Here is a 56,471-nt window from a genome sequence, read left to right on the forward strand (position 1 = left end):
CGAGGCGATCCTCGGCAGCAGAACCGACAGGGGCCGGTTGTCGGTGTGCCCTCCGCTGTCGGCCTCCACGGTGATGTCCTCGGCCACCGGTACGAGGGCCGCCAACGCCGCCTCCTGAGGGGTCAGTTCCCCCTGTGCGACGAGCCGGTCCAGCAGCGCGGCCGGGGCGGGCGAGAGGAACCTTTCGGCCACCTCGGGGCGGGAGACCTTGGCGAGCAGCCGGGTACGCCGGACGATCCGGCCGTCCGCGCCCCGGCGCAGCCCCCGGGCCGAGCAGAGTACGACGGCCGGGGTCAGCTCCATGAACGCCGACGCCGAGATCCGCGGCACCTCGCGGTGCAGCAGCAGCTTGGCGACGCGGAACTCCAGCTCGGGTTCGGCCGGTGAGTGGATGAGGTTCACACCCCAGTTCGGGCGGGAGCGCAGCTCGTCGGCGAGTACGTGCACGGCCCGCTCCACGTCGGCGTAGGCCAGGCCACCCGCGCCGAAGAACCCGAGCATCTCGGCACGGGCCATCGCGGACACCATCCGGGTGGTCGCGATACCGTTCGCCATCTCGCCCGCGACATAGGGGAATCGGACGCCGTGCGCCTCGCAGAAGGTGCGCCCGCCGAGCCATTCGGGGTACAGGGGCGGCAGCGTGCCGAGCACCGGTCCGCCGGGCGCGGGGCCGGTCGCGAGCCCCAGCTCACGGCCGTCAGGACCGCCGACGACATGGACGGGTTCCCGGATGAGCCGGGCGCGGGCGGCGATCCCCTCGGGGGAGAAGGCCGGCGTGGAGGCGGCGGAGGCGGCGGAGACGTCTTGGGTGGCGAGGACGGACACGGAGGGCTCCAGCGGGGGGAGAGGCGGGTCTCACGGGTCGTCCCGGAGTTCCTGACGGGCTCTCAGGGGTCAGGAGTACCGGGCGGAAGGAAGGCCGGTGGCGGGCGTGGCCGGCGGCCCGGCGGGGACATGGTCCCGCGCGTCCAGGCCGGCGCACAGAGAGTCGAGGTCCACCCGTCCGGAGGCCGCCGACGGCCCGAGCAGGGTCCTGACCCGGGTGTCGTCGAAGCGCCGCCGGTGGGCGAGATAGGCCGTCAGCCCCGGGTAGAACCTCAGCAGGGACTCCAGCGCCGACGGGTCGTCCGGCTCCGCCGCGACCAGCTCGATCGAGACCGGCACCAGCCGTTCCAGCAGGGCCACGACCGTCGGCACGGGCACGTCGCGGTCATGGACGACATGGTACGTGTCCACCCCGCCCGAGGGCGTCCGGTCGGCGAGGCGCACCATCACCTCGGCCGCGTGGTCCACCTGTATCAGGTTCAGCCGGCCGTGCGGATGCCCCACCAGACGGACGTGGGGGCGGCCGTCGCGGTCCCGGCCCCCGTCTCCGGCGGTACGCCGCGCGTCACGCATGATCCGCTGGATGACCTGGAGCGGATGCGAGGGCAGCTCCGGGTGCGGCGGCAGATCCGTGACCAGGACGCTCGGGCGCAGCACCACGACCGGACGGGCGTGCTTCCGGGACCACGCGTGGATCAGCTTCTCCGCCTCGAACTTGGAGCGCTCGTAGGCGTTCTCGAAGCCGTACGCGTCGTCCAGTTCGTCCTCGTACGCCACGCCCTCGCGCCGCCCCCCGGCCACGAATGCGGTACTCACGTGGTGGACCAGGGGCCGCCCGGGCCCGGCCGCGGCCAACTCCAGTACGCGCCGGGTGCCTTCGACGTTGGTCCGGCGCAACTCGGGGAGGTTCCCCTCCAGATTGATACTGCCCGCGCTGTGCCAGACCGCGCCGAGACCGTCGGCCAGTTCCTGGAAGGCGCGCCCCGAGAGACCCAGCCGGGGCCGCTCCAGCTCGGTTTCCACCACCCGCAGCCGGCCGGGGAGCCCGGCGGTGAACTCCTCGGGCGCACCGGTCAGTTCGAAGAACCGGGTGATGCGGCGCAGTGCGTCCCCCGAGCCCGCGTGGACCAGGACCGTCATCGACCGGTGCGTGGCGAGCAGACGGCGCAACAGACGCAGTCCGAGGAATCCTGTGGCGCCGGTGAGGGCGACATGCACGACCATGACTCCAAAGGCTTCGAAAGAGACGAGACCCCGGCCACGTACGGTGGCTGGTTGCCACCGGCGCGGAGCTGACAGGGCATTTCGGCAACGCCGAAAGCGGGCGTGCCGATGTGTGCCCGCCCTGTTCAGAGGGCACCCGACAGGCTCGCGGACCCTCCTCCCGGACGTGGTGACCGCTGACGCAACGCACACAGTGTCAGACGGCGGGTGGTGGCGGAGCCCCGATCTCTCCTGCTCACCTGAACGGAGTACCGGTGCCCCGGCCCGGGATGCGCTGCGGAGAGCCCTGAGGGGGCCCCGTCGCAGGTCGGAGCGGTCGACGGGTCGACCGTACGGACGTGCGGAAGCGGCCCCTGCCGTACGGGCCGCCCGGGCCCGCGTCCTCCTTTCGGGTGGTTTCACGGGCGTCGGGCGGGACGTGGACCCGGGGCGCGCGACGCTGGTCGGCGGGCGGAGTGTGGGCGCCGGGCCGCTCTTCGCCACCGGGGGCGGCGCACACTCGGTGGCATGGGTGCGTACGGAGGTCCACCACTGCCGGATATAAACGGGCGTCCACCGCGGCCGGACGGGCACCGCGCCGATCCGTACACGCGCCCGCGCCAGCACGAAACTGGAGTCTTCCGATGCCCGAGTCCCTTCCGTCAGCCCCGTCCGTCCCCTCGCCCCGCCGCCCCGCCCACGCACTCGACCGCGCGTTCCTCGGCATGGAACGCCGTCACCCCGACGTCCGTTGGGACGCCGGGGGCGTCGCGTATCTGAGCGGTCCGCCCCCGAGCCTGGCGGACCTCCGCGCGTACGTGGGCTTCCGGCTGCCTGAACTGCCCCTGCTGACAAGCCGGATCGAGGGCGGACCGCGACGCCCCCGGTGGCGGACGGACGCGGACTTCGCCGTCGACCGGCATGTCCACGAGGTGGTCGCGGACGGACCGGGGGAGTGGGACACCGCCCTGCACACCGCGCTCAACGCGCCGTTCGCGCCCGGCGCCTACTGGGGGGTCTGGCTGCTCCATGGTCACGCGCCCGACCGGTACGCGGTGTGTTACCGCTTCCACCACGCCTGTCAGGACGGTTCGGCGGCAGCGATGACCTTCCGGGCCATGCTGGGTGAGGGGGAACCCTCGGCCCGCCCGGTGCCGGGCAGGGGCCGCTGGGCCGGCCTGCCCCGGCGGGCGGGGCTGGCGGTCGGGCTGGCCACGAAGTTCGCGTCCGGCCCGCTCGTCGTGCGCGGCCCCCGTCCGGCCCTCCCCTTCGTGCCCACGGGCGAGAGGCGGCTGTGGCGCGGCCGGGTACCGGCGAGCGCCCTCCGCTCCATCGGCGCGGCGCGCGGCGGCTCGGCCCACGACGTCCATCTGGCCGCGCTCGCCGGGGCGTTGGCGGCCTGGTCGGAGCGGGCCGGCGTACCGCTCCCACGGGTGACGGCACTGGTACCCGTCGACGCGCGACGCCCCGAGGAGGATCAGACCTGGGGCAATCGCTGTTTCGCCCTGCCGCTGGAGCTGCCCGTACGGACGGACCCACGGACGGCCCCGCGGACGGCCCCGCGGACGGCCCCGCGGACGGACCCGGAGGACACGGACGCTCCCCAGGACGGCGCGGCCCCGCCCCTGTGGCGGCTGGAGCGCGTCATGGCGAGCACCCGCAAGCTGCGGGGCGAGGCCTGGCGGCAGGCCATCCAGGACATGGTCCGGTTCATGCCGGGCCGTCCGACCGCGTGGTACCTGCGACGGGTGCTCTCCCCGCGCGTCACCCACGTCATGGCCACGTCCATGCCTCTCGCCGACAAGGGCAGCCTGGGGGACACGCAGGTGACCGGAACCGCCCTGCTCCCCCTGCTCGTTCCCGGCCACCTCTTCGGCGTGGGCCTGTCCTTCTTCGACTCCTGGGCCGAGGTGTCCTTCGTGGCCGACCGCGCCCTTCCCCTCGGCGAGTCGCTGCCGGGGCTGTGGGAGCGGGCCGTGGCGGAACTGGCGGAGACCCCGGCGCCCGGGTGAGCGTCGTGCGGCGCCGTTTCCGCCGCCACTCGCAAATCCCGAAGACAGAAACCCCGAAAGACAGAAACCCCGAAGACCTGGCATGGACGGAGCGGCCCGATGGACGTCGGAGAAGTGCATCATTCCTACCGTCGGCACGCCGTCCTGCGGGGCGTCGACCTCCAACTGCGGCCCGGGGTCCTCGCCGGGATCGTCGGGGAGAACGGCGCGGGCAAGACGACGCTGCTCAAGATCCTCTCCGGTGAACTCCGGCCTGACCGGGGCTCGGTGCGCCACAGCGGGAGGTTCGGCTACTGCCCGCAGTCCGTGGTACTGGACGACTCCTTCACCGTCCGCCAGCACCTGGACCTCTTCCGGCACGCCTTCGGGCTCACGGACCTGCGGCGGGCCGGGGAGGTGATGGAGGCCCTGGCGTTCACCCCGTACCTGGACCAGCGCGCGGGCCTGCTCAGCGGGGGCTCGCGGCAGAAGCTGAACCTGACCCTGGCGCTCATGCACGACCCGGACGTCCTGCTGCTGGACGAGCCGTACCAGGGCTTCGACTGGGAGACGTATCTGCGCTTCTGGGAGCTGGCGACGGGGCTGCGCGACGCCGGACACTCGGTGCTGGTCGTCTCGCACCTGGCGTACGACGTCGACCGGCTGGACGAGCTGTGGCGCCTGGAGGGCGGCCGCCTCACCCGCCAGGACCGGCGGTCGGAGGCGGTGGCATGAGAAGGCACTGGACCCTGTTCACCACGGCTTCCCGCTACGCGCTGATCGGGCACGCCCGCAACCGGTTCGCGATGCTGCTGGTGGTCGTGTACATCCCCCTCTGGATCGCCCTGGCCTACGTGACCATTCCCGACGGGCCGGCGCCCTTCCGGCTGCGCGCCACGGGCGAGGTCCTGTCCCCGCCCGGCAACCACCTCACCCAGATCACCGGAGCGCTCAACGCGGTCACGCTGATCGCCGGATTCATGATGTTCGCCGCCACCTTCATGGGCGGTGCCTTCGACCGGCGCCTCGCGATGGCGGGGTACCCGCGCTTCCACCTGGTGCTCGCCAAGTTCTCCGCGCTCACCCTGGTCTGTGCCGCCATCGCCGCGTACGCCACGGCCGCCGCCGGCTTCGCCTGGTCCCCCCGGCAGCCCTTCGTGCTCGCCGCCGCGCTGTTCTGCGCCGCCCTGACCTACGGCGCGCTCGGAGTGGTCTTCGGATCGGTGCTCGGCCGCGAGGTGGAGGGAATGTTCGCCATCCTGATGATCAGCATCCTCGATGTCGCACTCCAGAACCCGCTCTCCAGCTCGGGATCGGACAGCGCCGTCGTACGCTTCCTGCCGTCGTACGGGGCCGTGCAGGCCAGCATGTCCGCGGCCTTCTCCACCGCGTCGGCGGCCCAGGGCCTCGCGATCCAGCTTCTCTGGCTCACCGGCGCGGCGTTCGCCGCGTTCCTGGTCTTCCGCCGCCGTACCCGCGACGCGCTCCCACCGGTACGGAGACGACGCACCCCGGACGGCCCCGGGCCCCGCGCGGACACGGCCGTACGGCGTGAGCGGCCCGCCTGAAGGGCGGCGTCACGCGGGCGGTCACGGGGCCACGGCCGTGTTCAGGCCGGCCTGGAGACCCGGCGGTCCCAGGTGCTTGACGGTACGCGGGAGCCTACCCAGCGCACGGTCCGTCCCTGGTGGGCCAGGAATCGCAGGCCGCCCTTGCCGGACTGGGCCTCGACCGTGTCGACCACCCCGGGGATGCTCTGGCCGGCCGTCAGGCGCGCATGAGGGCCGCCCAGATCGGTCCGTACCCAGCCGGGCGCGGTGAGCAGCAGTGTGCGCGGGTCGTCGACGTGGCGTGCGGCGTGGCTGCGCATGAGCTGGTTCAGCGCCGATTTGCTCGCCCGGTAGATCTCGAAGCCGCCCTGGTCGTTGTGGGTTCCCGACCGAGAAGAACCGCCTCCACCAGGGACTTCGTGTGCTGGTCGGCCCGAATGCTGGTCGGCTCGAAGCTCCGGTTCAGACCTTCGGTGAAGTGCCGAGGCCTACACCGTTGAGTGCCCCTACCGAGTTCACCGGGCCGCTGTGGGTGATGGTCCGTCCGAAGCACACCGACCAGGATTTCGGCCCGACGCCTGATGACGAGCAGGCCCAGTCGCCCAGGTAGCCACTGGAGTACAGGTCTGCGGCTGCTGTCGCCCGGTGGAGGCTGGATCGTTCGTCGCGCACGATCACTGCCGCCTGTACGCCGGTCCCGTTCCCGTTCGACGCCCTGCTCGCGCAGACCTGCGCGAGCACATCGGTCTCGACATGTATCGTGCTGGCGCAGCGCCACAGGCTGGAGCTGGAGGTGATCGGGTTCGTGTTGCCGTAAGGACGCCAACTACCGCTCTCCGTAGCCGCGGCGGGGCCGGCGGTCGCCAGATTCAGCCCGCACAGCGGTGATAGCGGCTGTCACTCCGGCGACCATCCGTGTAACTCGCATGTTGATCCCTTCTGGACCAGACGTGGGACGCCGTTTCTCAGAATCACGAGCGCGTCTGAGATCAGCGCCGCAGTGTGTTGACGATGCACGCCATCAGTACTCCCCGGCTCGGATGGGAAAGCCCGCGCCAAGGAGCAAGAGGGCACGTGGTGATGACGGGATCGATAGTGCCGTGGTGTCGGGCGGAACGCCGTTGACCGAGAGTCCACGCTCCTTGACGATGCGTCCACGTCGCAGTCCCGAGTGGCCGCACTGATCCTGATGGCCTCGTATCCGAGGGGGAACTGCCATGGGCCTGGTGACGGTGGTCGCGGCGAGGAGCCGTATGCGGCAACGCCCGGCCGGCCGCCTTCGCCGGTCCTGACGGTGAGAATCCGGATACCGGCTGCGGGCATTACATTTTTTGTCTGATCAAGGCCTTGCCAAACCGCTGGACTGCGTGAAAAGAGAGTGGAGGAGCGGTGGCAAGCCGGTCGGGGACTCGATGAGAGATGGTGGGGGACATGCTGGTCGAGACGGTGTTCCGGAGTGATGACGTCCCGGCGGAGGACCGGTTCGAGCGCTGGCGGGAGCTCATGAACCGGTCATACGCGCCGATGGAGCTGCGCAGCGACCATGCGGCGGACTTCCGGGTGCACCAGCGCTTGATCGCACTGGGTACGGCGACGGTATGGCCGGGGGAATTTCAGCCACTGGTCTTTCGGAGGACGCCGAAGCTGATCAGGCAGTCCGACCCCGAGGTCTACCAGCTCACTCTCGTGCTGAAAGGCAGCGGGAGACTTGTCCTGGGCAGACAGGAAGCGACCTGCGACGCGTACGAGTTCCATTCGAACGACTCCTCAAGGCCGTCCGAGACATGGACCGGCCAGGAGCAGATCAAAATCGTGGGAGTCGAGTTCCCCAAGGCGCAGATGCCTCTGCCCAGGGGCCGGGCCGACCAGGCGATCGGGCGGCGGATGTCGGCGAGGGAAGGCATCGGCGCGCTGCTGGCCCAGTTCCTCATCCAGCTGACCAGCGACACCGGCCAGTACGCTCCCGACGACGCGCCCCGTCTGGGGACGGTCCTGACCGACCTGGTCGCCGCACTGTTCGCCCACACCCTGGGCACCGACTCGTCCCTGACCCCGGAGGCCCACCGGCGAACCCTGACCCTGCGCATTCAGGCGTTCATCCAGCAGCACCTTCACGAACCCGACCTGAACCCGCGCTCGATCGCCACCGCACACCACATCTCCCTCAGCCACCTGCACCGCCTCTTCCGGGACGAGGACACCACGGTCACCTCCTGGATCCGGCGGCAGCGCCTGGAACGCGCCCGCCACAACCTCGCCGACCCCGCGCTCCGAACCGCCCCCATCCACTCCATCGCCGCCCGCTGGGGATTCACCCACCAGTCCGACTTCAGCCGTGCCTTCCGCACCGCCTACGGTCTCCCGCCCAACGCCTACCGCCACCAAGCCACCCGCCCAACCGCCTAGCCAGGTGACGTCTTCAATCGAGCGGGGTGCCCGGTGATGCGGTGACTCAGTCGAGACAAACGAGCCCGGTACCGACCCGCACGTCGAGATGGACCCGATTCTTGACGACCTTGCCTTCGGGAACGCGCTGGAAGTACAGCCGTGGGCCTACGCCTGAGGGATCAGCGCAGGCGAACGCCGAACCCTGACGCTCAGAGTCGAAGGTGATGTGGACCTGCCTGATCGACGCCAACCGTCCATCGTAGAGACGGGATCTTCCGTCGTCCTAACGGGCCCGCACCCGGCCACATGGGGAGTTGAAGGCGGCCGAGGCCGTCGCGGGCGGCATCTCGCTGACGGGGGCTCATGTCCGGGCGGCGGCGAGGAGGGCGCCGAGCGCGGCGCCGGCGTCGAGGAGAGCGCGGGAGCGAGCGGTGATGCTCTCCTCCCGGGCCACCAGCGCGGCGTCGAGGTCGCGCGACCGGTGTCCGTGCCGCAGGCCCGGCATCAGGGCCCGGAGCTGGTCGACGCGGTACCCGGCGGTGCGGAGCTGGTGCACGATCCGGGCGTCCCGGGCCTGGTCCGGTGCGTACCGTCGTGTCTCCCGGGGGAAGACCCGGTCGGGGACGGCGAGCCCCTCCGCGTCCCAGTGCCGCAGGGTCGACGGGCGTACGCCCAGCGCGGCGGCGAGCTCGGAGACGCTCATCGCGTCCGACGGGCGTACGTCCTCGACCGGTTCGGCGGAGATCGCCGCTGCCGCCTCCCTGGCGATCCGGAGGTCCGTACGCTCCCGGTCGAGCCGGGCGTGGGCCGCGTCGAGGAGCGCGAGCACCTCGGGGGCCGGGCGCTCGTGCACGGCACGCACGATCCGCTTGGCCTCCACCGGCCCCGTAGCGACGGCGAGGGCCCGGTAGGCCAGGGCGGAGCGCAGATGGATCTCCCCGTGGACCCGGTGGCCCGCCGCCGTGCGCGCCGCCGGCGGCAGAACACCGTCACGTTCGAGATTGCGTACTTGCTGGACGGAGTACCCGGCGCGTCGCGCGACATCGACGGTCCGCATCGCCGAGTGGAGAGGTGGCATCCGGGATTCCTCCGCTTTCCGGCTCGAAGTCTCCACAAGCACCTTAATGAAACGCTTGAGCACATGACCATGGAAGAGATCATCGACTTCGTGCAGAACCTGGACGGGGCCCTGGCCGTCAGGCCGGAGCCCGGCGACGGCTCACCGGAGATCAGTTGGGGGGATACGTTCTTCTTCTACTCCCCTGAGGGCGTCATGCCGGAAAGGACGCAACCGTTCGCGACGATCGTGACGAAGAACCAGCCGGGCGACGAGAGATCACGCCTGGACCGCCCGGACACCTTCCGGGTCAATGTGGCCGCAGGGAAGGAATCGTTCCTCCACTGGACCGGCCACACGCCACGCGAACCGGCCACCGACGAGGACCCCGGCGCCGCCGACACCGTGATGGCGCACCCCGTCTACGGTTCCGTGGGCTGGCTCGCCGTGGTGAATCCGGGCGCGCGGACCGACGAGGCGGTCCGGGAGCTGCTGCGCACGGCCCATCACCGTGCACGTTCGCGTCGTGAACGGCGTACGGACGCCACGGCGAGCTGACGGAGAACGGCGCCCGGGAGACAGCGAGTCACACGCGCCGGGTGTGTGAGGGACGGGCCCTGGGCAGGGCCCGTCCCTCACCCCGATCCGGCCCGGGCGGCATACGCCCCGCGTCACCGGTCACCCGGCTGTGGCCGTCCTGGGACATTTCCGTGCGGGCGGGCGGGGCAGGAATGGCGTTGACCATGGTTCTGGCGGTGAACACCCGCGGGGCCATTGAGCAAGGCTAGGAGTCATGATGCGTACCAACCGGAAGATGGCCGCCACTCTCGCCGCCGTTGTGCTGGCGGGCGCCGCGAGTGCGGGAGTCGCGCAGGCCGCACCGGCGGCGGGCGGGAGCGTCGCCCCCTCCGCCTGCCGTCCGGCCAACCACACCGCGAAGATCACCGCGGCGGACAACACGACCGGACACCGGCATTACCGCGTGACCCTGACCGCGCCACGCGGGTACGAGCCGTGCCGGCTGGCCGGTTCGCCCACTGACGTGCGGTTCTCGAACCACGGCGAGGACAGCGGCCTCACCGCGGGCAGCTACGGCGGCCAGGAGACCGTCGTGACCTTCGGCCCGGGCCGCCCGGTGCACTTCGACATCCAGGTTCCCAACAACGGCGGTGGCGCCCCCGCGGACGAGGCGTCGTTCACCCTCCGGGCCCCGGACGGGCAGATCCCCGGCACGTCCTTCGCCGAGGGCGGGCTCACGGTGGCGGCCGGCACCCTCATCGGCCCGGTCCAGCGCGGCGCCTGACCTCTCGACACAGCGGGGTGGCGTTCCCGTGGTCTCTCCACCGCGGGAACGCCACCCGGCCTTTTTACGTGAGGATCCCCGGTCGGCTCAGGCTGCCGGGGCGGTGAAGGCGGCGAGGACGCCGGCCGCCAGGGCTGAGCGTTCGACCATGCCGCTGAGCGTCACATGCTCGCTGCGGGCATGGGCGCCGCCGCCCACCGCGCCCAGCCCGTCGAGGACGGGGGTGCCCGCGGCGAGGATGAAGTTCCCGTCGCTGGCGCCGCCCACCGCCGTCTCGCGCAGGTCGAGGCCGAGCGGCGCGGCGCAGGACCTGGCGAGGGCGAAGACCTGGCCGACGCCCTCGGTGCGCTCGAAGACCGGACGGTTCCAGCCGCCGTCCAGCTTCAGACCGGTCCGGGAGTCGACCGGGGCGAGTCCGGCCAGCGCCGCGTCCAGACGCTCGCGTTCACCGGCGGTCGCGACCCGTATGTCCAGATGGGCGGTGGCCTCTCCGGCCGTGACATTGCTGCGCGTACCGCCGCGCAGCACACCGACGTTGACGGTGGTGCCCGCCGCCGGGTCGGCGAGGGCCTCCAGCGCGAGCACCTGGCGGGCGATCTCGTTGACCGCGCTGGCCCCGGCCGCCGGGTCGAGCCCGGCGTGCGCCTCCTCGCCGGTGACGGTGAGGGAGAACAGCCCGACGCCCTTGCGGGTCGTCTTCACCGCCCCGTCCGCGCTCGCCTCGAAGACCAGCGCCGCCCGGGACTTCCGCGCCTCGGCGACGATGACGCCGCTCGACGCCTCGCTGCCGGTCTCCTCGTCCCCGTTGAGCAGCAGGGTGCACTCGGGACGCGGCAGGCCGAGCGCGGTGAGCGCGCGCAGCGCCCAGACGGCCTGGACCAGTCCGGCCTTCATGTCGAACACGCCGGGCCCGGAGATACGGTCCCCCTCCCGGCGGTAGGGCCACCCGGACAGGGTTCCGGTCGACCAGACGGTGTCGTAGTGGCCGACGAGCAGCAGCGGGGCGCCGGTGGACGGGCCCGTGCCGGCGTACCGGCGGATCAGGATGTCGCCCGCCGTCCCGCGCGGGATCAGCTCCTCGCTCGCGGGGGCGCCGAGGGAGGTGTCGAGCCAGCCGCGCAGCCAGTCCAGGCAGGCCCCGAGGGAGGCGGTGTCGTCGCTGGAGCTCTCCTGGGAGGTGTACGCGGCGAGATCGGCGTCCATCGCGTCACGGTGCTCGTCCAGCCAGCGGTGCACATCGACGGCCTGCGCGTCGGTGAGCACCGGCCCGGCGGGCAGTTCGTGGCGCGCGGCGCCCTCCTCCGCGTCCGCCGGGCCGGCGCCGGACACGGCGAGGCGGTCGAGGGCGTCCAGCCGGGACTCGGACATGGTGGACGGGTCCTGCTCCAGCTCCCGCAGACCGGCCACGACGGCCCGGAGCACCGGAGCGTCCCGGCCCGCGCGCCGCGCCTGCTCGAACACCGGCGCGTAGTGCGTGGTCACCTCCACCGGGCGGCGGCGGACGGCCAGGTCGCGCCAGATGCCGCTGCGGTCCTTGGGCTGGGTGCGCAGCCACGCGGTCAGCCGGTCGCAGGCGGCGTCGCGCAGGGCGGGGTCCGTGTCGGGCCGGAAGGCGGGCGCCTCGAAGGCGTCGAAGGACTCCAGCCGTGCCCCGGCCGCGTCGGCCGCCGCGTACACCTCGGCGGTCAGCGCGTACATGGTGGCGCGGTGGCGGTCCGTGAGGTCCGCCATGGGGGCGTCGGCCAGCGCGGTGGCCGAGAGCATCGCGCCGAACGCGGCCTTCGCCCACAGGTAGCCCTCGACGTTGTCGCTCGCCAGGGCGGGGCCCCACGCCTGGAGATCCGCGACCAGGGCGCGCACCCGGTCGGAGACCGGCGCTCCGCCCAGTTCGCCGATGACGAACGCGCCGGGGCCGCCGTCGCGCACCACGCCCGGTTCGACGAGGTCGGCGAAGATGTTGACGAAGGCGGCGACCGTCCGGCCGGCGCCGATGTGTTCGGCGATGAGCGCCTCGTTGAAGCCGTTCTGTACGGAGACGACATAGCCGTCCGGGGCGAGGCGCGGCGCGATCCACTCCATGGCCATCCCGGTGGCCTGCGCCTTGACGCTGAGCAGAACCCGGCCGAGGGGCGGTCCCTGGTACGTGTCGGGGGTGGCCGCGTCGAGGCGGACGCTCTCACGCTTCTCGCCGCGCAGGATGGTCAGCCCGTTCGCCTGGATCGCGGCCACATGGGCGGCGTCGGTGTCGATGACGGTGACCTGGTGTCCGGCCGCCGCGAGGCTGTGGGCGAGGGTGCCGCCGATGGCACCCGCGCCGACCACGGTGTAGGCGTCGCCGGTCATGAGGTGTGTCCCTTCGTGGTGTCCGGAAGTGGGTCCGCGCCGAGGCCCGTAAGTGTGTCCGTGCCGGGGCCCGGCGGTGTGTCCGGTGTGTCGCTTCCGGTGGTGGCCCCGACATCCGCGGCGGCGCCGGCCGGCGGCCACAGCCGGGGCAGATGGGTCGCGCCGGTACCGCTGCCGCCGTCCACGCGCAGGATCTCGCCGGTCACCCAGGAGGCGTCCGGGCCGGCGATCCACACGACGGCGCGGGCGACGTCCGCCGGGGTCCCCGGCCGTCCCAGCGGGTTGACGGAGACGGCCGCCGCGTATTCGTCGGCGACGGGGTTGCAGGCGCTGTCGACCCCGATGAAGCCGGGGCTGACGGCGTTGACGCGGATCCCGTGCGGCCCCAGTTCGAGGGCCCCGGCGCGCGTCGCCATCTCCAGGGCCGCCTTGGAGGAGGCGTACGGGCCCCCGCCGGGCCGGGCACGCAGCGCGGCGCCGGAGGAGATGTTGACCACCGAGGCGGCCCTGCCCGAGGCGATGGCGCGGCGGGCCAGTTCGGCCGTCGCGAGCACCGGGGCGCGGGTGTTGAGCGCGAAGACGCGGTCCCAGCCGGCGGCGGTGACCTCGGCCATGTCGAGCGAGGGATAGATACCGGCCGCGTTGACCAGCACGTCCACCGGCCCGTGGGCCTGCCAGCCGTCACCGATGGCGGCGGCCGGGCCCTCGGCCGAGCTGAGGTCATGGACCCGGTGGGCCGCGCCGAGGGCGTTCGCGGTCTCCGCGAGCCGGGCGGCGTCGATGTCGACGAGTGTCAGCCGGTGGCCGGCCGCCGCGAAGTGCTCGGCGACGGCCCGTCCGATGCCGCTCGCGGCGCCGGTGACCAGTACGTGCGCCATCAGGCGAACTCCTTGTCCTTCGTCTCGGGCATGGTCAGGTAGATGATGAGGGAGATCAGGGCCGCGCCGGAGACGTACATCCAGAGCTTGTCGGCGTGACCGGAGTCGCTCATCCAGGTCGTGACGTACGGGGCGGTACCGCCGAAGACGGCGACGGCCAGCGCGTACGGGAGGGCGATGCCGGTGGCGCGCACCTCCGGCGGGAACTGCTCGGCCATGATCACCGCACAGTTCGCGGAGTAGCCGAGGATCAGCAGCATGCCGGTGAGCTGGACCAGGAACAGGACGAGGAAGCTGTCGTTCAGGAGGTGCAGCATCGGCCAGGAGAGGAGGACGAAGCCCGCGGCGAACCCCGCCAGGGTGGGCTTGCGCCCCAGTCTGTCGGAGAGCAGCCCGGCGAAGGGCAGCAGCACGATGAAGATGACCAGACACAGGGTCTGCGAGAGCAGCGCCCGCTCCAGCGGGATACCGGTGGTGAGATTGGCGTACGTCGGCAGGTAGTTGACCCAGATGTAGTACGTCAGTGTGCCGGCGACGGTGATGCCCGCGACCCGCAGCGCGGCGGCCGGGTGCTCGACGAACATGGCCTTCAGCGGGTTCTTCCGGTCCTGCCCGCCGGCCTTGGTCTCGTTGAAGGACTCGGTGTCCTCGACGGTGACACGCAGCCAGAGCCCGACGAGGCCGAGCAGCGCGCCGATGACGAAGGCGGCCCGCCAGCCCCAGCCGCGCAGGGCGTCCTCGCTGAGCAGCGAGGTGAAGCCGGTACCGAGCAGTGAGGCGATCAGGACACCGCCCGCGACCGACACCTGCTGCCAGGACCCGGCGAAGGCACGCCGTCCGGGCGCGGCGGACTCCACCAGGAACGCCGAGGACGAGCCGAACTCACCGCCCGCGGAGAAGCCCTGGGCGAGCCGCGCCAGCAGCAGGATCACCGGGGCGGCGATACCGATCGTCTCGTAGCCGGGGGTGATCGCGATGACGAAACCGGCGCCCGCCATCAGACCGATGGTGAGCGAGAGCCCCTTCTTGCGGCCGTGCCGGTCCGCGTACGCGCCGAGGACGGCGGCCCCCACCGGCCGCATCACGAAGCCCACGGCGAAGACGGCGAGGGTGGAGAGGAGTGCGACAGCTCCGTCGGCCTTCGGGAAGAAGACATCCGCGATGATCTTCACAAAGATGCCGTAGAGGGCCCAGTCGACGAATTCGACGGTGTTGCCCACGGATCCGGCCACGATGGCCTTGCGCTGCTTGGGCGTCAGCTTGGTGGACGGGGCGGTGCCTGATGCGGCGGTGTCGGTTGTCACGAGGGGGTTCCTCGCCTTCCTTGGAGCGTCACAGGGGGACGGATCGGGATGCGGGAGTGCGGGTCCTGATTCCTGTGGGCGGCGCGGTGCGGTCGGGCCGGGACGGGCGGAACGGCACCGGGTGGGGCGGGCGCGCCGGAGGACCGGAGCGCGGTGTGCCGGGGCAGCGGGGCCGCGGGCGTGTCCCGGGGTCGGGACGCCGGCGTGCGGCCGGGGTGGTGAGGTGACGGGCCCCGTGCCGGGTGGGCAGGGGGACGCCGGGGTCCGTGGCGGGTCGACCGTACGGGCCCGCCGCCACGGGTGCCGGGGTACGGCGTACGGGCGGGGCGGGTGAGGGCGGGACGGTCAGCGGGCCGGGTGCTGCGCGAGGCAGTACTCGGCGATCTCCCGGTGGGTGGCGAACCACACCCCTTCGTGCTCGCCGATGTGGGCGAGCAGTTCGTCCAGTATGACGAGCCGGGAGCGGTGGCCGATGATGTGCGGGTGCATGGTGAGCTGGAACAGGCCACCGGCCGTGTACGCGGCGGCGAACTCGTCCTGCCAGATCCGGAGCACGTCCCGTGGCGCGATGTAGGGGCGCAGCGAGGCGAAACGCTCCATCATGAAGTAGGGCGCGTCGTCGCGGATCCACTCCACGGGGATCTCCGCCACGCCGGTCGCCTCGCCGTCCTCGACCAGCTCGTACGGCTCGTCGTCGGCCATCAGCGAGGAGTCGTAGAGCAGGCCCATCTCCCGGGTGATCGCCAGGGTGTGCGGTGAGAAGTCCCAGCTCGGGGTGCGGATACCGACGGGACGTACGCCGCCGATCCGCTCCAGGGTGTCGGCGGAGCGGAACTGCAGCTCACGCTCGCTCTCCGGGGAGAGCGAGGTGTTGCGCTCGTGGATCCAGCCGTGGACGGCCAGCTCATGGCCGGCGGCCGTGTAGGCCTTCGCCTCCTGCGGGCGCAGCAGCGCGCAGACGGCGGGCATGAAGAAACTCGCGGGGACGCGGTGGCGCTCCAGCAGGCCGAGGATCTTCGGCACGGCCACGCGGGCGCCGTACTCGCCCTGGGCGAGCTTGGCCGGACGGGTCTCGCCGTCGCGCAGGGCCGGGGTCTCGTGGTCCGAGTCGAAGGACACGGCCACCGCGCAGCGGGCCCCGCCGGGCCAGGTCTCCGGTGCGAGGGACCGTCCGGCGCGTACGTGTCCGACATGGCGGCGCCAGGTCGGTTCGTCCCATTCCCACGGCTGCTGTTCGCTCTGCGGCATCAGAATCCGGCCTTCCGTGCGAGATATGTGTGCTCCGGGGCGTGCCCGAGGAGGTACCACTCCGTTCGCCATCGCTCTTGCGTGGCCCGTCGGTGATGGTCCATCGTGGCCATCTCCTGTTCACCAACCCGGGAAATCGACGAGAATCGCCATGGACCGTCTTCGAGTGAAGGATTCCGCCGCCTCGCCCCAGGCCGAGCTGGACGAGACGGACCTGGCCATCGCCCACGCCCTGCAGATCGCGCCACGTGCCTCCTGGACGGCGATCAGCGAGGTGCTCGGACTCAGCGCGGTGACGGTCGCCCGCCGCTGGGGGCGGATCTCGGACCGTGGCCTGGCCTGGGTGACGGCGACCGGCAGCCCCGGCCTGTGGCGGTCGCTGTGCAACGCGTTCATCGACGTGGACTGCGAGCCGTCGGCCCGGCGTGGAGTGGCGCTCGCGCTGGCCAGGGACCCGCGGACGAAGTCCGTGATGGAGCTGGCCAGCGGACGGGACATCCATGTCAACGCGGTCACCCGGGATCTCCCGGGACTGTCCCGGTTCATCCTGGAGCGGGTGAGCCGGCTGCCCGGTGTGGTGCGGGTCAACACCCAGATCACCACGCGCATCCTTGTCTCCGGGAGCGACTGGCGGCTGGACGCGCTCCCTCGCGCGGAGCGGTCGCTCCTCCAGGCCGTCGCCGACGAGAGCGCGCCGCGCCAGGCCGTGCCCGGCACGCTGGACGGTCCTGACCGGGAGCTGCTGCTGGCGCTGGCCCCGGACGGCCGGCTGCCGGTCTCCGACCTGGCGGCGCGTACGGGCACCAGCCAGACCGCGGCCCGTCGCCGTCTGGCCCGGCTGGAGCGTACGGGCGCCGTCGCGTTCCGCTGCGAGATCGCCCAGCACATCACGGGCTGGCCGGTCACCTCGCTCCTGTGGGCGCGGGCGGCGGCCCCGCGGCGGCGGCAGATCTGTGAACAGCTCAGCCGGATGCCGGACGTCCGGCTGCTGACCGCGACCAGCGGCGAGACGAACATCCTTCTCTCCACCTGGCTGCACTCCGTGGACAGCGCCCACGACCTGGAGGACCGGATCGGGGCGCAGTGTCCCGGGCTGGAGATCGTCGACCACGGGATCGTGCTGCGGACGGTGAAGCGGCAGGGATGGATCCTGGACGAGCTGGGGCGCCGCCTGGAGAGCGCGCCCATCGATCCGTGGTGCGAGGACGACATCGCGCCTCCGGGGGCCGGCTGACCCGGCCCGGTCGGCCGGTCCCCGTACCGCTCACCCCCGCGTGGCCTCCCCCCGGAAGCGGACGGCGTCGCCGGTGTCCGCTCCGAGCAGGGGCGCCGGCGCGGCGCCGGGCGCCGGGTCGCCGGAGAACACCAGCGGGGAACCCGGCGCGAGCAGCTTGCCGACGCCCGGCTGCTCGATCCAGGAGAAGAGCGGGTTCTCCGCCGAGCAGCGCGGATCCTCCTCGTACAGTTGCCGGAAGGTCTGGTACGGGCCCCACAGCACCCCCGAACCCTGGAGCACGGCGCGCACCTCGGCCAGCGTCCGGGCCGCGAACCACGGTTCCAGCACCGCGGCGATGGCGTGCCGGGCGGCGTACCGTCCGCCCTCCGTCGCCACGTCCACGTCCAGCAGCGGTCCGGTCATCTCCAGCTTCTCGGCGAGGCCGGTGGCCCGGCCCAGGGAGCGGAACTGGCGGGTGGTGAGTGCCACCACCATGACCCGGCGCCCGTCGGCGGTACCGAAGTCCCGTCCGAAGGCGCCGTAGAGACTGTTGCCGATCGGCTCCCGCGAGGCGCCGTTGATCTGGACGTCCGCGAGATAGCCGAGGTTGCCGACGGTGGCGAGCATGACGTCGGACAGGGCCAGCGACACCTCCTGGCCTTCTCCGGTCGCCTGCCTGCGGCGTTCGGCGGCCAGCAGGCCGACCGTCAGATAGAGCCCGGCGGCGACGTCCCAGGCCGGCAGGACATGGTTGACCGGCGCCGGGCCGTCGCCGGTGGCGTGCGGGAAGCCGCTCGCGCAGTTGACGGAGTAGTCGACGGCCGGGGAGCCGTCGTGGTCCCCCAGCAGACGCATCATGATCAGGTCCGGCCGCCGCGCGGAGAGCCGCGCGTAGTCGAGCCAGCCGCGCCCCGGCAGATTGGTGATCAGGATGCCGGCGCCGGGGCCGTCCGCGCAGATGATGTCGGCCGCCGCCCGTTGCCCCTCGGGGGTGTCCAGCGGCAGGGTCACCGACCGTTTGCCCTTGTTGAGGCTGGCCCAGTAGAGGCTGGTCCCGTCGTCGGTCTCCGGCCAGCGGTGGTGGTCGATGTTTCCGCCGACGGGATCGATACGGATCACCTCGGCGCCCAACTGGGCCAGTGTCATGGACGCCAGCGGGGCCGCGACGAAGGCCGAGACCTCCACGATCCGCAGCCCCGCCAGGGGGCCGCGCCGTTCCTCAGGGGCGTTCGAAGACGGCCGCAATGCCCTGACCTCCCCCGACGCACAGGGTCTCCAGCCCGAACCGGGCGTCCCTGCGCTCCATCTCGTACAGCAGCGTGGTCATGATGCGCACACCCGTCGCGCCGACGGGGTGGCCCAGCGAGATACCGGAACCGTTGACGTTGACGCGCTCCGTGTCGTCGATGCCCCATTCTTCGAGCACCGCGAGCACCTGGCAGGCAAACGCCTCGTTGACCTCGATCAGGTCCATGTCCGCCAGGCTCAGACCGAGCCGCTTGAGAAGCCGGCCGGTGGCGGGCACCGGGCCGATGCCCATCCGGGAGGGCTCGCACCCCGCTGCGGCCCAGCCCGAGAGATAGGCGATCGGAGTCAGCCCAAGCCGCTCCAGTTGGTCCTCGGCGACGACCAGACAGGCCGCGGCGGCGTCGTTCTGCTGACAGGCGTTGCCCGCGGTGACCGTCCCGCCGGCCTCCACCGTACGCAGCCGCGCCAGCTTCTCCGCGGAGGTGTCGGGCCGCAGGCCCTCGTCGCGGTCGAAGACCACGGGGCCGCCCTTGGGCCGCTCCACCGTCACCGGGACGACCTCGCGCGCGAAGGCGCCGGAGTCCCAGGCGGCCGCCGCCCGCCGCTGGCTGCGTACGGCGTAGGCGTCGGCCTCCTCGCGGGTGATCCCGTAGTCACGGGCCAGGTTCTCGGCGGTCTCGATCATGCCGGAGATCTCCCCGAACCGCTCCACGGGCTGGGCCCGTTCCCGGCCGCGGTCGAGCCGGTCGTGGAGGACGGTGGAGCCGAAGCGTCCGCCCCAGCGCAGGTCGGTCGTGTAGTACTCGACATTGCTCATGCTCTCGACGCCGCCCGCCATGACGACCTCGGCCGCCCCGGACTGCACCATCATGGCCGCCGTGGCGATCGCCTGGAGCCCGCCGCCGCAGCGCCGGTCGAGCTGCATCCCGGCGACCTCGACGGGGAACCCGGCCTCCAGCGCGATCCAGCGTCCGACGCACGGTGTCTCGCTGCTGGCGTAGGACTGTGCGAAGATCACGTCCTCGATCAGGGCGGGATCGAGGCCGGCCCGCTCGACGGCCGCGGTGGCGACGGTGGCGCCCAGCTTCTCGACGGGCACGTGGCGCAGGCCGCCGCCGAAGGCGCCGATGGGGGTACGGACAGGGGCGACGATCGCCGCGCGGGTCATGCGGGGGTCTCCTTCTTCACGGCACCGACGGAATCGGTGGACTCGGGGGCGCTCGCGGAATCGGCGGGGCGGCCGGGCCCGGCGGCTCTCATGGACAGGGCACGGAAGTCCGGGGCGCGCTTGGCGAGGAACGCCCGTACTCCCTCCGCGCTCTCGGCGGAGGTGAACGCCTCGTCACTGGCGGCCAGCGAACGCTCGATCAGCTCCTCCTCGGTGAGGTCGTGGGCCGCGTCGATCACCGACGCGCACAGGGCCAGCGCGCGCGGCGGACGGCGCAGCAGGGTGTCCGCCAGCTCTCTCGCCACCTCCACGGCCCCGCCGCGCGGCGCGAGCCGGTTGACCAGACCCCAGGCCAGCGCGGTCGCGGCCGTGATCGGCTCGCCCAGCAGTTGCATCTCCTTGGCCCGCCCCGTCCCGATACGGCGGGCGACCCGGAACGTGCCCCCGCTGCCGGGAAAGACCCCGAGCGTGATCTCCGGAGAGCCGATGCCGATCTGTTCCTCGGCGACGATCAGATCGCAGCAGACGGCGATCTCCAGACCGCCGCCGAGCGTGTGCCCGTTCAACGCGGCGATCACCGGCCGGGGGAAGGCCGCCAGCCGCGCGAACAACTCCTGCTGCGGGCGGAGCTTCTTCGCCACCGCCTCGCCCGGCGCCCGCATCGGGGCGAACTCGACGATGTCGGACCCCGCGCAGAACGCCCGGTCCCCGGCGCCGGTCAGGATCACCACGCCGACGGACGCGTCGCGCTCCACGACGTCCAGCGCCTCGGTCAGGCCGCGGGTCATCGCGGCGTTCCACACGTGCAGGGGCGGGTTGTCGAGGACAACGGTCGCCACCCCGTCCGTGACGTCCAGACGGACCTGTGCGCCGCTCATCTGTCATCTCCATGGTCGGTGGTTCCGGTGGGTGCCGCGGCCTCCGCCGCGGCGAGCAGGGCACGCGCCCTGCGCAGGACGGGCGCGTCGACCATCTGCCCGTCGACACGGAGGGCGCCCGGGGCGGGTCCGCCGGCGCCCGCGGCGTCCCAGGCGGTGGTCACCCTGCGGGCCCAGGCGGTCCCGGCCTCGTCCGGGGTCCAGCCGGCGTGGACGGCGGCCACCTGTCCCGGGTGGACGCACAGGGCTCCGGTGACGCCGAGCCCCCGGGCCTGCCGCGCCGCGTCCGCCAGCGCGTCGGGCCGGTCCAGAACGGCCAGGGAGAGCGGCAGCGCGAAGGAGGCGATCCCGGCGGCCGAGGCGGCCAGCGCGATCCAGCGGCACGGCTCGGTCAGCACCGACGGCGTCGGCGCCACCCCCAGCGCCAGCGAGAAGTCCTCGCTGCCGAACGCCAGCGCGCACACCCGGGGCGCCCCCGCCAGCGCGGTCAGCGCGAAGAGCGCGGCCGGCGACTCGATCAGCGCGATCAGCCCGACCGAGCCGTCGGGCAGCCCGCGTTCCCGCTCCCGTACGCGCAGGAACGCGGCCATCTCGGCGAGCTGTCGCGGATGCTCGGCCTTGGGCAGCATCACCGCCCGCAGGCCGGGCCGGACCGCCGCCCGCAGGTCCTCCTCCCACTCCGTACGGTCCGTACCGGTCCGTACCACCAGGTACTGGCCCGCGGCGGCCAGCCGGTCGAGATGGCCGGGCAGGGCGAGGCGCGCCGCTTCCTTGCCGGATACCGGGACGGCGTCCTCCAGATCGAGGATCAGCCCGTCCGCGCCCCGCTGGTGCGCCCGCGCGAGGAGCCGTTCGTTCCCGGCGGGGACGAACAGCAGGGAGCGCCGTACGGTGAGGTCCGTGACCGTCATGCGGCGTCCACCTCCGCGCTCATCACGGTCCGCCCCCGGTCGTCGGCGGCGTACAGGTCCGCGCCGGTCTCGGTCGGCGTGCCGTGCAGGGTCAGCTCCCGGCCGTCGAAGGCGGGCCGCACCCCGCGGAAGCGGAAGCCGGTGACGCGGGCGCCGGGCCGCCGCCGCAGATAGAGATCGAGCAGCAGCGTCGCCGTCAGCGGCCCGTGGACGACCAGCCCGGGATAGCCCTCCTCCTGGCAGGCGTAGGGGCGGTCGTAGTGGATCCGGTGCGCGTTGAACGTCAGCGCCGAGTAGCGGAACAGCAGCACCGGGTCCGGTACGAGCGAGCGCTGCCAGGTTCCGGGCGGCGGGGTCTCCTTCGGTGGCCGCTCCCGCGGCGCCGCGGATCCCGCCGGGACAGCACCGGCGGCGGCGCGGTAGACGATGTCCTGCCGCTCGGTGAGGACCGGGGCGCCCTCCTGCCGCAGTTCGTGGTCGACGGTGACGAAGACCAGGGGCCCGCTGCGGCCCTCGGACTCCCGTACGTCCGCGACGACCGAGGTGCGGCGGACGGGCACTCCCGTGCGCAGCGGCCCCTCGAAGCGGAGATCGCCGCCCGCCCACATACGGCGGGGCAGCCGCACAGGGGGCAGGAAGCGGCCGGGCCTGGGGTGCCCGTCGGGTCCCAGCTCGCTGTGCGGTGCCCGGGGCGGGAAACAGAGCCAGTGCGCGAGGAGCGGTGCCACGTCCGTACCGGCCGGCGGGTGGTCCAGGGTCGCGGCCAGCCGGGCCGCGGTGTCCGCGCTCAGCGTGTCCTCGGCCTCCTCGCGCCGCCCCTTCCGGGCAGCGTGGGTGTCGGTCGCCGTCATGCGGTGGTCTCCTTCAGACGGATACGTTCGATACGGCCGACGACCAGCAGGAAGGACAGCGCCGCGCCCAGGCCGGACGCGCCGACGAAGATCAGCGCGCCGTCGAAGGACCCGGTGATGTCGACGACGTAGCCGATGACGATCGGGGTGGTGATGCCGGCCAGGTTGGCGAAGGTGTTGAACAGGCCGCCGGAGAGCCCCGCGGCCTCCTTCGGGGAGGTGTCGGAGACGACGGTCCAGCCGAGGCTGCCCAGCCCCTTGCCGAAGAACGCCGTCGCCATCAGGACGATGACCACGGTCTGTGTCGAGGTCCAGGCGCAGGCGACGATGCAGGTGGACAGGAGGAGCCCGGTGACGATGGGGATCTTGCGGGCCGCGGTCACCGACATGCCGCGGCGCAGCAGCGCGTCGGAGAGCAGGCCGCCCAGGATGCCGCCGACGAAGCCGAAGAGGGCGGGGATGGACGCGGTGAACCCGGCTTCCAGCAGCGGCATCCCCAGTTCCTTGATCAGATAGATCGGGAACCAGGTCAGGAAGAAGTAGACGATCGTGGTGATGAAGTACTGGCCCAGGTAGATGCCGAGCATCATCCGGCTGCTGAGGAGTTGCCGTACGACGGACCAGGTGTCGACACCGTCCTTGGTGCCGACCGCGGCGGCCTCCTCGATGTCGACGAGCGCGCCGCCCTCGACCAGGTGGTCCAACTCGGCCCGGTTGACGCGCGGGTGCTCCCTCGGCTGGCGGTAGGCGACCCACCAGCAGACGCTGAGCACGATCCCGATGCCGCCCATGACGAAGTACGCGGACGGCCAGCCCCAGCCGTGCGTGAGCCAGGCCATGAACGGGGTGAAGACGACCGGCGCCGCGTACTGCGAGGAGTTGAAGATCGCGGAGGCGGTGCCGCGTTCGGCCGTGGGGAACCAGGTCGCCACCACACGGGCGTTGGCCGGGTAGGCGGGGCCCTCGGCCAGGCCGACCGCGATCCGCAGGACGAACAGCGCGATCATCGCCGAGGCGATACCGAACAGCGGGACGAAGCCCTGGAGCAGGGTCGCCACCGACCACGCGAGAATGCTTCCCGCGTACACCCGGCGGGCGCCCCACCGGTCCACGATCCAGCCACCGGGTAGCTGGGCCAGCATGTAGGCCCAGGAGAAGGCGGAGAACAGGTAGCCGAGCGTGACATCGCTGACGCCGATGCCGTCCTGGATCTCGGTGCCGGTGATGGACAGGATCGCCCGGTCGGCGTTGTTGAGCGTGGAGACCAGGAACAACAGCGCCACGATCAGGAAACGCGCTCTGCTGCGGCCGGGGGACGGTGACGAGCCGACGGGGCGTCGTGCCCCGGCGACGGCTTCCTGGGAAGCGGCCATGGGATATCTCCATTGACATCATCGGGCAGGCTTGGGGATCTTCGGCGCACCGTGGAATCCGCGCGAGGGAGGCGGCGGAGCCGTGGGGGGAGGCACGGAGGCGGAAGAAGAGGAGTGACAGGGACGGGGGCGGGCCGGTGTCTTCGGTGTGGTCAGGGGCGGGCGCCCCGGCGCCCGGTGGTCAGCCGAACCGGCCGCCGGTGACGTGCAGGGTCTCTCCGGTGATGAAGGACGCGCGCTCCGAGGCGAGGAACGCCACCGCGTCGGCGATGTCCTCCGGCTGCCCGGTACGGCGCAGCGGCTGGGCGGCCACCGCCTTCTCCCGGATCTTCTCGTAGTGGTCCAGCGCGCGGACGGCCTCGGTCTCCATGAAACCGGGCGCCACCGCGTTCACGGTGATGCCGTACCGCCCCTGCTCGGCGGCGAGCGCGCGGGTGAAGCCGAGCAGGCCGGCCTTGGCGCTGGCGTAGTTGGCCTGCCCGGGATTGCCCAGGTAGCTGCGCGAGGAGATGTTGACCACCCGCCCCCAGCGCTGCCCGATCAGATGCGGCATGACGGCTCGGGTGACGAGGAACGACCCCTTGAGGATCACCTCGATGACCGCGTCCCAGTCGGTGTCCGTCATCTTCGTGAGCAGTGTGTCGCGGGGGAAACCGGCGTTGTTGACGAGGATGTGCACCCCGCCGAACGCTTCGACGGCGGTGGCGACCAGGGCGTCCACATCCGCGCCCGAGGTGATGTCGGCGCGGACCGCGATCGCCCGGTGGCCCAGCCCGGTCAGTTCCCTGGCGGTCGCTTCCGCGCCCGCCCCGTCGATGTCGGTGATGACGACGCGAGCCCCCTCCCGCGCCAGTCGGCGGGCGGTCGCCGCGCCCAGTCCCCGGGCCGAGCCGGTGATGACGGCGGTCTTGTCGCTGAGTTCCAGATCCATGGTGCGGCTCCTGTGCGTCAGATCAGGTCGGCGCGGCCGGCGTCCAGGACGACGGCGCCGCGTTCGACCGCGGTGGTACGGAAGGACACGACGTCGCCGTCGGTCCAGGACTCGGTCCGCAGCGTCTCCCCGGGGAAGACGGGGGCGGTGAAGCGGACCCGTAGCCGGTGCAGCCTGGACTCGTCCCAGTCCAGGGCGTTCGCCAGCAGGGCGTGCACGGCCATACCGAAGGTGCACAGCCCGTGCAGGACGGGCCGGTCGAACCCGGCGGCCCTGGCCGTCCCGGGGTCGGCGTGCACGGGGTTGGTGTCGCCGTTGAGACGGTAGAGGAGCGCCGCCTGCGGCAGGGTGGGCAGGTCGTGGACGGCGTCCGGCGCCCGTCCCGGCATCCGGTGGGGCGGCGTTGCGGTGTCCGTCGTACTGCCGCAGCCGCCGTCCCCGCGCAACAGGCTGACCTGGCCCACCTCGGCGAGGAGCCGTCCGCTGTCCGCCGCCACGATCCGCCGCTCCTGGTGGAGCAGGGCGCCCTTCGCCACGCCCTTGTCCACGACGCCGGTGACCCGGGTGTGGCCCACCACCTCGCCCTCCGGCGCCAGGGGCGCGTGCAGGGTCATCGACTGCTCGACGTGCAGCAGCCGCCGCCAGTCGATACCGGTGTCCGGCTCGCGGGCCCAGAAACCGGCGTAGCCGAGCACGTTCGCCATGGTGGGGAAGGGGCGCGCGGCCTCCTCCGTGACATACGCGAGCCGGCGGGCGTCGAGCGGATCGGCGCCGATCCCCAGGCTCAGCGCGTACAGGGCGCAGTCCCGGGCGGTGTACCGCTGCCGGACCGGTGCGAACTCCCGCCGCAGCAGCCTCCCCGGATCCATCGTCATGCCACCTCCTCGCGCGGCACCATCAGGGCGTCCAGGGCCAGCACACCCTGCCCGGCCTCCCCGACGACCACCGGGTTCAGCTCCACGGTCCCGATCCGGTCGGCGTGGGCGACCGCGAACGCGGAGACCCTCACCAGCAGGTCGGCGAGGGCGTCCACATCGGCCGCGGGGGAGCCGCGGAAGCCGGTCAGCAGGGCGTGTCCCCGGGTCTCGGCGATCATCCGCAGCGCCTCGTCCCGGTCCACGGCGCCGACCCGGGTCGCGACATCGCGGAACAGCTCCGCCCGCACCCCGCCGGTGCCGAACATCACGACCGGGCCGAAGACCGGGTCGCGCCGCACCCCCACGATCACCTCGACACCGGACGGCGCCGTCCGGGAGACGAGCACCCCCTCCACCCGGGCGTCGGGCCGCGCCGCGGCGGCGCGGGCGGTCAGCGTGGTGAACGCGGCGGCGGCGGCCTCCGCGTCCGCGACACCGAGCAGCACACCGCCGATCTCCGTCTTGTGCGGGATGTCGGGCGAGACGATCTTCATGACGACCGGGAACCCTGTCGCCGTCGCGGCCTCGGCGGCCGCCGAGGCCGAGGTCACCACCCGGGAGCCGGGGAACGGCACGCCCGCCGAGGCGAGCAGCTCCCGCGCGGCGGCCTCGGACAGCGGTCCGTCCGGCACCTCCTGGCGCGGCGCCACCGCGCCCGGCGCGGGCAGCGGACGCTCGAAGCCCTCCCGCAGCCGGGCCAGTCCGTCGAGAGCCGCGACGGCCCGCTCGGAGTCGTCGTACACGAGGAAGCCCGCCTCCTCGTACGACCGCACGACCTCGGGGCGTGCCTCCATGCACAGCACGGTCGGCCGGTCCATGAAGTCCGAAGTGCCCTTGCGGATGGCCTCCTTGATGGCCTCGCCGTACGTGGGCGAGTCCGGCAGCATGGTGAACGAGCCGATCACACTGTCGTAGTCGCCCTGCGCGTACATGACCCGGTAGGTGTCGGTGATCAGGCTCATGTCGTTGAGCCAGCCCGCCGTTGTGTCGCAGGGATTGTCGTCGCTGCCCATCGGGTTGATCTCGCGCAGCCGGGCCCTGGCCTCCTCGGGCAGGCCCGCGACATCCAGCCCGTACCGTTCGGCGGCGTCGCACAGTTGCACACCGAAGCCGCCGGAGACGGTGACGACGCCCACTCTGCGCCCGGCCGGCAGCACCCCCCTGCTGCACGCGTACGCCAGGTCGACCTGCTCCTGGGTGGTGCGGGCGCGGTGCACACCGTACTGGCGGAAGAGCGCGTCGTAGACGGCGTCGCTGCCCACCAGCGACGCGGTGTGGGACTGCGCCGCGGCGGCGCCCGCGTCGGAGGAGCCGACCTTCATGAACACCACCGGCTTGCGCCGCTCGTGCGCCACCGCCAGCGCGGTACGCAGCCGGCCGGCGTCCCGTACACCCTCCGCGTAGGCGAGGATCACCGACACGTCGTCCTGGAGAGCGAGCCAGTGGACGCACTCCGCGACATCGGTGCCGGCCTCGTTCCCCGTCGACACCCAGTAACCGATGTCGACGTTACGGCGACGGCACAGGTAGGCCAGATGGCCACCGTACGCACCGCTCTGGCTGACCACCGCGACGCTGCCGCCGGTGGGGATCGCCTCGTCGAAGGCGCTGCTGAAAGTGCCCACGAAGCCACTGGCCGCGTGCAGCAGGCCCAGACAGTTGGGGCCGAACAGCCGCAGATTCCCCCGGCGGGCGATGTCGGCCAGCTCCTCCTGGAGCGCCTGGCCCTCCTCGCCCGTCTCGGCGAAACCGGCGGCGTAGATCACCGCGGCGCTCACGCCCTTCGCCACGCAGTCGGTGACCGCCTGCTTGAGCAGACGCGAGGGGAGGCCGATCAGCGCCATGTCCGGGACCTCGGGCACCGCGTCCAGCGAGGGGTACGCCGACAGTCCCTGCACCGTCGCCCGCTTGTGGTTGACGGGATAAACGGCGCCCTGGTAACCGGCGCGCAGCAGGTAGTGCAGGGCCCGTCCTGAGATCCTGCCGGGGTCGTCCGAAGCGCCGATCACGGCGACCGAACGGGGGCGGAATGCCTGCTCGAAACCTGTGGGCACAGGCGTGGAGGGCACGGCTGACATGGGGCGGCTCCCTGGGTGCTGTCCGTCCGTGTGTGGTCCGAGTCACCCTGCCGACGCCGTCATGGTCATACAATGCCCGCAGCCCATTCGCCAATTCTTGATACACGTGAGGTATCACCATGGAGTTGCGGCAGCTCAGACATTTCCTGGCGGTGGCCGAAACCCTCAACTTCCGTACGGCGGCGGACCGTCTGCACATGACGCAGCCCCCGCTCTCGGTCTCGATCCGCAAGCTGGAGGACGAGATCGGTGCCCGGCTCTTCGTCCGGTCCACGCACAGTGTCGAACTGACCCCGGCCGGCGAGGCGGCCCTGGAGCACGCCCGCGCCGCCGTCTTCCACGCGGCGGAACTGGCGCGGGTCGCCGAATCCACCGCCGCGGGCGCCACCGGGAACCTGCGCGTCGGCTTCGTGGGCTCCGCGAAGAACCGGCTGCTGCCGCTGCTGCTACAGGCCTTCCGGCAGACCTACCCGGGCGTCACACTGAAGTTCACCGAGGACACCAACACGGGCCTGGTCGAATCCCTGGAACGCCACAGACTGGACGTCTGCATCGTCCGTGTCCCCCTGGTCCGCCGGAGCGATCTCCAGTACGTCACGGTGGAGGCCGACCGCTTCGTCCTCGCCCTGCCGAAGGAGCACCGCTTCGCGCGTCAGAAGCGGATCACACTCCGGGATCTCGCGGACGAGCCGTTCATCGACTACACCCAGCACGCCATCCCCGGTCTGCACGCCCTGTCCACCATGTTGTTCCGGGAGGCCGGGGTGACACCGAGGGTCACTCAGGAAGCCGTGCAGGTGGAGACGGTGCTCTTCCTGGTCGGCAGTGGGATGGGGGTGGCCCTCGTGCCCTCCAGCGCCGCCAGGAAGGGCCGCGACGGTGTGGAGTTCCGCGAACTGATCACCGAGGTCGCCCAGCCCCGGCTCGGCCTCGCCGTCGCCTGGAACCCCCGGTACGAGAGCCAGGCCGGACGCCGGTTCCGCGCCCTCGCCGAAGAGGTCGGCGCCGGGTCCGCCCGGCACTGACGGGCGGGGGAGCACGGAGCCGTCGGCGCGGCCGGCGACTACAGGTCCAGGAGTGCCCAGAGGCGGCGGCCGTCCGTGCCGGTGTCCGTCCCGCAGTCGGTCACACCGAGCGCCGCCAGCTCCCGCAGGACCTGGTCCGACGGGGCCGCCATGCCGGGGCAGTGGTTCAGGACCAGCACCAGGGCGTGCGGCCTCTCGTCGGCCAGATGCAGGCTCACCCGTGTGCCGCCGTTCGACGCGGCCGTCCGTACCAGCAGCGAGACGACCCCGGCGACCATCTCCTCGTCCGGCCGGTACCCCCAGGCCCTGAGCTGGCCGACCACCCGTCGCCCCGCGACCGCCGGCGTCCACTCCTGGCGCTCCAGCGGCCAGTTGACGCCGCGGCGGCCGGCCATCATCACCCGGCGCCGGTCCCGGGTCGTGACGCGCCCGGGCGCTCCCGGCCGGGGCGGGTCGGGAAACGGCGGTGAGACGGGCTTCCTGGGCGGAGGCGGTGTCTTCGGCGGATAGTCGCGGCCGCCGCCGGGTCCAGCGTCCACAGGAACCTCCCCACGGTGCCGGGACCCCTTCCCCGCGCCTCTCACTCATCGTAGGGGAACCGTCACCGGGCCGCCGGGGTCCTGCGGTCACGGGACGGGCCCCGGCCGGTGGCGACCGCCGGTGCCGGCCGGCCGATGCCGCGAATTCACCGCGGCGGTACATTTTCCAGGCGCCCCCACATATGTGAGGATTGTTGTTTCCGGACGCGTGTAAATCTTCACCCGATAAACACAGTCGAATATGCGGCAGCCCGGTCATTGAAGCCTGGACGATTGGTCTACTATCGGTCGGGCCGCCTCGTTCCCGTACGGCCGGACGTGCGGCGGGACGTGCGGCCGGACGACGGCGGCACGGTCGCTCGGTAAAGCGGTCGCTCGGTAAATACGCTGCCGATATTCTCGGAAATGGGAGCCCACCGCTTCGCCGGGAGTCTCGCGACTCTCTTTCGGTGGCTGGCTTCCGGTGTGGAAGAAGGGTGTCATCATGGGCCTCTCGTTGCTGCGGCGGGGGAAATCGAGAGCGGGCGGCAAGGGGACGGACGTGCTGTCCCGGATACCCCTGACGGCCGGGGCGCTCGCCCTGGAGGTCGGCCAGCCCAACGGCCACCCCCTGGACGGCGCCGACGTGCAGGTGAAGGCGAATCACACCGGACATGTGGTGATGAAGGGCCGCACCGACCCGTTCGGCACCTTCACCGTCGGCCTGCCCACCGGGCGCTACTCCGTCCTGGTCACTTCGGACGGTCTGCTCCCCGCCCATCTCACCGTCGATGTCGACGCGGGCCGACAGAGCCATTTCCGGGTCACGCTGGAGCGCTCGCGCCCGCTGGAGCCGCCGCAGCCGGGCATCTGGCTCTTCGACCCGCCGCACACCGCCGTCCGGTTCATCGCGCGCCATGTCGGCATGGCCAATGTGCACGGCCGGTTCACCCGGTTCGACGGCGGTGTGCGCGTCGGCGAACAGCCCGAGGACTCCTACGCCGAGTGCACCATCGACGCGGCCAGTATCACCACGGGAAACAAGACGCGCGACGCGCATCTGCGCTCCGCCGACTTCCTGGATGTGGAGAACTATCCGTACATCCAGTTCTTCAGTGAACGTTTCCAGCGCCATGCGGGCAACCGGTGGACCGTGCACGGCAGCCTCACCCTGCACGGAATCAGCCGCACCATCAGTCTGGAAACCGACTACCTCGGATCCGTCAATGGCGGTTACGGGGAAGAACTGCGCTGCGCCGCCAAGGCGCGTACCGAACTCCACCGCGAGGATTACACCCTCAACTGGCGGTCCATGCTGGCCAGAGGAATCGCGATCGTGGGGCCGACCATCCAGCTCGAACTGGACATTCAGGTGATGTTCCGCTGCGACGAGACGCCGACGCCGCCGGAATAGCCGGCCCTCCACCACACGGGGCGGACGCGCGTACGCCCGCCCCGAGCCGTTCCTACGCGGCGCCCGGCAGGGAGAAGACGGCGGCCAGTTCACGCCACTCGGCGCGCGGCAGCCCTCCGGCCGGGTCGTGTGTCAGCACCTGGAGCGCGACATGGTCCGCCCCGGCCGCCCGGTACGCGTCCACGCGGGCGCGTACCGTGTCCGCGTCGCCCAGCGCGAACAGCGCGTCCAGCAGCCGGACACTGCCCCCGTCCGTGAAGTCGTCCTCGGTGAAGCCGAGCCGCAGCAGGTTGCCGGTGTAGTTGGGCAGCCCGAGGTAGAACGAGAGCATCGTGCGCGCGGTGGTCCTCGCCCGGTCGAGGTCGGTGTCCAGGACCACCCCGACCTCGGGCGCCAGCAGCGCGCCCGGGCCGAGCGCCGCCCTGGCCTGAGCGGTGTGCTCCGGCGAGACCAGATAGGGATGCGCGCCCGCCGCGCGCTCACTCGCCAGCGCCAGCATCTTCGGGCCCAGCGCGGCGAGCACCCGGCTCCCCGCGGGCACCGGCTCGGGGGCGGCGTCCAGGGCGTCGAGATATCCGACCATCGTCGAGTACGGACGCGCGTACCGCGGGGCCAGCGCGTCATGGCTCACCCCCAGGCCCAGGACGAACCGCCCCGGCGCGGCCCGCTCGACCGCGGCGACCTGCTCGGCGACGGCGGACGCCTCGTGCTGCCAGATGCTGAGGATGCCCGTCGCCACGGTGATCCGGCGGGTCGCCCCGACGACGGCCGCGGCCTCCTCCACCGAGGGGTTGCCGCCGAGCCAGATCGTTCCGTACCCCAGCTCGTCCAGTTCGGCCACGGCCTCCGCGACGCTCCCGGCGTCACCGGGGGCGGGGTGGTGCAGGGCCGGACTCCAGATGCCGATCGGGCCGAAGCGAGCGGTGCGGTCAGAGGTGTCAGAGGTCATACCTCCGCCAACGGGGGTCCGTACCCACCTATTCCGGCGTCCCGGGAATGTCCCCCGTTCGGACCGAAATCGGCGATCTCTCAGCGTGCCGGGGCCAGCGCGGGCACCGAGGAGGTGGGGGAGTGCGCGGGGTGACCCTGCTGCCGGGCCAGGCCGGTGGGGCCCGCGGGGAGGCAGGCCTGGAGCGCGGCCACCAGCCGCTGGACGTCCTCCTGCGGCCGGACCACCAGCCGCAGGAACTGGCTGGTGCTGCCGAGTTTGTTGCCGCACTCGCGGATGAAGACGCCGTACTGGGTGAGCATCCGGTCCCGCAGCGCCGCGCCGTCCACCCCGTCGGGCAACTTGACCAGCAGGAAGTTCCCCTGGGACAGGAAGACCACCAGATCGGGGACGGCGGCGAGGGTCTGCGCCATGTTGGCCCGGTCGCGGGCGAGCAGCGCCAGGGACTGGTGGTACTCCACCCCGTACTCCTTGAGCATGAAGACGACGCTCTCGGCGAAGGAGTTGAGGTTCCACTTGGGCAGCGCCCTGCGCACCTTGCCCGCGAGCGCCGGATTGGCCACCAGATAGCCGAATCTGATGCCGTGCAGCCCGAAGTTCTTGCCGAGGCTCTTCAGCACGATCACGTTCGAGCGGATGGCCGCCTCGTCGGCGACCGACGGGGCGCGCTCCGCGTCGACGAAGTCGATGAACGACTCGTCCACCACCACCAGATCCAGATCCGACAACTCATCGAGCAGCCAGACAACTTGATGGCGCTTCAGATAGCCGCCGTCGGGGTTGTTGGGGTTGCAGATGACGGCGACCCGCGAGCCGCGCTGGCGGATGAACCGTACGTACTCCTGGAGGTCCAGGGTGAAGTCCTGCTCCTCCTGGAGCGGGAACATGTCCACGCGCTTGCCGGTCTCCAGCGGCTGGTCCGTCCAGCGGCCGAAGGTGGGGATCGGGATGGCCAGGCTCTCGCGGACCAGTAGATGGTCGATCCAGGTGATCAGTTCGGTGGAGCCGTTGCCCATGGCGACCGTCTGGGGATTGAGACCGAGCACCGAGCAGAGTTCGGCGGTGACGGTGTCGGCGTCGCTCGGGTAGTACTTGAGGATCGACTCCAGGGACCCCTGCATACGGCCGAACATCTCGGGCGTGGGGAAGTAGGGGTTGCACGGGATGCAGAAGTCGACGCGCTGCTCATGCGCGGTGTCGGCCCTGCGGTAGGGCCCCGCTCCCGCTGGGGCCGACCCTTCCGCCGGGCCGTTGCCCGGCGACAGGCGGCTCAGCATCGCCCAGGACGGACTGTGCGCGGTGGCACGCAGGAGGCCCGTTTCGAGGGGCTGGGTCATGAAGGAGGTCTCCTTACGGTCGGTGGGTGCGGGGGAGGCGCGCGGTGATCAGCGGGCGCGCCGCCTGAGCATCACGAACATGCCGATGCCGACGACCGCCATGACCCCGCCCACGGCCACCGGCAGGTAGTCGGAGGGCGTACGGGCGGACACGGGGACGGTCCGGGGAGCGGCGGCCGCGGGTACGGGCCCGTCGGCGGAGGGAGTGGGGGAGACGGCGGCGGTCTCCGAAGGCGGTTCGACGGCCGCCTCGGGCGACGACGGTACGGCGGAGATCCCGGGGGCCGGGTCCGTGGCGGGGGCGGGGGACGCCGGCGCGCTCGGGACCGTGGGCTGCCCGGGGGCGTTCTGGCCCACGGAACCGGCGGAACCCAGGGAACCGGCGGAGCCGCCGGGCCCCGTGGAGCCGTCGGCACCCTCGGGGAAGACGACGTCGGAGCACGAGTAGTAGGTGTCCGGGGTACTGGTATTGCGCCACACCGTGTAGAGCACGTGCCGGCCGGTACGGTTCGCCGGAAGCGTGCCCGAGAGGCGGTACGCGCCGTCCACGACCGGCGGGTCCGTGACCGTGAGGAAGGGCTTCCCGGCCAGATCGTCCCAGCGCAGCGGAGCGGTCGGGTCGTACCCCTCCCGGGTGAGATAGAACTCGAACGTTCCCGTGTGCGGGATCGTCGTCCGGTACGTGACGGTGAGCCCCGCGCCGGGGCTCAGCCGGGTGGCCGGCCAGTCGGCCCGGGCGATGTCGAGGCCCCGGTACGCGTCGAGGCCGCCGCTGCAGAGCCGCCCGTCCGGTACGAACTGCCGGTCCCTGCCGTTGACATCGGCGATACGGAGGTTGTCCCACGCCTCGAACGTCTGGCCGCCGTTGGCGCCGACGGCCGCCTGACAGGCCGCCGTCGATGTCGCGGCGCCGCCCTCGGGACCGCAGGCGGCGGTACGGCTCAGCGGATCGGTCGGCGCGCCGTGCGCGTACGCCGGCGCCGCCGTCAGCACCGTCGGGACCGCGAGCAGCAGAGGGACGGCAGCGGCGAGAACCGGGCCGACGGTGCGATGGCGGAACATACCTGACAGACCTCCTCGGCGGGCCCCGACAGCGTCGGCCCCGGCAGCGTGCTGTGTATTACGGCCGGGGCCCGCCGGTTGTTCAGCCGGAGAACAACGATCTTCAGGAGGGGGATATGCCCGATGGGTCTGTCAGGTCCGGTCTGCCGAAGGTCTTTCGAAGGTCGGTCAGATGGGCGCCCCGGGCGGGATCCGGGGCGGCGGGCCGAGCCGTACGGTGTCGTCGCCCGTCAGGAAGGCGCTCAGCGTCGCGGACGCCTCGCGCTCCGCCGGGCCGGCCGCCTCGTACAGCTCCTCGGCGAGCTGCCGCAGCACGGCGGTGAGCCGCGTCCGTACCGCACCGTGCAGCAGGTCGCTCCGCACCGCGCCGACGGCGGCGCGCAGCACCACCCACCCCGCGGTCTCCCGCACCGCCGCGGCCGCGACCAGGCCGTCGTCCGCCGGAGGGTCCCCCCGCCACACCGTGTCCAGCAGGGTGTCCAGGACCTCCCTGGGACCGGGTACGGCCGGATCCGCCGCGTGCTGCCAGCCCAGCCGGTTGAGCCGGGCGGGATCCAGCAGCTCCTGGGTGACCAGCGCCGCCGTCGCCTCCACCGCGCTGAACGGGTCGAAGACCCGCCCGGCCCGGGTGTCGAAGTACTCGGGGCTCCGCCCGTAGCGGATGGCGGGCGGGGTGAGCGCGTCCAGCATCTGCCGCGGCAGGGCGAGGTGTTCGGGGCGCAGCAGCCCCGACAGCTTTGCCAGCGCCTGTCGTTGGACGTCGCCCGCCACCGGTTCGGCGCCGCCACTCGCCTCGCCCGCCAGCCCGTACGCGTAGCGCGTACCGCCGATCAGCCGGGCCACGGCGGCGAGTTGGGAGCGGTGGTAGAGCTGGAGAAGGACCGCGCGCTCCTCCAGCTCGCCGGTCTGCCGGCCGGGCGGCAGCACCGCGCGCGAGAACCCGGCCAGCGCGACCCGCCGGACGGCCAGCGCCTCCTCCAGCGCGGCGAAGGGGTCGGCGACGGGGGAGACCCAGAGCACCGCGTCGGCATGCGCGGCGTCGGGGGCGTGCGCGTCCTCGTCGGTGACGTACGCCAGGCCCTGTTCGGCCGCCGCGCGCCGCAGCGCGGCGAGCGCGCTCTCCTCGTCCGGGCCGTCGTCCTGGAGGCTTTCCTGGATGCCGTCCGGGCCGGGGAAGCGGCCGTAGGCGTGGGCGACCAGGAAGTGGTCCCACGGACCGAGCCCTTCGCCGTACGCCTCCGAGGAGTCCAGCCGGCCGTCGGGGGTGACGGTGATCCGGGGATGCGGATAGTCCATCACCGAGGGGCGGGGATGGTGCGTACTGGCGAAGTTGTGCATGAAGCCCAGCGCGTGACCGATCTCGTGGGCCGCGAGCTGCCGCATCCGGCCGAGCACCAGCCGCTCGACGGCGGCCAGCCGTTCCCGCTCGTCCGGCTGCCCGTACGGGGCGTGCAGCGCCTCGGCGAGCGCGGTGATCTGCTCCACGCGCTGCGAACCGAGCCGGACCCGGCCGCAGATGATCTCGCCGGTACGGGGGTCGGTGAGCGCCTGGCCGTGCGACCAGCCGCGGCCGTCGCGGTGCACCCAGCGCACCGAGTTGACGGCGAGATCGTTGTCGTCGGTCCCCTCGGGCGCCACCTCGACCCGGTAGGCGTCGGTGAACCCGGCCCGCTCGAAGGCCTCCCGCCACCAGTTGCCGCCCTCCACGACGGCGCTGCGTACGGGCTCGGGAACGGCCGGGTCGACGGAGAAGACGATCGGGCGGCGCACCGGGCCCGACGGGGCGGCCGGGTCGAGCGGTTCCAGCCGGAAGCGCGGCTGCATCTTCACCCGGCGGCCGGCCGCCGTACCGGCGCCGTGGTCGTCGTGGCCGATCCCGTACCCGCCGGAGCCCGGGTGGTAGCGCCGTACCGGCAGTGGCGGGTCGGGCAGCGGGATGAGATGGAGCTGCTGGACAACGGTGAGCGAGCCCGGCACCGGCACCACGTCCCGCACCGCCGCGCCCGGCGAGGAGCCGCGGAAGGTCAGCAGCGCGGGCAGCCGGGGACCGCGCGCACCGGAACGCGCCTCGTCCGTCAGCGGGAAGGAGGCCGCCGGGTCGACCGCGTACGGGCCCTGCTCCAGCGCCGCCAACTGCTCGGCCACGCCGTGGAGATCGGTGAGCGCCAGCCCGGTCGCGTCCACGACCACGGCGCCGTCCTGCTCGCGCAGTGCCGGGCCGCTCCACAGCACCGAGGTGGCGAAGGACTCCTCGCCCGCGCGTACGGCGGCGGTGTCACCGGTGGCGAGATGGTGCTTGTTGCGCTGGACGAGCACGACCCGCCCGGCGATCCGCCGGAACACGGCGACCCGCACCTTTCCCGCCTTGCCCCGGTCCAGGGCGAGCCGGCTGGAACCCACACCGTGCGACAGCGAGGCCATCAGCAGAAAGGGGGTGTCGAACCGCCGGACGGCGAGGAGCGGCCGGTGCCCCTCGGCGTCGGCGCACAGTTCGAGGAAGGGGTGGTGATCCGGGGCCGCGCCCGGTGTCCGTGCGGGCGACTGGTCGTTCACGCCGGGCTCGCTTCTCGCTGGGGGATCCGGTCCGTACGGCCGGATCCGGGACGACGGGATCCAGGACGGCCGGATCCGGGGCAGGGAGAGATGCTACGTGCCCGCTCCGCGCGCCCCGCGGTGTGCTCAGCCGCCGGCCGGCTCGGCGGGGATCTCGTAGGCGAGGCGGAAGCGCTCGCCGGGGACGACCAGATCCGCGGTCTCCAGCGGGCGTTCCCCGGCGAAATACGTGCGCTCGATGGCGGCGACGGGCGCGCCGGGCGTCAGATCGAGGGCGTCCGCCTCCGCGCGGGTGGCGGTCCGCGCGGTGACGGTCTCGGTGGAACGGGTGATCTGGAGACCGATGTACGACATCCGCGCCACCACGCTGCTGCCCGCCAGCGGACCGGCGCCCGGCAGCGATACGGGGGTGCCGCCGGTGATGCCGAGCGGTTCCCAGCTCACGCAGAGCATGGCCGGTCTGCCGTCCCGGGTGAGCAGGTACTCGCTGCGGATCACCGGCTCGGCCGCGGGTACCCCGAGGCGCCGGGCGATCTCCTCGGGGGCCTCGCCGGTGGTGGAGCGCGGGGTGCCGCGCACCGTACGGCCGTCGTCGGCGGGGGATCCGTCACCGGGGCGGCCGGGAGCGCTGGGGCGGCCGGGACTACCGGTGCCGCCGGTGTCGAGCACGGCGCGCTCCCTGTCCGCGCCGCCTCCCGGGGAGCCCGCTCCGCGCGCCTCCCCGCCGGCCGCCGTGACCGCGAGCCTGCCCTGCAGCCGCTCCTGGGTCCACGAGCGGGCCATCGTCCCGGAGGAGGGCCGCTCCCGTACGAACACACCGCGCCCCGCGCGCCCCTTGACCAGGCCCTCCGTGGTCAGCAGGCGGACGGCGGCAGTGGCGACGTTCGAGCCGACGCCGTAATGGCGCGCGAGAGCGGCGCGCGAGGGGAGCGGAGCGCCCGGCGCGAACTCGCCCTCGTCGATCCGGCGCCGCAGATCCTCCGCCACCGTCCGGTACGCGGCGATCGCCATCTGTGTCTCACCTTCTGGACCGCGTCTCAACATGCGAGAAGTTTTTCCCGGACCGGCCCGGCCGGAGTCCGCCCGAAACGGATCTTCCGGATGGTTCGCCGCTGGCCTGATGCATCAGGTGCGGCCGAAAATCCACTTCCCACGGCAGTCTGCCACGCCCCGCGCGGAACCTGATGCATCAGGAGGCCGTCCGGTCACGGCCCCGTAGCGGCGCGCGAGGGGTCTGAGCAGCGCTGTTCGGGAGGGGGCGGGGCTTTGCGCGGGGCCCCTGGCCGGGGCTAGCTTTCACTTCCTGTCCGGGGGAAGGCGTCTTACCAGGCGGACAGAACGGTGGACAGACGGGTGGACAGGCATACGGCCCACCCGGACGACAGGTGACCCACCCGCACGACAGGTGAGGAGGACGGACCATGAGCCAGGAGATCGGGCGGCACGCCGCAACCGGTACCGCGCCCCGCGCCGCGATCGGCGAGCACACCGCCGCCACCCGCCGCGTCCTGCTCCTGCCGCCGCTCCCCGGAACCCTCGGCCACGGGCTGCGGATCACCGCCGCCGCCCGCGCGGCCGAACTCGCCGGACAGCCCGGACTCGCCGCCGCCTACCGCGACCTGGCCACCACGGACGACCTGGCCACCACGGACACCGCCGGGGACGAGCGGGACGCCGCCCGGAGGGCCGCCGTCCTCGCCTTCACCGACCGCGTCACCCTCGCCCCTGACCGGGCCGGAGCGGCTGTCCTGGCCGCGCTGAGCGCCCAGGGGTTCGACGCGCCCGCCGTCGTGGCCCTCGCTCAGATCTGCGCCTTCGTCTCGTACGAGGCGCGCGTCGCCGCCGGACTGGCGCTGCTGGCCGGCGGCCCGGCCGCCCGGACCGACGGCCTGCCCGTCACCGAGCCGGAAACGGCCGGGGAGCCGGAAGCGGCCGGGGCCGGGGCGGGGCCCGCCGTGCCCGCCGTGCCCTTCACGCTCGACCAGCTCACCTGGCTGCCACGGATCCCCGCCGTCGACGTGGACACGCTCACCGCGGAGCAGCGCGCCGTCATCGACGCGCACGCCACGCTCTCCACGGCCTCTCCGTACTACCGCACCCTGCTCCACGACCCGGCCGCGCTCGACCACCGGACCCATGTCTACAACGCGGTCATGTACGGCCGCGGCGGGCTGCCCCGCGCCGAGCGCGAGCTGGCGACCCTGGTGGTCTCCCGGGTCAACGGGTGTGTGTACTGCGCCTCCGTGCACGGCCGGAAGTACGCCCAGCTCTCCCGCGACGAGGCGAAGGCGCTGCGTGTCCTGCGCGACGGGGCCGACGCGTTCACCACCCCAACGAGCACGAGCACGAGCACGAGCACGGGAACGGCCCCGGGTGCCGTCGCCGACCCGCGCGGCTCCGCCGTCGCCCGCTTCGCCGAGGCCCAGACCCGTACACCCCCGGGGGCCGGCGCCCGCCACCTGGCCGCGCTGCGCGCCGCCGGGCTCGACGACGCCGAACTGACCGACTTGGTCCACGCCGTCGCCCTCTTCGGCTGGGCCAACCGGCTGATGCTCGTCCTCGGCGACGCGCACCTCCCCGGCACCCCGCTCCCGGACACCGGATCCCCGCGCACCGACGCACGGGAGTCCTGTAGTGGGACGTCGGTCCCCGGGCCACGGACCGGCGACGCGTAGCCGCCGTCCCCGTGGCCCCCGGCCCGACGTCGCCCCACGGCGCCCGTCGCCCCCTGCCCGTACTCCCCGTATCTTCCGATCCGTCCGACCGGAGACCGCCATGCCTTCCCGCCGTACCCTCCGCACCACCCTCACCGCCGCCGCCGCGCTGACCACCACCGCACTGCTGGCCACGGCCTGCACCTCCAACGCCGCCAACCCGTCCGGGGCCGCGGCGGGCGGCGGGGACGCCGGGGGCAAGCAGACCATCACGTTCATGGGGTTCTACGGCACCTTCCAGGACTCCTTCACCAAGACCGTGATCAAGCCCTTCGAGAAGGCCAACCCCGGCATCACGGTCAAGTACGTCCCCATCCAGAACTCCGCCGAGGTACTGGCCAAGCTCCGTGCGAGCAGCGGCCGGCCCGTCGCCGACGTCGCCCTCATGGACAGCTCCGTGGCCCCGACGGCCAACAAGGAGAAGCTCTTCGCCCCGATCGACGCGGCGAAGGTCACCAACGTCGACCGTCTCGTCGACACCGCGAAGAGCCCGGACGGCTACGGCCCCGCCGTCACCTTCGACAGCCTCTCGATCCTCTACAACTCGAAGAACGTCAAGAAGGCGCCGACGAGCTGGAACGACCTCTGGGACGCGCGCTACAAGGGCAAACTGGCCATGCCCATCGCGGACACCCGTGGCGTCGCCCTGATCATCGCCCTGGAGAAGGTCCTCGGCGGCGACTACAAGAAGGACATCGACCCGGCGATCGACAAGCTGAAGAAGCTCTCGCCCGCCGTCCAGACCTGGCAGCCCTCGCCGGACGTCTACACCGCGATCCAGTCCGGTGACGCGGACGTCGCCGTCGGCTGGAACGCACGCGGCCAGTACTACAAGGACGCCTCCAAGGGCGTCGTCCAGCCCGTCCTCCCCACGGAGGGCACCGTCACCCAGGTCAACACGATCAACCTGGTGAACAAGTCCCGGCACAGCACCGCCGCGCAGAAGTTCATCAACTACGCCATCGGCGCCGAGGCCCAGAAGGCCTTCGACGACGAGGCGTTCTACGCGCCCGTCAACAAGGACGTCGAACTGGCCCCGGCGGCCAAGGAACGCACCACGGCCTCCGCCGCACAGCGGAAGAACCAGATACCCGTCGACTGGCGCTGGCTCACCACGCGCTACACCGGCTGGGTCGACCGCATCAAGCAGGAGGTCATCGGTGGCTGACACGCCGGAGGCGGCCACCGGGCACCTGGTGCTCGACGGGCTCGCCAAGATCTACCCGGGCAGGGACGGCGCCGCCGTCCGCGGCATCGACCTCGCCGTGGAACGCGGAAAGATGCTCGCCGTCCTCGGCCCCTCCGGCTGCGGCAAGTCCACCACGCTGCGCATGATCGCGGGACTGGTCCCGCCCACCGCCGGGCGGGTACAGGTCGACGGCCGTGACATCACCGACGCGCCCGTCCACCACCGCGACATGGGCGTGGTCTTCCAGTCGTACGCGCTCTTCCCGCACCTGGACGTCGCCCGCAACATCGCCTTCGGCCTGGAGATGCGCAAGACACCCAAGGCCGAGCTGAAGCGCCGGGTCGACGACGCGCTCGCGCTGGTACGACTCGGCCATCTCGCCGGGCGGCGGATCGCCCAGCTCTCCGGCGGCCAGCAGCAGCGCGTGGCCCTGGCCCGCGCGCTGGTCGTCGAGCCGGCCGTGCTGCTGCTCGACGAGCCCCTGTCGAACCTGGACGCGCAACTGCGCTCCGCGATGCGCGACGAGATCTGCCGGATCCAGCGCGAGACCGGTGTCACCACCGTCTTCGTCACGCACGACCAGCAGGAAGCCCTCTCCATGGCCGACCGCGTCGCCGTCATGAACCAGGGCCGGATCGAACAGGTGGGCACCCCGGAGGACATCTACGAGCGCCCGGAGCGCGCCTTCGTCGCCCGGTTCGTCGGCCGCGCCAACCTGCTGGACGGTACCGCCCGGGACCGCGCCGGCGACCGTACGCCGGTCGACCTGCCCGGCCTCGGTACCGTCCCCGCGGCGGGCGACGCCGTGGCGCCCGGCCGTACCGCCACCGTGATGCTGCGCCCGCACCGGATCGCCCTCGCCCCCGCCGCCCCGGGCAGCAGCGGCGGAGGGGCGCGCGGCACGGTGCTCTCCGCCGGATACGCGGGCGAGACCGTCGCGTACCGTGTGCGCGTCGGCGCCGACGGGCCCGTCCTGGACGTCGAACGGCCCACCGGGACGCAGGAGCCGTTCGGCCCCGGCGCCGGAGTGGAGCTGTCCTGGGACCCGGCGGCGCCCCGGCTGGTGGCCGAGGACCGGACCGGCCAGGACGACACGGACCGCCCGCAGGGCCCGTCATGACGGCGGACCCCGGCTCCGTACCCACGGAGGTCCCCCCGCAGGTCTCCACAAAGGCGCCGGACCGCGCGGCGCCCCAGGGCCCCGCGCCGACGTCCCCGCGCCGGGGCGGCACCGCCCGGCTCGCCCTCGCCCTGCTGCTGCCCGGCCTGCTGGCGCTCCTGCTGACCTACGCGCTGCCGCTGGTCTGGGTGGTGCGCATGTCGTTCAACGAGTCGATGGACGGCGGTCTCATCCGGCAGACCTTCTCCCTCGCCACCTTCGGCGAGGTGCTGTCCAGCTCCCACTACTGGAACGTCATCGGGCAGACGATCGAACTCGGCGCCCTCGTCACCGTGTTCACCCTCGTCGTCTCCTACCCGGTGGCGCTCTTCCTCTCCCGCACCACCAGCCGCTGGCGCAGCCTGCTCGTCGCGCTCGCCATCGCGCCACTGCTGATCTCCTCGGTGGCCCGCACCTTCGGCTGGATGGCGATCCTCGGCAGCCAGGGCGTCATCAACAAGACGCTCACCGGCATCGGAGTGATCGACAGCCCGCTCCATCTCGCCAACAACCTCACCGGTGTGGTCATCGCCTCGACGGAGATCTACATGCCGTTCGCCATCCTCGCGATGATCAGCGGCTTCGGCCGGCTCGACCCCGCGCTGGAACACGCCGCCGCGTCCCTGGGCGCGCCCCGCCGTACGGTCTTCCGCCGCGTCGTCCTGCCGCTCACCCTGCCCGGGGTGCTCACCGCCGCGCTGCTGGTCTTCGTCCTCAGCCTCAGCGGCTACGTCACACCCCGGCTCATCGGCGGAGGCCGGGTCTTCGTCCTGGCCACCGAGATCTACGACGAGGCCATCACCAGCCTCGACTGGCCCGTCGCGGCCGTCCTGTCGATGCTGCTGCTCGCCCTGTTCGGCGTGGTCATCGCGGTCTATCTGTGGGCCCAGCGCGCCCTCGAAGCCCGCTTCACCGGACCCGGGGAGGCCCGCTCATGACCGCGCGCCGTCCGTCCCGTGCCGGGTGGGCCGTCGTCCTGACCCTCCTCTACCTCTTCCTCCTCGCGCCCATCCTCATCGTGCTCGTGGAGTCCTTCGACACCTCCACCTATCTGCGCTTCCCGCCCGAGGGCTTCAGCCTCGACGCCTACCGGCAGGTCTTCGCCAACGACGCCTTCCGCGAGGGCTTCAAGGTCAGCGGGGTCACCGCCGCGGTCACCGCACTGCTCGCCGTCGTCACCGGCGTACCGGCGGCCCTCGCGCTGACCCGGCTGCGCTTCAGGGGCCGCGCAGCCCTGGAGGCGGTCTTCCTCTCGCCGCTGCTCGTGCCGCACATCGTGCTCGGGCTCGCGCTGTTGCTGATCCTGGCGCCGATCCCGCTCACCGACACCTACTGGGGGCTGATCCTGGCCCACCTCGGGGTGACCATCCCCTACGTCGTACGGACGGTCGCCGCCTCCCTGGTCTCGGCGGACCCGCGCGCGGAGGAGGCCGCGCGGACCCTCGGTGCGAACGGACTCGTCACCTTCTGGCGGATCACCCTGCCGACCATCAGGTCCGGTCTCTTCTCCGGCGCGATCATCGCGTTCCTGCTCTCCTTCGACGAGACCGTCATCTCCCTGTTCGTCTCCGGGCAGAACACCGTGCCCCTGCCGGTGGCCGTACTCCAGTACGTCGAGTACCGCAGCGACCCGTCCGTCGCCTCCCTCTCCGTCCTGCTCGTCCTGCTCTCCGTCGTTGTGGTCGTCCTGGTGGAACGCGGACTCGGACTGCGCCGCACCCTGCGATCCGGCTGAGCGGACCCGCCCCCCCCACGTACCGACCGAACGCCCCGCCCGTCGCAAGGAGAACACCGTGCCCCTCACCCCGGCGCAGCCCCTCGACCCCGCCGCACTGCACCGCGACAGCGTCGTCTTCAACGCGCTCGACTGCACCCCGCTGCCCTGGGCCGACGAGACCTACCTCGGCAAGCTCGCCGTCTCCGGGGTCACGGCGATCAACCACGCGGTCTCCATCTCCCAGGGGTACGACGCCGCCGCGGCGGCCATCGTCGGCTGGCGCCACCGTCTCGCCGAGACCGGCGGCCGGGTCTTCCAGGCGTACGGTCTGGACGACGTCGCCCGCGCCAAGCGCGAGGGCGGCGTGGCCTGGTTCGCCGGGTTCGAGGACAGCAAGCCGGTGGGCGAGGACCTGTGGCGGCTCGAAGCTCTCCACCAACTGGGCCTGCGCTTCATGGGGTTGACGTACCAGAACCGGAACTTCGCGGGCGACGGCAGCGGTGAGACCGCCAACGGCGGGCTGAGCCGCTTCGGCCGCTCCCTCGTCCAGGAGTGCAACCGGCTGGGCGTCGCCCTGGACCTGTCGCACACCGGCGAGCGCTCCACCCTGGAGACCATCGAGGTCTCGGACAGGCCGGTCCTCGTCACCCACGCGGGCCTGACCCACTTCGTCGACAGCCCGCGCAACAAGAGCGATGTCGTCGCCCGTGAACTGGCCGCGCGCGGCGGTGTGTTCGGCCTCGCGGCCAAGTCCGGCTTCCTCACCCCCGACGGGCTGACCCGCCGCCCCGGCGCCGAGGTCTTCGCCGACAACATCGACTACCTGGTCGAGTTGATCGGCATCGACCACGTCATCGTCGGCACCGACGTCGGCGACGAGCGCAAGTACTCCCGCGAGGGCATGGCGCGGGTGCGCAGGCTCTACCCGGAGATCCCCATCGTCGGCGAGGACCTCGACCTCGACCGGATCCACCCCGAGGGCATGGGCACCCCCGCCGACCTGCCGCGCATCACCGAACTGCTGGCCGGCCGCGGCTACACCGCCGAGGACATCACCAAGATCCTCGGCGGTAACATGCACCGTGTGCTGACCGACATCTGGGACACCGCGGCGTGAGCGCCCGCCCGCTCCGTATCGCCGTCGTCGGGGCCGGGCCGCGCGGCACCGCCGTACTGGAGCGCCTGACCGCCAACCTCGGCCCTGCGGGGCCCTGGGCGGACACCCCCGCCGAGGTGCATGTCATGGACGAGCACCCGCCGGGCGCCGGGCGGATCTGGCACCCCGGGCAGTCCGGGCATCTGCTCATGAACACACTCTCGGGGCACGCCACCGCGTTCCCCGACGAGACCGTGACGATGGCGGGGCCCGCGACCACCGGGCCCTCCCTGGCCCAGTGGGCGAGCGAGCACGAACCGGGCACCGAACCCTGGGAGTTCCCCTCCCGCGCGCTGATGGGCCGCTATCTCGCCTGGGCCCACGACCGGATCGTCCGCGCCGCCGCCCCCTCCGTCCGGATCGTGGCGCACCCGACCCGCGCCGTCGCGCTGGACGAGGCCCCCGAGGGGCGGCTGCTGCTCCGGCTCGGCGACGGCACGCGCCTGCTCGCCGACGCCGTCGTCCTCGCCACCGGCCACACCGACCAGCGCCCCTCGGACGAGACCCGGTCGCTGACCGCCACCGCCGAGCGGTACGGACTGAGCCACCTGCCGCCCGGCCATCCGCACGAGGCCCCGCTCGATCTGCTGGAGCCGGGCGAACCGGTCCTCGTACGGGGGCTGGCGCTCAACTTCTTCGACCAGCTCACCCTGGTCACCGCCGGGCGCGGCGGCCGGTTCGAGGAGACGGGGAGCGGCGCGCCGCGCTACCTCCCCTCGGGCCGCGAACCGCGCCTGATCGCAGGCTCGGGCCGGGGCGTGCCGTATCTCGCGCGCGCCGAGACCCCGGGCCGGATACCGGCGGGACACACCCCGGTCTTCTTCGACGGGGCGGCGGTCGCCCGGCTCACCGCCCGCGCGCCCGGCACGGTCGGCTTCCGCACCGAGGTGTGGCCACTGATCGCCCAGGAGGCGGGCGCGGCGTGGTACCGGACGCTGCTCGCCAACCGGCCCTCGGCGGTCCGGATGGAGGCCGGAACGTTCCTTGAGCGGTACGCGGCGGCCTCCCACGGCTCCGACGCCCAGCGGGAACTCCTCGCCGACGGGGTACGCGACCCCGCCGACCGCTTCGACGCGCTCGACCTCGACACCCCGCTGGCCGGCCGGACCTTTGCGGACCGCGCGGCGTTCGGGGAGTGGACCCGCGCCTGGCTGCGGACCGACCTGGCCGCGGCGCGCGCACCGGGGGACAGCCCGGTCAAGGCCGCCGCCGCGGCGATCGCCGCGGTGAAGGGGCAGGTGCGGCGGGTGGTCGCCGCGGGCGTGCTCACCGGCGGCTCCCACCCCGAACTGGCGTGGTTCCGGTCGTACGGCGCCCATGTCGCCAGCGGGCCGCCCGCCCGCAGGATCGCCGAACTGATCGCGCTGAGCGAGGCGCGCGTCGTCGAGTTCCTGGGCCCGCGCCCCACCGTCACCGTCGACAGTGAGGCGGGCCGCTTCACCGCGCTCTCCCCGGCCGTCGGCGGCCCGCCCGCCACCGCCCGCGCCCTGCTGGACGCCTGGCTGCCCGGCCAGGACCTGGCCCGTACCGCCGACCCGCTGCTGGCCGGGCTCGTCACCTCCGGACTGGCCCGGCCGCACCGGGCGGGCACGGGGGACGACGCGACGGCGACCGGGGCGCTCGACATCGTCCCCGCCGAGCTGCGGGTACGCGACGCCTCGGGACGGCCGCACCCGCATCTCTTCGCGTTCGGTATCCCCGTCGAGGGTGTGGAGTGGAACACCGCGATCGGCGCGCGGGCGCGCGGCAACGCCGCGATGTTCCGGCAGGCCGACACGATCGCCCGCTCCGCGCTCGGAGCGGCGGCCGGCCGGCCGTGAGGGCCCCTGCGGACCGTACGGGAACCTCCTCAGCCGAGGAGCGCCGCGACCACCACCAGAGCCGGCACCGACAGCAGCGTGGAGAGCAGGATCGACTCCCGAGCCAGCCGTTCGGCGACCCGGTAGCGCGAGGCGTACGTGTAGAGATTCTGTGCCGCGGGCAGCGCAGAGGTCACCACGACATCGAGCAGCGCGGCCCCGTGCAGTCCGAACACCAGGGAGCCCAGCGCCCACGCGGCGGCGGGCTGGCCGACCGACTTCAGCGCGGCGGAGAGCAGCACGGGGTAGCGGTCGGAGCCGCGCCCCGGCAGCGTGGAGCCGCACAGCGAGATCCCGAAGGCCAGCAGGACGGCCGGGACGGACATGTTGCCGATCAGCAGCAGCGGATCGAGCACCGGGCCCGGCACCGTCCACCCCAGGGCCGCGAAGGCGACCCCGCACAGCGAGCTGGCGCCGATCGGATTGCGCAGCGGTGTCGTCAGACGCCGCCAGAGCGGCAGCTTCTCGCCCGGCTGCGCGAGATCGAGCACCGTCAGCGCGATCGGTGTCATCACGAGCTGCTGGAAGAGCAGGACGGGCGCCACGAGCGAGGCGTCCCCGAGGACGTACACGGCGATGGGGATGCCGAGATTCCCCGCGTTGACATAGCTGGAGCACAGCGCGCCGATGGTGGTGCGCCCGAGGTCCCAGCGGCGGAGCAGGGCGACCGCCACGAAGGCCCCGGCCGCGGCGGCCGTACTGATCGCCGTGATCAGCAGCCGGCTGGAGAGGACGACCGAGAGATCGGCCCGCGCGAGCGTGGTGAACAGCAGGGCGGGCGTGGCCACATGGAAGGCCAGCTTCGTGAGCACCTCACGGCCGTTGTCGCCGAGATATCGGCGCCGTCCGATCACATAGCCGACCCCGATGACCACGGCGATGACGGCGAAACCGGTCAGTACTCCCTGCACGGCATGTCCCCGTCACAGATCGGCGCGGACGGCGGCGGTGGAGCACATAGGTGGGTCATGCAGTCAACCCTCCCGAGGAACATCACTCCAGGTCAACGTGGGCTGGCTCACCCCGGACCGGGGGCGGTGGGAACGGCGGACGGCCTCAGCCGGGGCCGGCGTCGCCCGACGGCGTACTCTCCTCGCGCCCGTCCTCCTCCGTCCCGTCCGGATGGTCGCGGGTGCCGGTGCCACGCAGCACCCGCTCCAGCGACGGCCGGCGCTCCGTCAGCACCAGACGCACACCGTCGGACTCGGCCAGCCGCCGGATCATCGCCAGCGCCGACAGGCCCATGGAGTCGCATATCGTGAGCCCGCCGCAGTGCAGCTCCAGCCGCGCCATCCCCCGGTGGCTGCGGAGCAACTGCCGTACGGTGTCGATCACTTCGTACGAGGTCTCGTAGTCCATCTCACCGTCGAGCCGCACCACGACGGTGTCGGCCGCCGGTGTGGTGACGACGACGGTCAGCGGATCCGGCGGTGTGGTGGTCATCCGGGCCGCCCCGGGAGGAGCACCGGCGGCCGGGCGGTGCACGCCCGGCGCACACCGTGTGCGGCGGGCGCCGCGGGGGAGCGGGTACGGGTCATGCCGTGAACCTGCCCGGTCCGTGTCCTCCCACCGCGCTGAGACGGTTGCGGCGCGGCACGGTCACGGCGACGAGCGCCATGTCGTCGTGGCTCCCCGGCCCCACCCACTCGGTCGCGAGCCTCTGGACGCGCTCGACGACCGTCTCGGCCGGCAGACCGGCGCACTCGCCGAGGGCCGACATCAGCCGCTCCTCACCGAACACGCCGGCACCCAACGGCCCGCCCCTGGCCTCCGTGATCCCGTCGGAGTACAGGAGGCAGGTCTCGCCCGGCCGCAGCACGGTACGGAACGTCCGCGCGGACACCTCGGGCAGCGCCCCGATGAGGGTGCCGCTGGTCCGCGCCACCTCCACCGCGCCGTCGGACCGTACGATCAGCGGCGCGGGATGGCCGCCGCTGGTCAGCCGCAGCTCCACGCCGTGCGCCCGGCGCGTCACCGAGGCGAGCACCAGCGTCGCGAACCGCGTGTGGTGCGAGGTGAGCAGGGCCCCGTTGAGGAGCTTCAGCAGCCGCTCGTGGTCGGGCTCGACCAGCCGCAGGGCCTGGAGAGTGTTACGGATCTTGCCGGTCAGTACGGCGGCCTCCAGCCCCTTGCCGCAGACATCGCCCAGCACGGCCTGCGTCTCGCCGCCCTGCCGCTCGGCCGGATAGAAGTCGTAGAAGTCGCCGCCCACCCGCTGGTCGTCGCGGGAGGGACGGTAGCCCCCGGCGAACTCCACCCCGTCGTAGTGGTGCAGCCGGGGCGGCAGCAGATCACGCATCAGCAGATCGGTGACGGAGGACTGCTCGGCGAGGAGCAGGGCGGCCGAGATGGCCGCGCCCGCGCGGGCCGCGAAGACACGGGCGAAGGTCTCCTCGTCCTCCGTGAACGGATCCCGCCCGGCCCGGCGCAGCAGGATCAGCGCGCCCGCCGGAACCCCGTTGCCCGGCAGCGGGGTCACCATGGCCGAGCCGATCCCGCCGAACCCCTCGGGCGCCGGCCACGCGGGAGCGGACCCCGGGGCGATCCGGCGCGAGGACACCGGCGCGGCCCCCCGCAGCGCCTCGGCCAGACCCGGCACGTCGGCAGGGTCGGCGGTCAGCGTCGTACGGGTGACGGCGCCGCCCCGCGCGGCGCGGCTGAGCGGCAGCCGGCGGCCCGTACGCGGCCCGACGACGACCGCCGCGTCGGCGAGATGGGCGGCGGCGAGCAGCACCGTGGTGTCCACGCACGTACGGGCGTTGAGGGAGGACAGCAGCCGGTCGGACGCCTCGACGAGAAACGCGGTGCGCTCCCGCTCCGTGTCCAGGGCCCGCTGCGTGGCCCGGTGGTCCGTCTCGTCACTGAGCCACCAGGTCGTCAGACCGCCGGTGCCGGTCTCGGCGCCGCGCGCCCGGTACGCGCGCTCGCCCACCGCTCCGTACGCGGTGTGCTCGCGCCCCGCGTGCGCCTCGGCGAGCCAGTGCGGACCGCGGCGGGAGAGGTCGCAGCCCGCCGCGAGACCGGGCAGCAGCGCGGCGGCCGCCGCATTGGCCAGCCGGACCACACCGGCCCGGTCGGCCACGATCACCGGGTGCGGGGAGGACTCCAGGGCCACGTCGCCCACGGCCGGACCGGTCGGGGAAGAGGTCTTCGGTGCATGCCTCACATAGTGGGACGCCGTGCCTCGGCACGAATCCCCTTCACCCTCTCGCTACTTCGAGTGCGTCGTTGTCATGGGGGGAACCATCCCCTTCCGGTGCGCGGTGCGCAATCCCGCCCTGCCCCTGCCGGGGCCCGGCACGGCCGGGCACCCGGAGAGCATCAGCATGCCATGAGCGGCCGTGGGGGAGCCGGGACCGGCCCGGCCCCGGGACCCGCGCCCGTGGAGTGCCGAACCGGCGTCCTCAGTGCCGTACCAGCGCCCGGATCAGCTTGCCGCCGTCCCCGAGGAGCGTGACCGTCACCTCGGCCAGCCGCTGCACCAACGGCCAGCCGTAGCCGCCCGGGAGCCACTCCTCGCGCCGCTGCTCCGGCGCGGGCAGCCGGGAACTCGCGTCCCTTACCGCGATCTCGACCACCCCGGTCCCCGCCGAGATCCGGAAGCCCGTCACCCCGCCCGCGTGCCGTATGGCGTTCGTCACCAGCTCCGACACCACCAGGAGCACATCGACCACCGCCTGCTCGGGCACGCCCGGCGCCTGCTGGTCCAGGAAGGCGCGCGCCAGCGCGCGCGCCTCGCTCGTACCCGCCGGGCGCGCGTCCAGCCACGACCGCGCCCCCGACACCGCGTTGTCCGCCCCGTCGTCCACCGTTGTCAATCCCCGCACCCCCCGTACGCGGCTCTGGCTCCCCTGCCGGTGAGTCCTGCCCGGCATCGGCCCCGTGACACACGGCACACGGTCCCGCGCCCGGCGGAGAGCATCGCATGTTTCCCCGGCGTGTGGTCGGGTGTGCGGGAACCAGTGTGCGGGAACACCCCGTTCCGCCCCTCCGGTTTGGCGCAACTTCTCCGCGGGGAGCGTTCTCCCACCGCCTGCGGAACGACACTCCGGATGTCGATATGCTTCCCGCCGGAGTGGCGCCGGGCGACCGGTGGCGCCGGTGAGGAGGGGTGGAAAGTGGTCGAGTTGCCCGTGGACCTCTCGTCGCGTGCGGTGCGCGGCGGTCGTACCGCCAAGGCCAAGGCCATGGCCCCGCCCGCGCCGCGTGAGGGCACCCCCGTACGGGAGACCGCCCACGCCGTCGTACGCGACTCCCGGTGGGACGCCGACGCCGTCGTGCTGCTCGTCGAGGACGACGCGGGTGACGCGCTGCTCGTCGAGGAGATGCTCGCCGACAGCGACCTCAGCGCCTCGCTCACGTGGTGCCAGACGCTCGCCGAGGGCCAGCGGTTCCTCGCCGACCGCACCGCCCCCGTCTGCGTCCTGCTCGACCTCCACCTCCCCGACGTCCACGGCCTCGACGCCGTCACCCGCGTCCTGCGCACCGCCCCGGACGCCGCCATCGTCGTCCTCACGGGCATGGCCGAGAGCGAGACCGGACTCTCGGCCGTGGCGACCGGCGCCCAGGACTACCTCGTCAAGGGCCGTATCGACCCGGAGGCGCTGAGCCGCGCCGTCCGCTACGCCCTCCAGCGCAAACAGGTCGAACAGGCCTCCGCCGCCCTGCGCGCCAACGAACGGATGGCGCAGGAGAACGCCCGGCTGGAACGCGGCCTGCTGCCCGTACCCCTGCTGCGCGGCGACGACTTCGAGGCGAAGGCCCGGTACGAACCGGGACGCGTCCACGGTCTGCTCAGCGGGGACTTCTACGACGTCGTCCAGACCGAGGACGGCACCGTCCACGCGGTGATAGGCGACGTCTCCGGCCACGGCGCAGCCGAGGCGGCCCTCGGGGTCTGCCTGCGCGTCGCCTGGCGCACCGCCGTCCTGTGCGGGACACCCCCGCTGGACCGGGTACGGCTCCTGGAGGAGATCCTCGTCGCCGAACGGTCCGACCAGCACCTCTTCGCCACCGTCACCTCACTGGTCTTCCCGCCCGGCGGACGCGAGTTCCGCGTCGTACGCGCCGGCCACCCCGGTCTGCTCGTCCGCCACGGCGCCACGGTGGGCTGGGAGGAGCCCCGGGTCGGTATGGCCCTCGGGCTGCTGCCCGGCGCGGGCCGCTGGACCGAGACCACCATCCCGCTGCCCCCCGGAGGCCATGTCGTGCTCTTCACCGACGGCCTCTTCGAAGGGCGTACGGGACCGACGACCCGGCTCGGCGAGGACGGACTCCTGCGGCTGGCACGGCTCCACGGCGAACTGCCCGCACGGGCCTTCGTGGACGCGCTGGTCGACGGCGCCACCGAAGGGGCCGCGCCGTACGGCGGACTCGCGGACGACGTCGCCGTGCTCCACCTCGGCTGGGGCGGCACCCCGTGACCCGGCCCCCGCAGAGCCGCCCCACCGCGCGGTGGCGCGCCGCGCGCGCCCGTCTCTCCGTCCAGGGATGGGTGCGGCTCATCCTGGCCGCCCTGATCCTGGTCGTCTGCGCCTGCACGGTCATGGCCGCGGCGCTGCTCTCCCGGACGAACGACCGCACCAACGAACTCGTCGACCGCATCCAGCCCGCCCGGTCCGCCGCCCTCCAGCTCCAGCGCGCCCTGCTCGACCAGGAGACCGGGGTTCGCGGATTCGCGCTCACCGCCGACCCGTCGTTCCTCGCACCGTACGACCAGGGTCGCGCCGACGAGGAGCGGTTCATCGCGCGGATGCGTGTCATCGTCGGGTCCGACCGGCAGGCCACCGCCGACCTCGACCGGCTCGCCCGCTCCGCCGGACAGTGGCGGCGTGACGAGGCGGAGCCCCTGATCGACTCCGTACGGACCATGGGCACCGTCACCGCGTCCGGGGAACGGCTCGCCGGGAACAAGGCCGCCTTCGACGAGTTGCGCCGGCTCTTCACCGTCCAGCAGCGCCATCTCGACACGGCCAGGGACCACGCGCGCGCCGAGCTGAGCGACGCACGCGAGCTGCGCGACACCGTCTTCCTCTTGATCCTCGGCCTCTTCGTCGTGACGGTGGTGAGTCTCTCCGTCCTCCTGCACCGGATGGTCGGCCGGCCGCTCAACGCGCTGCGGGCCGCGACCGACGGCGTACGCGCCGGGGCGTTCGACCGGCGCATCGAGGTACGGGGCCCCTCCGACCTGCGGGCCGTCGGCGCCGCCGTGGAGGACATGCGCCGCCGGCTGGTCGACGAGATCGCGGCCACCCGGCTGCGCGAGGACCTGCTCGCGGAACAGACCGAGGAACTGCGCCGCTCGAACTCGGAGCTGGAGCAGTTCGCCTATGTGGCCTCGCACGACCTCCAGGAGCCGCTGCGCAAGGTCGCCTCGTTCTGCCAGTTGCTGGAGAAGCGGTACGGCGACCAGCTCGACGGCCGGGCCAAGCAGTACATCGATTTCGCTGTCGACGGCGCCAAGCGCATGCAGGTCCTGATCAACGACCTGCTCACCTTCTCCCGGGTGGGCCGGGTGAACGACGCCCGTCAGCCCGTCGAACTGGACCAGGCCCTGGACCGCGCGCTGGGCAATCTCGCGCTCGCCGTCGAGGAGTCCGGGATCACGGTCGTACGGGAGGACCCGCTGCCCCGGGTGACCGGCGACCCGACCACCCTCGCCATGCTCTTCCAGAACCTTGTCGGGAACGCGGTCAAGTTCCGCCGTACCGACAGCCCCGGCCGGATCACCGTCGGATGCGCCGCCGAGGGCGAGGAGTGGCATCTCACCGTCACCGACAACGGGATCGGGGTGGCGCCCGAGTTCGCCGAGAAGGTCTTCGTCATCTTCCAGCGGCTGCACGCCAGGGACGAGTACGAGGGCACCGGCATCGGGCTCGCGCTCTGCCGTAAGATCGTCGAGTTCCACGGGGGCCGGATCTGGCTGGAGTCAGTGCCCGAGGGCGGCACCCGTATCCACTTCACGATGCCCGTCGTCCCGGACGAGCCCGAGCCCGAACCGTCTGCCGAACCCTCCGCCTCCGCCGAGCCGACCGAGCCGCCCGGTGAGACGGCCGGTGGGACACGGCCCCCCACCCCTCATGGAGCCCCCCTGTGAACTCGCCATCCCCGCGCGTCGAGCCCATCGAGGTCCTGCTCGTCGAGGACGACGCGGGCGACGAGCTGATGACCCGCGAGGCGTTCGAGGACAACAAGATCCGCAACACCCTCCATGTGGTGCGCGACGGCGAGGAGGCCCTGGACTTCCTCTACCGGCGGGGGGCCCACGCGGACGCGCCCCGGCCGGATCTGGTCCTGCTCGACCTGAACCTGCCGAAGTACGACGGCCGCCAGGTCCTGGAGCAGATCAAGACCGACCCCGAGCTGGCCCTCATCCCCGTTGTCGTCCTCACCACCTCGTCGGCGGAGGAGGACATCCTGCGCAGCTACAAACTGCACGCGAACGCCTACGTGACCAAACCGGTCGACCTCGACCAGTTCATCGCGGCCGTCCGCCAGATCGACGAGTTCTTCGTCACCGTGGTCCGGCTGCCCGGGCGTATGCCCGGGCAGGGGTGACACCTTTCACGCGACCGGTGGGCATACCGGCGGCGTGTGGGGGCATAAGGGGAACCGAGAAGGGGGTCCCCGACCGCCTCACCGGTGCGCGGGCAGGAGCTATGAACGAACAGACCATCATCGGAACGGCCCTCACGGCCATGGCCGATTCCGTACAGCCGCTGCGGCGGGCCGGGCAGTTCAGCGGCGAGCCCGGGTGCATCGCCGAGGCCCGGCTGCTGGCCGAACGGTTTCTCCAGCAGTTGGAGGCCGAATGGTTCGCCGCCCTCGGTGACCGCGCGACCGGCGATCTGCTGCTCGTCGTCAGCGAACTGGTCACCAACGCCGAGCGGCACAGCCACGGACCGTATCTCCTGGAGCTGGAGGGCACGGACCAGCAGGTCCTCGTGACCGTGTACGACAGCAGCTCGACCCTGCCGCGCCGCTACCCGCGCGACCCCGCCCGGCTCGGCGGCCACGGACTGGAGATCGTCCACGCGCTCGCCGACCGGCTCACCGCGGAGCGCGTCCCGGTGGGCAAGAGGGTCCAGGCCGTCTTCGACCTGACGTCCCGCCGGGTCCCCGCCTGACGCGCCCCGGCCGTACGGTCCTGACGCGCCCCGGCCGTACGGCACGGCCCGTCCCCTTCCCGATCACCCCTCCCGGCCGAACCAGTCCAGGCAGAGCACCAGCGCGTCGTCCGTCGACTCGGTCTCCCGGTAGGCCGCCAGCTCCCGCAGCACCGCGCGCGGCACCATCGCCGCCGGCAGCAGACTCGTCGCGCTGATCGCCCGCGCCAGCGCCCGGTCCCCGTACGCCTCGCCCTGCGGCGAGACCGCCGCGTACACCCCGTCGCTCACGAAGAGCAGCCGGTCGCCGGGGAGTACCCGGAACGACTGCGCCACGTAGTGCGACTCCTCGAACATGCCGAGCGGAAGCTGCGCGTCCAGCTCGACGCGCTCCACGGTCTTGCCGCGCTGCCGCCACAGCTCGGGCGACCCCGCGTCCACGGCCTCGACCCGCCCCGTCGCCAGCTCGAAACGGAGCAGCAGTGTCGACACGTACGAGGCGCCCCGGTGCTGCTCGTACAGCGCCTGGTCGGCCAGCGCCGCCTGGTCGGCGATGCCGATGCCCGCCCGGCGCGCGTTGCGCAGCGCGTTGACGGCGAGATTGGTCAGCAGGGAGGCCTGGATGCCCTCGCCCATCCCGTTGGTCACCGCGAGGGTCAGCTCGGTCGCGTCCGCCGCCCAGTCGAAGTTGTCGCCGTGGATCGCGTAGGCGGGTTCGAGCTGTGCGCCGATCGCGTACTCCCGGGCGGTGCAGGCGCGGGCCGGCAGCAGCTCCCACTGCATCTCGGCCGCCAGGGTCAGCCGGCTCGCCCTGCGCGCCCGCTGGTAGAGGTCCGTGTCCCGCTCCGCCACCAGGATCTCGTGGCCCAGCAGATCGGCGACCTGGGTCAGATCGTCGACGGTCTCCGGGGTGGACAGACCGCTCGGCAGCCGGACCGTGAGGATGCCGAGCCGTTCGCCGCGCACCGTGACCGGAAGATGGTGGTCCACCGCGTCCCGGTGCCTGACCTCCTGCTCACGCGGCTCCTGGCTGCCGAACGCGCGGCCCTCCGGGGTGTTGTGCAGCGACAGGCCCTCGGCGGCGGACGCCGCGGGGTCGTCGACCGTACGGAGCACGGTGAGCGCGTAGTCCGCGAGGTACAGCGTGACGGAGGCCGCTCCGTACGCTGTCGCGAGCATGCCGCGCAACGTGCCCACCAGGTCGTGCGGCGCCGCCGCGCGGACCGCTCTTTCCACATCCGCGAGTAGAGTCACTGTCGTTCAGCTTTCCTCAAGGGGGCCGGTTCGGTCCGGGTTCCGGTCCTGGTCGGTCCGGGGATCGGTTCGGGCTGACAAAAGGCAACGCCGGATGAAAGGGTGGATCGATGTCCCGTTTCACCGGTCAGCCGCGCCGTCGCGAGCAGGTCGCCGAGGCCGTCAGCGCCGCCTCGGAACTGCTCGAAGTGGTATGGGGACGTGGCCAGGAGGCCGCGCCGTCGGGTCCGGTCCCGCCGTCCCAGCTACGGGCCCTTCTCGTCATCGAAACGCATGAGGGCGTCAATCTGCGGACCCTCGGCGAGGCGCTCGGGTCGCGTCCCTCCTCCGTGAGCAGGCTCTGCGACCGGATGGAGGCCATGGGGCTCGTCACCCGCTCCCAGAGCCGTGCGAGCCGGCGCGAGGTCGAACTGCGGTTGAGCCCGCGCGGCCAGCAGGCACTGGACGAGTACCGCGTCTTCCGCACCCGCGAGGTGGCCCTGGTGCTGGAGCGGATGGAGCCGTCGGACGTGCTGATGCTCGCGGCGGGACTGGACGCCTTCCGCGCCGCGGCGAGCCGGGGTCCGGGGGGCGCGGCCGAGACGGCCGAAACCCCGCTGCGCGGCCACGTGGCGGACAGCGCATAGCTTCAGGCGGACAGCGCATAGCTTCATTGGGGCCCCCTTCCCGGTATCGAAGCGTTACTCTCCGCGCAGAGCGCTTGTGCGGAAGCAGTGAACAGATTGTTGCGCACCGGAGAATGTTGTCAAATGGCAACGATCACTTCTATTGTTGTGCCACACCTGACCTCTAGAGCCCA

At 72.6% G+C, this 56,471-nt stretch carries 49 protein-coding genes and 1 pseudogene (1 of these 50 cut by a window edge); 21 read left to right on the plus strand and 29 right to left on the minus strand.

What is annotated here, in order from left to right; genetic code table 11:
• On the minus strand, positions 1-825 hold the 5' portion of the coding sequence (locus tag ACIQ7D_RS02980) for a PfaD family polyunsaturated fatty acid/polyketide biosynthesis protein (protein ID WP_403932933.1). Its footprint begins 768 nt before the window's first position; only the first 825 of its 1,593 coding nucleotides appear in the window; it begins with the start codon at positions 823-825; its stop codon lies beyond the left edge, outside the window.
• A 69-nt stretch (positions 826-894) separates the two neighbouring features.
• Complete coding sequence (locus ACIQ7D_RS02985; protein WP_403932936.1) at positions 895-2,049, minus strand: SDR family oxidoreductase; 1,155 nt, start codon at positions 2,047-2,049, stop codon at positions 895-897.
• Positions 2,050-2,672: 623 nt separating this feature from the next.
• Between ACIQ7D_RS02985 and ACIQ7D_RS02990 the strand changes: the two genes are divergently transcribed.
• The 3 genes from ACIQ7D_RS02990 (at position 2,673) to ACIQ7D_RS03000 (ending at position 5,587) form a co-directional block, all read left to right on the plus strand.
• Positions 2,673-4,040: a wax ester/triacylglycerol synthase domain-containing protein gene (locus tag ACIQ7D_RS02990; protein ID WP_403932939.1), complete on the plus strand. Its 1,368-nt coding sequence runs from the start codon at positions 2,673-2,675 to the stop codon at positions 4,038-4,040.
• A 99-nt stretch (positions 4,041-4,139) separates the two neighbouring features.
• Positions 4,140-4,754 carry an ATP-binding cassette domain-containing protein gene (locus ACIQ7D_RS02995; RefSeq protein ID WP_403932942.1) on the plus strand — a complete coding sequence of 205 codons (615 nt, stop codon included), beginning with the start codon at positions 4,140-4,142 and terminating at the stop codon, positions 4,752-4,754.
• A complete protein-coding gene (locus tag ACIQ7D_RS03000) occupies positions 4,751-5,587 on the plus strand; it encodes an ABC transporter permease (protein WP_403932944.1) in 837 nt (278 codons plus the stop codon). Before ACIQ7D_RS02995 ends, ACIQ7D_RS03000 begins: the two co-directional genes overlap by 4 nt.
• 41 nt (positions 5,588-5,628) lie before the next feature.
• Here ACIQ7D_RS03000 and ACIQ7D_RS03005 read toward each other — a convergent pair whose 3' ends face one another.
• A complete protein-coding gene (locus ACIQ7D_RS03005) occupies positions 5,629-5,889 on the minus strand; it encodes a hypothetical protein (RefSeq protein WP_403932947.1) in 261 nt (86 codons plus the stop codon).
• Positions 5,890-7,000: 1,111 nt separating this feature from the next.
• On the opposite strand from ACIQ7D_RS03005, the gene ACIQ7D_RS03010 reads away from it, so the two are divergent.
• On the plus strand, positions 7,001-7,975 hold the full coding sequence (locus ACIQ7D_RS03010; protein ID WP_403932950.1) for a helix-turn-helix domain-containing protein: 975 nt from the start codon (positions 7,001-7,003) through the stop codon (positions 7,973-7,975).
• A 58-nt stretch (positions 7,976-8,033) separates the two neighbouring features.
• Here the strand turns inward: ACIQ7D_RS03010 and ACIQ7D_RS03015 are convergent.
• Both ACIQ7D_RS03015 and ACIQ7D_RS03020 read right to left on the minus strand, forming a co-directional pair.
• Positions 8,034-8,207: pseudogene (locus ACIQ7D_RS03015) on the minus strand (VOC family protein); the annotation flags it as partial.
• 111 nt (positions 8,208-8,318) lie between these two features.
• Positions 8,319-9,035 carry a MerR family transcriptional regulator gene (locus tag ACIQ7D_RS03020; RefSeq protein ID WP_403932952.1) on the minus strand — a complete coding sequence of 239 codons (717 nt, stop codon included), beginning with the start codon at positions 9,033-9,035 and terminating at the stop codon, positions 8,319-8,321.
• Between the two features lie 63 nt (positions 9,036-9,098).
• On the opposite strand from ACIQ7D_RS03020, the gene ACIQ7D_RS03025 reads away from it, so the two are divergent.
• Together ACIQ7D_RS03025 and ACIQ7D_RS03030 are read left to right on the plus strand one after the other, a co-directional pair.
• Positions 9,099-9,572, plus strand: coding sequence for a DUF6194 family protein (locus ACIQ7D_RS03025; RefSeq protein WP_403932955.1), 474 nt, complete (start codon positions 9,099-9,101; stop codon positions 9,570-9,572).
• 235 nt (positions 9,573-9,807) lie between these two features.
• On the plus strand, positions 9,808-10,317 hold the full coding sequence (locus ACIQ7D_RS03030) for a DUF4232 domain-containing protein (protein WP_403932958.1): 510 nt from the start codon (positions 9,808-9,810) through the stop codon (positions 10,315-10,317).
• A gap of 87 nt (positions 10,318-10,404) precedes the next feature.
• On the opposite strand, the gene ACIQ7D_RS03035 is transcribed toward ACIQ7D_RS03030, so the two are convergent.
• From ACIQ7D_RS03035 to ACIQ7D_RS03050, 4 genes are all read right to left on the minus strand, one after another.
• On the minus strand, positions 10,405-12,660 hold the full coding sequence (locus tag ACIQ7D_RS03035; protein WP_403932961.1) for a 2-dehydropantoate 2-reductase: 2,256 nt from the start codon (positions 12,658-12,660) through the stop codon (positions 10,405-10,407).
• The gene (locus tag ACIQ7D_RS03040) at positions 12,657-13,538 is read right to left on the minus strand and encodes an SDR family NAD(P)-dependent oxidoreductase (protein ID WP_403932964.1); all 882 of its coding nucleotides are present in this window, start codon (positions 13,536-13,538) and stop codon (positions 12,657-12,659) included. The genes ACIQ7D_RS03035 and ACIQ7D_RS03040 overlap by 4 nt, the downstream gene beginning before the upstream one ends.
• On the minus strand, positions 13,538-14,842 hold the full coding sequence (locus tag ACIQ7D_RS03045) for an MFS transporter (protein WP_403932967.1): 1,305 nt from the start codon (positions 14,840-14,842) through the stop codon (positions 13,538-13,540). Before ACIQ7D_RS03045 ends, ACIQ7D_RS03040 begins: the two co-directional genes overlap by 1 nt.
• A gap of 345 nt (positions 14,843-15,187) precedes the next feature.
• The gene (locus ACIQ7D_RS03050; RefSeq protein ID WP_403932969.1) at positions 15,188-16,090 is read right to left on the minus strand and encodes a polysaccharide deacetylase; all 903 of its coding nucleotides are present in this window, start codon (positions 16,088-16,090) and stop codon (positions 15,188-15,190) included.
• A 166-nt stretch (positions 16,091-16,256) separates the two neighbouring features.
• On the opposite strand from ACIQ7D_RS03050, the gene ACIQ7D_RS03055 reads away from it, so the two are divergent.
• Entirely contained in the window at positions 16,257-17,324 is a 1,068-nt protein-coding gene (locus ACIQ7D_RS03055; RefSeq protein WP_403932972.1) for an AsnC family transcriptional regulator, read from the plus strand.
• A 30-nt stretch (positions 17,325-17,354) separates the two neighbouring features.
• Here the strand turns inward: ACIQ7D_RS03055 and ACIQ7D_RS03060 are convergent, their stop codons facing one another.
• The 9 genes from ACIQ7D_RS03060 to ACIQ7D_RS03100 all read right to left on the minus strand — a co-directional run bounded on the left by ACIQ7D_RS03060 (position 17,355) and on the right by ACIQ7D_RS03100 (position 27,661).
• Positions 17,355-18,551, minus strand: coding sequence for a CoA transferase (locus tag ACIQ7D_RS03060; protein WP_403932975.1), 1,197 nt, complete (start codon positions 18,549-18,551; stop codon positions 17,355-17,357).
• On the minus strand, positions 18,526-19,722 hold the full coding sequence (locus tag ACIQ7D_RS03065) for an acetyl-CoA C-acetyltransferase (RefSeq protein WP_403932978.1): 1,197 nt from the start codon (positions 19,720-19,722) through the stop codon (positions 18,526-18,528). The genes ACIQ7D_RS03060 and ACIQ7D_RS03065 overlap by 26 nt, the downstream gene beginning before the upstream one ends.
• Positions 19,719-20,600, minus strand: coding sequence for an enoyl-CoA hydratase/isomerase family protein (locus ACIQ7D_RS03070; protein ID WP_403932981.1), 882 nt, complete (start codon positions 20,598-20,600; stop codon positions 19,719-19,721). The genes ACIQ7D_RS03065 and ACIQ7D_RS03070 overlap by 4 nt, the downstream gene beginning before the upstream one ends.
• Complete coding sequence (locus tag ACIQ7D_RS03075) at positions 20,597-21,511, minus strand: HpcH/HpaI aldolase/citrate lyase family protein (RefSeq protein WP_403932984.1); 915 nt, start codon at positions 21,509-21,511, stop codon at positions 20,597-20,599. Before ACIQ7D_RS03075 ends, ACIQ7D_RS03070 begins: the two co-directional genes overlap by 4 nt.
• Positions 21,508-22,362, minus strand: coding sequence for a MaoC family dehydratase N-terminal domain-containing protein (locus tag ACIQ7D_RS03080; RefSeq protein WP_403932987.1), 855 nt, complete (start codon positions 22,360-22,362; stop codon positions 21,508-21,510). The genes ACIQ7D_RS03075 and ACIQ7D_RS03080 overlap by 4 nt, the downstream gene beginning before the upstream one ends.
• Positions 22,359-23,735, minus strand: a complete 1,377-nt coding sequence (locus ACIQ7D_RS03085) for an MFS transporter (protein WP_403932990.1) — start codon at positions 23,733-23,735, stop codon at positions 22,359-22,361. The genes ACIQ7D_RS03080 and ACIQ7D_RS03085 overlap by 4 nt, the downstream gene beginning before the upstream one ends.
• A gap of 181 nt (positions 23,736-23,916) precedes the next feature.
• Positions 23,917-24,666, minus strand: coding sequence for a 3-oxoacyl-ACP reductase FabG (gene fabG, locus ACIQ7D_RS03090; RefSeq protein WP_403932993.1), 750 nt, complete (start codon positions 24,664-24,666; stop codon positions 23,917-23,919).
• 17 nt (positions 24,667-24,683) lie between these two features.
• Positions 24,684-25,541: a MaoC/PaaZ C-terminal domain-containing protein gene (locus ACIQ7D_RS03095; RefSeq protein ID WP_403932996.1), complete on the minus strand. Its 858-nt coding sequence runs from the start codon at positions 25,539-25,541 to the stop codon at positions 24,684-24,686.
• Positions 25,538-27,661, minus strand: a complete 2,124-nt coding sequence (locus ACIQ7D_RS03100) for an acetate--CoA ligase family protein (protein ID WP_403932999.1) — start codon at positions 27,659-27,661, stop codon at positions 25,538-25,540. Before ACIQ7D_RS03100 ends, ACIQ7D_RS03095 begins: the two co-directional genes overlap by 4 nt.
• A gap of 119 nt (positions 27,662-27,780) precedes the next feature.
• On the opposite strand from ACIQ7D_RS03100, the gene ACIQ7D_RS03105 reads away from it, so the two are divergent.
• Complete coding sequence (locus ACIQ7D_RS03105; RefSeq protein WP_403933002.1) at positions 27,781-28,686, plus strand: LysR family transcriptional regulator; 906 nt, start codon at positions 27,781-27,783, stop codon at positions 28,684-28,686.
• A gap of 38 nt (positions 28,687-28,724) precedes the next feature.
• Here the strand turns inward: ACIQ7D_RS03105 and ACIQ7D_RS03110 are convergent, their stop codons facing one another.
• On the minus strand, positions 28,725-29,225 hold the full coding sequence (locus ACIQ7D_RS03110; protein WP_403933004.1) for a hypothetical protein: 501 nt from the start codon (positions 29,223-29,225) through the stop codon (positions 28,725-28,727).
• A 484-nt stretch (positions 29,226-29,709) separates the two neighbouring features.
• Between ACIQ7D_RS03110 and ACIQ7D_RS03115 the strand changes: the two genes are divergently transcribed.
• Positions 29,710-30,618 (plus strand): YceI family protein, encoded by a 909-nt coding sequence (locus ACIQ7D_RS03115; protein WP_403933007.1) that lies wholly within the window; start codon positions 29,710-29,712, stop codon positions 30,616-30,618.
• Between the two features lie 52 nt (positions 30,619-30,670).
• Here the strand turns inward: ACIQ7D_RS03115 and ACIQ7D_RS03120 are convergent, their stop codons facing one another.
• From ACIQ7D_RS03120 to ACIQ7D_RS03140, 5 genes are all read right to left on the minus strand, one after another.
• Positions 30,671-31,567 carry an LLM class F420-dependent oxidoreductase gene (locus tag ACIQ7D_RS03120; RefSeq protein ID WP_403933009.1) on the minus strand — a complete coding sequence of 299 codons (897 nt, stop codon included), beginning with the start codon at positions 31,565-31,567 and terminating at the stop codon, positions 30,671-30,673.
• Positions 31,568-31,647: 80 nt separating this feature from the next.
• The gene (locus ACIQ7D_RS03125; RefSeq protein WP_403933012.1) at positions 31,648-32,904 is read right to left on the minus strand and encodes a pyridoxal phosphate-dependent aminotransferase; all 1,257 of its coding nucleotides are present in this window, start codon (positions 32,902-32,904) and stop codon (positions 31,648-31,650) included.
• A gap of 48 nt (positions 32,905-32,952) precedes the next feature.
• A complete protein-coding gene (locus tag ACIQ7D_RS03130) occupies positions 32,953-33,966 on the minus strand; it encodes a lytic polysaccharide monooxygenase (protein ID WP_403933015.1) in 1,014 nt (337 codons plus the stop codon).
• A gap of 168 nt (positions 33,967-34,134) precedes the next feature.
• Entirely contained in the window at positions 34,135-36,519 is a 2,385-nt protein-coding gene (locus ACIQ7D_RS03135; protein WP_403933018.1) for a zinc-dependent metalloprotease, read from the minus strand.
• Positions 36,520-36,645: 126 nt separating this feature from the next.
• Positions 36,646-37,530: a GntR family transcriptional regulator gene (locus tag ACIQ7D_RS03140; protein WP_403933021.1), complete on the minus strand. Its 885-nt coding sequence runs from the start codon at positions 37,528-37,530 to the stop codon at positions 36,646-36,648.
• A gap of 410 nt (positions 37,531-37,940) precedes the next feature.
• Between ACIQ7D_RS03140 and ACIQ7D_RS03145 the strand changes: the two genes are divergently transcribed.
• From ACIQ7D_RS03145 to ACIQ7D_RS03175, 7 genes are all read left to right on the plus strand, one after another.
• Positions 37,941-39,194, plus strand: a complete 1,254-nt coding sequence (locus ACIQ7D_RS03145; protein ID WP_403933023.1) for a peroxidase-related enzyme — start codon at positions 37,941-37,943, stop codon at positions 39,192-39,194.
• Between the two features lie 100 nt (positions 39,195-39,294).
• Positions 39,295-40,401: an ABC transporter substrate-binding protein gene (locus ACIQ7D_RS03150; RefSeq protein ID WP_403933025.1), complete on the plus strand. Its 1,107-nt coding sequence runs from the start codon at positions 39,295-39,297 to the stop codon at positions 40,399-40,401.
• Positions 40,394-41,542 (plus strand): ABC transporter ATP-binding protein, encoded by a 1,149-nt coding sequence (locus tag ACIQ7D_RS03155; RefSeq protein WP_403933027.1) that lies wholly within the window; start codon positions 40,394-40,396, stop codon positions 41,540-41,542. The genes ACIQ7D_RS03150 and ACIQ7D_RS03155 overlap by 8 nt, the downstream gene beginning before the upstream one ends.
• Positions 41,539-42,519, plus strand: coding sequence for an ABC transporter permease (locus ACIQ7D_RS03160; protein ID WP_403933029.1), 981 nt, complete (start codon positions 41,539-41,541; stop codon positions 42,517-42,519). The genes ACIQ7D_RS03155 and ACIQ7D_RS03160 overlap by 4 nt, the downstream gene beginning before the upstream one ends.
• Complete coding sequence (locus ACIQ7D_RS03165) at positions 42,516-43,316, plus strand: ABC transporter permease (protein ID WP_403933031.1); 801 nt, start codon at positions 42,516-42,518, stop codon at positions 43,314-43,316. Before ACIQ7D_RS03160 ends, ACIQ7D_RS03165 begins: the two co-directional genes overlap by 4 nt.
• A gap of 58 nt (positions 43,317-43,374) precedes the next feature.
• Positions 43,375-44,415, plus strand: coding sequence for a dipeptidase (locus tag ACIQ7D_RS03170; protein ID WP_403933033.1), 1,041 nt, complete (start codon positions 43,375-43,377; stop codon positions 44,413-44,415).
• Positions 44,412-46,274 carry an FAD/NAD(P)-binding protein gene (locus ACIQ7D_RS03175; protein WP_403933035.1) on the plus strand — a complete coding sequence of 621 codons (1,863 nt, stop codon included), beginning with the start codon at positions 44,412-44,414 and terminating at the stop codon, positions 46,272-46,274. Before ACIQ7D_RS03170 ends, ACIQ7D_RS03175 begins: the two co-directional genes overlap by 4 nt.
• 29 nt (positions 46,275-46,303) lie before the next feature.
• Here ACIQ7D_RS03175 and ACIQ7D_RS03180 read toward each other — a convergent pair whose 3' ends face one another.
• The 4 genes from ACIQ7D_RS03180 to ACIQ7D_RS03195 all read right to left on the minus strand — a co-directional run bounded on the left by ACIQ7D_RS03180 (position 46,304) and on the right by ACIQ7D_RS03195 (position 50,122).
• On the minus strand, positions 46,304-47,224 hold the full coding sequence (locus tag ACIQ7D_RS03180; RefSeq protein WP_403933037.1) for an AEC family transporter: 921 nt from the start codon (positions 47,222-47,224) through the stop codon (positions 46,304-46,306).
• 145 nt (positions 47,225-47,369) lie between these two features.
• Positions 47,370-47,756, minus strand: a complete 387-nt coding sequence (locus tag ACIQ7D_RS03185) for an STAS domain-containing protein (protein WP_403933039.1) — start codon at positions 47,754-47,756, stop codon at positions 47,370-47,372.
• A gap of 91 nt (positions 47,757-47,847) precedes the next feature.
• Entirely contained in the window at positions 47,848-49,437 is a 1,590-nt protein-coding gene (locus ACIQ7D_RS03190) for a PP2C family protein-serine/threonine phosphatase (protein ID WP_403933041.1), read from the minus strand.
• Positions 49,438-49,717: 280 nt separating this feature from the next.
• On the minus strand, positions 49,718-50,122 hold the full coding sequence (locus ACIQ7D_RS03195) for an ATP-binding protein (protein ID WP_403933798.1): 405 nt from the start codon (positions 50,120-50,122) through the stop codon (positions 49,718-49,720).
• Positions 50,123-50,500: 378 nt separating this feature from the next.
• Between ACIQ7D_RS03195 and ACIQ7D_RS03200 the strand changes: the two genes are divergently transcribed.
• The 4 genes from ACIQ7D_RS03200 (at position 50,501) to ACIQ7D_RS03215 (ending at position 54,439) form a co-directional block, all read left to right on the plus strand.
• Positions 50,501-51,736 (plus strand): PP2C family protein-serine/threonine phosphatase, encoded by a 1,236-nt coding sequence (locus tag ACIQ7D_RS03200; RefSeq protein WP_403933800.1) that lies wholly within the window; start codon positions 50,501-50,503, stop codon positions 51,734-51,736.
• Positions 51,733-53,409, plus strand: a complete 1,677-nt coding sequence (locus ACIQ7D_RS03205; RefSeq protein ID WP_403933042.1) for an ATP-binding protein — start codon at positions 51,733-51,735, stop codon at positions 53,407-53,409. Before ACIQ7D_RS03200 ends, ACIQ7D_RS03205 begins: the two co-directional genes overlap by 4 nt.
• Positions 53,406-53,870, plus strand: a complete 465-nt coding sequence (locus ACIQ7D_RS03210) for a response regulator (protein ID WP_403933044.1) — start codon at positions 53,406-53,408, stop codon at positions 53,868-53,870. The genes ACIQ7D_RS03205 and ACIQ7D_RS03210 overlap by 4 nt, the downstream gene beginning before the upstream one ends.
• 101 nt (positions 53,871-53,971) lie before the next feature.
• A complete protein-coding gene (locus ACIQ7D_RS03215; RefSeq protein WP_403933046.1) occupies positions 53,972-54,439 on the plus strand; it encodes an ATP-binding protein in 468 nt (155 codons plus the stop codon).
• A 63-nt stretch (positions 54,440-54,502) separates the two neighbouring features.
• On the opposite strand, the gene ACIQ7D_RS03220 is transcribed toward ACIQ7D_RS03215, so the two are convergent.
• Positions 54,503-55,597 carry a PP2C family protein-serine/threonine phosphatase gene (locus tag ACIQ7D_RS03220; protein ID WP_403933801.1) on the minus strand — a complete coding sequence of 365 codons (1,095 nt, stop codon included), beginning with the start codon at positions 55,595-55,597 and terminating at the stop codon, positions 54,503-54,505.
• A 185-nt stretch (positions 55,598-55,782) separates the two neighbouring features.
• Between ACIQ7D_RS03220 and ACIQ7D_RS03225 the strand changes: the two genes are divergently transcribed.
• Positions 55,783-56,298, plus strand: a complete 516-nt coding sequence (locus ACIQ7D_RS03225) for a MarR family winged helix-turn-helix transcriptional regulator (protein ID WP_403933048.1) — start codon at positions 55,783-55,785, stop codon at positions 56,296-56,298.
• The last annotated feature ends 173 nt before the right edge of the window (positions 56,299-56,471 follow it).

This window comes from Streptomyces sp. NPDC096310 (genome assembly GCF_044763125.1).
Lineage (GTDB): Bacteria > Actinomycetota > Actinomycetes > Streptomycetales > Streptomycetaceae > Streptomyces.

Bases quoted from the DNA above. Each gene is read 5' to 3' on its own strand.
- ACIQ7D_RS02985 (WP_403932936.1), bottom strand. From the start codon at position 2,049: ATGGTCGTGCATGTCGCCCTCACCGGCGCCACAGGATTCCTCGGACTG.
- ACIQ7D_RS02990 (WP_403932939.1), top strand. From the start codon at position 2,673: ATGCCCGAGTCCCTTCCGTCAGCCCCGTCCGTCCCCTCGCCCCGCCGC.
- ACIQ7D_RS02995 (WP_403932942.1), top strand. From the start codon at position 4,140: ATGGACGTCGGAGAAGTGCATCATTCCTACCGTCGGCACGCCGTCCTG.
- ACIQ7D_RS03000 (WP_403932944.1), top strand. From the start codon at position 4,751: ATGAGAAGGCACTGGACCCTGTTCACCACGGCTTCCCGCTACGCGCTG.
- ACIQ7D_RS03005 (WP_403932947.1), bottom strand. From the start codon at position 5,889: ATGCGCAGCCACGCCGCACGCCACGTCGACGACCCGCGCACACTGCTG.
- ACIQ7D_RS03010 (WP_403932950.1), top strand. From the start codon at position 7,001: ATGCTGGTCGAGACGGTGTTCCGGAGTGATGACGTCCCGGCGGAGGAC.
- ACIQ7D_RS03020 (WP_403932952.1), bottom strand. From the start codon at position 9,035: ATGCCACCTCTCCACTCGGCGATGCGGACCGTCGATGTCGCGCGACGC.
- ACIQ7D_RS03025 (WP_403932955.1), top strand. From the start codon at position 9,099: ATGACCATGGAAGAGATCATCGACTTCGTGCAGAACCTGGACGGGGCC.
- ACIQ7D_RS03030 (WP_403932958.1), top strand. From the start codon at position 9,808: ATGATGCGTACCAACCGGAAGATGGCCGCCACTCTCGCCGCCGTTGTG.
- ACIQ7D_RS03035 (WP_403932961.1), bottom strand. From the start codon at position 12,660: ATGACCGGCGACGCCTACACCGTGGTCGGCGCGGGTGCCATCGGCGGC.
- ACIQ7D_RS03040 (WP_403932964.1), bottom strand. From the start codon at position 13,538: ATGGCGCACGTACTGGTCACCGGCGCCGCGAGCGGCATCGGACGGGCC.
- ACIQ7D_RS03050 (WP_403932969.1), bottom strand. From the start codon at position 16,090: ATGCCGCAGAGCGAACAGCAGCCGTGGGAATGGGACGAACCGACCTGG.
- ACIQ7D_RS03065 (WP_403932978.1), bottom strand. From the start codon at position 19,722: ATGACCCGCGCGGCGATCGTCGCCCCTGTCCGTACCCCCATCGGCGCC.
- ACIQ7D_RS03070 (WP_403932981.1), bottom strand. From the start codon at position 20,600: ATGAGCGGCGCACAGGTCCGTCTGGACGTCACGGACGGGGTGGCGACC.
- ACIQ7D_RS03075 (WP_403932984.1), bottom strand. From the start codon at position 21,511: ATGACGGTCACGGACCTCACCGTACGGCGCTCCCTGCTGTTCGTCCCC.
- ACIQ7D_RS03080 (WP_403932987.1), bottom strand. From the start codon at position 22,362: ATGACGGCGACCGACACCCACGCTGCCCGGAAGGGGCGGCGCGAGGAG.
- ACIQ7D_RS03085 (WP_403932990.1), bottom strand. From the start codon at position 23,735: ATGGCCGCTTCCCAGGAAGCCGTCGCCGGGGCACGACGCCCCGTCGGC.
- fabG (WP_403932993.1), bottom strand. From the start codon at position 24,666: ATGGATCTGGAACTCAGCGACAAGACCGCCGTCATCACCGGCTCGGCC.
- ACIQ7D_RS03095 (WP_403932996.1), bottom strand. From the start codon at position 25,541: ATGACGATGGATCCGGGGAGGCTGCTGCGGCGGGAGTTCGCACCGGTC.
- ACIQ7D_RS03100 (WP_403932999.1), bottom strand. From the start codon at position 27,661: ATGTCAGCCGTGCCCTCCACGCCTGTGCCCACAGGTTTCGAGCAGGCA.
- ACIQ7D_RS03105 (WP_403933002.1), top strand. From the start codon at position 27,781: ATGGAGTTGCGGCAGCTCAGACATTTCCTGGCGGTGGCCGAAACCCTC.
- ACIQ7D_RS03115 (WP_403933007.1), top strand. From the start codon at position 29,710: ATGGGCCTCTCGTTGCTGCGGCGGGGGAAATCGAGAGCGGGCGGCAAG.
- ACIQ7D_RS03120 (WP_403933009.1), bottom strand. From the start codon at position 31,567: ATGACCTCTGACACCTCTGACCGCACCGCTCGCTTCGGCCCGATCGGC.
- ACIQ7D_RS03125 (WP_403933012.1), bottom strand. From the start codon at position 32,904: ATGACCCAGCCCCTCGAAACGGGCCTCCTGCGTGCCACCGCGCACAGT.
- ACIQ7D_RS03130 (WP_403933015.1), bottom strand. From the start codon at position 33,966: ATGTTCCGCCATCGCACCGTCGGCCCGGTTCTCGCCGCTGCCGTCCCT.
- ACIQ7D_RS03140 (WP_403933021.1), bottom strand. From the start codon at position 37,530: ATGGCGATCGCCGCGTACCGGACGGTGGCGGAGGATCTGCGGCGCCGG.
- ACIQ7D_RS03145 (WP_403933023.1), top strand. From the start codon at position 37,941: ATGAGCCAGGAGATCGGGCGGCACGCCGCAACCGGTACCGCGCCCCGC.
- ACIQ7D_RS03150 (WP_403933025.1), top strand. From the start codon at position 39,295: ATGCCTTCCCGCCGTACCCTCCGCACCACCCTCACCGCCGCCGCCGCG.
- ACIQ7D_RS03160 (WP_403933029.1), top strand. From the start codon at position 41,539: ATGACGGCGGACCCCGGCTCCGTACCCACGGAGGTCCCCCCGCAGGTC.
- ACIQ7D_RS03165 (WP_403933031.1), top strand. From the start codon at position 42,516: ATGACCGCGCGCCGTCCGTCCCGTGCCGGGTGGGCCGTCGTCCTGACC.
- ACIQ7D_RS03185 (WP_403933039.1), bottom strand. From the start codon at position 47,756: ATGACCACCACACCGCCGGATCCGCTGACCGTCGTCGTCACCACACCG.
- ACIQ7D_RS03200 (WP_403933800.1), top strand. From the start codon at position 50,501: ATGGCCCCGCCCGCGCCGCGTGAGGGCACCCCCGTACGGGAGACCGCC.
- ACIQ7D_RS03215 (WP_403933046.1), top strand. From the start codon at position 53,972: ATGAACGAACAGACCATCATCGGAACGGCCCTCACGGCCATGGCCGAT.
- ACIQ7D_RS03220 (WP_403933801.1), bottom strand. From the start codon at position 55,597: ATGCTCGCGACAGCGTACGGAGCGGCCTCCGTCACGCTGTACCTCGCG.
- ACIQ7D_RS03225 (WP_403933048.1), top strand. From the start codon at position 55,783: ATGTCCCGTTTCACCGGTCAGCCGCGCCGTCGCGAGCAGGTCGCCGAG.